This window comes from Inquilinus sp. CAU 1745 (genome assembly GCF_039839375.1).
Lineage (GTDB): Bacteria > Pseudomonadota > Alphaproteobacteria > DSM-16000 > Inquilinaceae > JBDOQU01.
The window spans coordinates 166,672-222,416 of record NZ_JBDOQU010000005.1 but is presented as its reverse complement, the minus strand read 5'-3'; the positions used below and the strand labels follow the sequence as shown (position 1 = coordinate 222,416).

Annotated in this window: 55 protein-coding genes and 1 tRNA gene (2 of these 56 only partly in view); 25 read left to right on the top strand and 31 right to left on the bottom strand. The window is 65.4% G+C overall.

All coding sequences use genetic code 11. The features are described from left to right. A protein-coding gene (locus tag AAFN89_RS08705; protein WP_347538056.1) for an AraC family transcriptional regulator crosses the window boundary here: on the bottom strand, window positions 1-866 show its 5' portion. It extends 46 nt beyond the left edge of the window; only the first 866 of its 912 coding nucleotides appear in the window; it begins with the start codon at window positions 864-866; its stop codon lies off the left edge, out of view. A gap of 170 nt (window positions 867-1,036) precedes the next feature. On the opposite strand from AAFN89_RS08705, the gene AAFN89_RS08700 reads away from it, so the two are divergent. Beyond that, the gene (locus AAFN89_RS08700; protein WP_347538054.1) at window positions 1,037-1,930 is read left to right on the top strand and encodes a DMT family transporter; all 894 of its coding nucleotides are present in this window, start codon (window positions 1,037-1,039) and stop codon (window positions 1,928-1,930) included. Between the two features lie 3 nt (window positions 1,931-1,933). Here the strand turns inward: AAFN89_RS08700 and AAFN89_RS08695 are convergent, their stop codons facing one another. The 4 genes from AAFN89_RS08695 to gatC are packed head-to-tail and all read right to left on the bottom strand — an operon-like array spanning window position 1,934 to window position 6,331. Next, window positions 1,934-3,067 (bottom strand): PLP-dependent aspartate aminotransferase family protein, encoded by a 1,134-nt coding sequence (locus AAFN89_RS08695; RefSeq protein WP_347538052.1) that lies wholly within the window; start codon window positions 3,065-3,067, stop codon window positions 1,934-1,936. Window positions 3,068-3,069: 2 nt separating this feature from the next. Continuing rightward, window positions 3,070-4,533, bottom strand: a complete 1,464-nt coding sequence (gatB, locus tag AAFN89_RS08690) for an Asp-tRNA(Asn)/Glu-tRNA(Gln) amidotransferase subunit GatB (RefSeq protein ID WP_347538050.1) — start codon at window positions 4,531-4,533, stop codon at window positions 3,070-3,072. A gap of 23 nt (window positions 4,534-4,556) precedes the next feature. Beyond that, complete coding sequence (gene gatA / locus AAFN89_RS08685; protein ID WP_347538048.1) at window positions 4,557-6,044, bottom strand: Asp-tRNA(Asn)/Glu-tRNA(Gln) amidotransferase subunit GatA; 1,488 nt, start codon at window positions 6,042-6,044, stop codon at window positions 4,557-4,559. After that, window positions 6,044-6,331, bottom strand: coding sequence for an Asp-tRNA(Asn)/Glu-tRNA(Gln) amidotransferase subunit GatC (gene gatC, locus AAFN89_RS08680; protein WP_347538046.1), 288 nt, complete (start codon window positions 6,329-6,331; stop codon window positions 6,044-6,046). Before gatC ends, gatA begins: the two co-directional genes overlap by 1 nt. A 110-nt stretch (window positions 6,332-6,441) precedes the next feature. Here gatC and ruvX point away from each other — a divergent pair, with 110 nt between their 5' ends. Next, window positions 6,442-6,921 (top strand): Holliday junction resolvase RuvX, encoded by a 480-nt coding sequence (ruvX, locus tag AAFN89_RS08675; protein WP_347538043.1) that lies wholly within the window; start codon window positions 6,442-6,444, stop codon window positions 6,919-6,921. Here ruvX and glmS read toward each other — a convergent pair. The 3 genes from glmS to AAFN89_RS08660 form a co-directional block, all read right to left on the bottom strand. Continuing rightward, a complete protein-coding gene (gene glmS, locus AAFN89_RS08670) occupies window positions 6,908-8,731 on the bottom strand; it encodes a glutamine--fructose-6-phosphate transaminase (isomerizing) (protein ID WP_347538041.1) in 1,824 nt (607 codons plus the stop codon). The two genes, ruvX and glmS, sit on opposite strands and share 14 nt — an antisense overlap. Before the next feature lie 8 nt (window positions 8,732-8,739). Then, window positions 8,740-10,125, bottom strand: coding sequence for a bifunctional UDP-N-acetylglucosamine diphosphorylase/glucosamine-1-phosphate N-acetyltransferase GlmU (glmU, locus tag AAFN89_RS08665; RefSeq protein WP_347538039.1), 1,386 nt, complete (start codon window positions 10,123-10,125; stop codon window positions 8,740-8,742). Window positions 10,126-10,264: 139 nt separating this feature from the next. After that, window positions 10,265-10,813 carry a hypothetical protein gene (locus AAFN89_RS08660; protein ID WP_347538037.1) on the bottom strand — a complete coding sequence of 183 codons (549 nt, stop codon included), beginning with the start codon at window positions 10,811-10,813 and terminating at the stop codon, window positions 10,265-10,267. A 165-nt stretch (window positions 10,814-10,978) separates the two neighbouring features. Between AAFN89_RS08660 and AAFN89_RS08655 the strand changes: the two genes are divergently transcribed. Further along, window positions 10,979-11,053 (top strand) — tRNA-Val (locus AAFN89_RS08655). 113 nt (window positions 11,054-11,166) lie between these two features. On the opposite strand, the gene AAFN89_RS08650 is transcribed toward AAFN89_RS08655, so the two are convergent. Then, window positions 11,167-11,457 (bottom strand): hypothetical protein, encoded by a 291-nt coding sequence (locus tag AAFN89_RS08650; RefSeq protein ID WP_347538035.1) that lies wholly within the window; start codon window positions 11,455-11,457, stop codon window positions 11,167-11,169. Window positions 11,458-11,574: 117 nt separating this feature from the next. Further along, the gene (locus AAFN89_RS08645) at window positions 11,575-11,841 is read right to left on the bottom strand and encodes a hypothetical protein (RefSeq protein ID WP_347538033.1); all 267 of its coding nucleotides are present in this window, start codon (window positions 11,839-11,841) and stop codon (window positions 11,575-11,577) included. A 99-nt stretch (window positions 11,842-11,940) separates the two neighbouring features. Between AAFN89_RS08645 and AAFN89_RS08640 the strand changes: the two genes are divergently transcribed. Beyond that, a complete protein-coding gene (locus AAFN89_RS08640) occupies window positions 11,941-12,441 on the top strand; it encodes a TspO/MBR family protein (protein WP_347538031.1) in 501 nt (166 codons plus the stop codon). Between the two features lie 4 nt (window positions 12,442-12,445). Here the strand turns inward: AAFN89_RS08640 and AAFN89_RS08635 are convergent, their stop codons facing one another. Continuing rightward, complete coding sequence (locus AAFN89_RS08635) at window positions 12,446-13,060, bottom strand: carbonic anhydrase (protein ID WP_347538029.1); 615 nt, start codon at window positions 13,058-13,060, stop codon at window positions 12,446-12,448. A 150-nt stretch (window positions 13,061-13,210) separates the two neighbouring features. Here AAFN89_RS08635 and AAFN89_RS08630 point away from each other — a divergent pair, with 150 nt between their 5' ends. Continuing rightward, entirely contained in the window at window positions 13,211-14,179 is a 969-nt protein-coding gene (locus AAFN89_RS08630; RefSeq protein WP_347538027.1) for an L-threonylcarbamoyladenylate synthase, read from the top strand. Further along, window positions 14,176-15,606, top strand: a complete 1,431-nt coding sequence (locus tag AAFN89_RS08625; protein WP_347538025.1) for an FAD-binding oxidoreductase — start codon at window positions 14,176-14,178, stop codon at window positions 15,604-15,606. Before AAFN89_RS08630 ends, AAFN89_RS08625 begins: the two co-directional genes overlap by 4 nt. Here AAFN89_RS08625 and AAFN89_RS08620 read toward each other — a convergent pair. Beyond that, a complete protein-coding gene (locus tag AAFN89_RS08620) occupies window positions 15,585-16,112 on the bottom strand; it encodes a GreA/GreB family elongation factor (RefSeq protein WP_347538023.1) in 528 nt (175 codons plus the stop codon). The genes AAFN89_RS08625 and AAFN89_RS08620 overlap by 22 nt on opposite strands. A 162-nt stretch (window positions 16,113-16,274) precedes the next feature. Here AAFN89_RS08620 and AAFN89_RS08615 point away from each other — a divergent pair, with 162 nt between their 5' ends. From AAFN89_RS08615 to AAFN89_RS08605, 3 genes are all read left to right on the top strand, one after another. Then, on the top strand, window positions 16,275-16,718 hold the full coding sequence (locus AAFN89_RS08615; RefSeq protein ID WP_347538021.1) for a universal stress protein: 444 nt from the start codon (window positions 16,275-16,277) through the stop codon (window positions 16,716-16,718). Between the two features lie 248 nt (window positions 16,719-16,966). Next, the gene (locus AAFN89_RS08610) at window positions 16,967-17,308 is read left to right on the top strand and encodes a helix-turn-helix domain-containing protein (protein ID WP_347538019.1); all 342 of its coding nucleotides are present in this window, start codon (window positions 16,967-16,969) and stop codon (window positions 17,306-17,308) included. 112 nt (window positions 17,309-17,420) lie between these two features. Further along, a complete protein-coding gene (locus tag AAFN89_RS08605) occupies window positions 17,421-18,575 on the top strand; it encodes a DNA methyltransferase (protein WP_347538017.1) in 1,155 nt (384 codons plus the stop codon). Here the strand turns inward: AAFN89_RS08605 and AAFN89_RS08600 are convergent, their stop codons facing one another. The 4 genes from AAFN89_RS08600 to AAFN89_RS08585 all read right to left on the bottom strand — a co-directional run bounded on the left by AAFN89_RS08600 (window position 18,576) and on the right by AAFN89_RS08585 (window position 22,530). Further along, window positions 18,576-21,032, bottom strand: coding sequence for a hypothetical protein (locus AAFN89_RS08600; protein ID WP_347538015.1), 2,457 nt, complete (start codon window positions 21,030-21,032; stop codon window positions 18,576-18,578). It lies immediately after the preceding gene. A gap of 70 nt (window positions 21,033-21,102) precedes the next feature. Then, the gene (locus tag AAFN89_RS08595) at window positions 21,103-21,363 is read right to left on the bottom strand and encodes a hypothetical protein (RefSeq protein ID WP_347538013.1); all 261 of its coding nucleotides are present in this window, start codon (window positions 21,361-21,363) and stop codon (window positions 21,103-21,105) included. Window positions 21,364-21,631: 268 nt separating this feature from the next. Continuing rightward, a complete protein-coding gene (gene sugE, locus AAFN89_RS08590) occupies window positions 21,632-21,952 on the bottom strand; it encodes a quaternary ammonium compound efflux SMR transporter SugE (RefSeq protein ID WP_347538011.1) in 321 nt (106 codons plus the stop codon). A 23-nt stretch (window positions 21,953-21,975) separates the two neighbouring features. Further along, complete coding sequence (locus tag AAFN89_RS08585) at window positions 21,976-22,530, bottom strand: TetR/AcrR family transcriptional regulator (protein WP_347538009.1); 555 nt, start codon at window positions 22,528-22,530, stop codon at window positions 21,976-21,978. 174 nt (window positions 22,531-22,704) lie between these two features. On the opposite strand from AAFN89_RS08585, the gene AAFN89_RS08580 reads away from it, so the two are divergent. From AAFN89_RS08580 to AAFN89_RS08570, 3 genes are all read left to right on the top strand, one after another. Beyond that, complete coding sequence (locus AAFN89_RS08580; protein ID WP_347538007.1) at window positions 22,705-24,498, top strand: acyl-CoA dehydrogenase; 1,794 nt, start codon at window positions 22,705-22,707, stop codon at window positions 24,496-24,498. 61 nt (window positions 24,499-24,559) lie between these two features. Next, window positions 24,560-25,576 (top strand): TAXI family TRAP transporter solute-binding subunit, encoded by a 1,017-nt coding sequence (locus AAFN89_RS08575; protein ID WP_347538005.1) that lies wholly within the window; start codon window positions 24,560-24,562, stop codon window positions 25,574-25,576. A 62-nt stretch (window positions 25,577-25,638) separates the two neighbouring features. After that, window positions 25,639-27,054: a HAMP domain-containing sensor histidine kinase gene (locus tag AAFN89_RS08570; RefSeq protein WP_347538003.1), complete on the top strand. Its 1,416-nt coding sequence runs from the start codon at window positions 25,639-25,641 to the stop codon at window positions 27,052-27,054. A gap of 34 nt (window positions 27,055-27,088) precedes the next feature. Here the strand turns inward: AAFN89_RS08570 and AAFN89_RS08565 are convergent, their stop codons facing one another. Further along, on the bottom strand, window positions 27,089-27,619 hold the full coding sequence (locus tag AAFN89_RS08565; RefSeq protein WP_347538001.1) for a DUF882 domain-containing protein: 531 nt from the start codon (window positions 27,617-27,619) through the stop codon (window positions 27,089-27,091). A gap of 443 nt (window positions 27,620-28,062) precedes the next feature. On the opposite strand from AAFN89_RS08565, the gene dps reads away from it, so the two are divergent. Beyond that, entirely contained in the window at window positions 28,063-28,536 is a 474-nt protein-coding gene (dps, locus tag AAFN89_RS08560) for a DNA starvation/stationary phase protection protein Dps (RefSeq protein ID WP_347537999.1), read from the top strand. A gap of 46 nt (window positions 28,537-28,582) precedes the next feature. Next, a complete protein-coding gene (locus AAFN89_RS08555; RefSeq protein ID WP_347537996.1) occupies window positions 28,583-28,798 on the top strand; it encodes a DUF2945 domain-containing protein in 216 nt (71 codons plus the stop codon). 39 nt (window positions 28,799-28,837) lie between these two features. Here AAFN89_RS08555 and AAFN89_RS08550 read toward each other — a convergent pair whose 3' ends face one another. Next, window positions 28,838-30,505, bottom strand: coding sequence for a L,D-transpeptidase family protein (locus AAFN89_RS08550; RefSeq protein ID WP_347537993.1), 1,668 nt, complete (start codon window positions 30,503-30,505; stop codon window positions 28,838-28,840). 213 nt (window positions 30,506-30,718) lie between these two features. On the opposite strand from AAFN89_RS08550, the gene AAFN89_RS08545 reads away from it, so the two are divergent. The 3 genes from AAFN89_RS08545 to purB all read left to right on the top strand — a co-directional run bounded on the left by AAFN89_RS08545 (window position 30,719) and on the right by purB (window position 34,204). After that, window positions 30,719-31,996 carry a pentapeptide repeat-containing protein gene (locus AAFN89_RS08545; protein ID WP_347537991.1) on the top strand — a complete coding sequence of 426 codons (1,278 nt, stop codon included), beginning with the start codon at window positions 30,719-30,721 and terminating at the stop codon, window positions 31,994-31,996. Window positions 31,997-32,080: 84 nt separating this feature from the next. Then, window positions 32,081-32,809, top strand: coding sequence for a LuxR family transcriptional regulator (locus tag AAFN89_RS08540; RefSeq protein WP_347537989.1), 729 nt, complete (start codon window positions 32,081-32,083; stop codon window positions 32,807-32,809). A 93-nt stretch (window positions 32,810-32,902) separates the two neighbouring features. Further along, window positions 32,903-34,204 carry an adenylosuccinate lyase gene (gene purB / locus AAFN89_RS08535; RefSeq protein ID WP_347537987.1) on the top strand — a complete coding sequence of 434 codons (1,302 nt, stop codon included), beginning with the start codon at window positions 32,903-32,905 and terminating at the stop codon, window positions 34,202-34,204. Between the two features lie 3 nt (window positions 34,205-34,207). On the opposite strand, the gene AAFN89_RS08530 is transcribed toward purB, so the two are convergent. Together AAFN89_RS08530 and AAFN89_RS08525 are read right to left on the bottom strand one after the other, a co-directional pair. After that, window positions 34,208-35,797 carry a fused MFS/spermidine synthase gene (locus AAFN89_RS08530; protein ID WP_347537985.1) on the bottom strand — a complete coding sequence of 530 codons (1,590 nt, stop codon included), beginning with the start codon at window positions 35,795-35,797 and terminating at the stop codon, window positions 34,208-34,210. 6 nt (window positions 35,798-35,803) lie between these two features. Further along, complete coding sequence (locus AAFN89_RS08525) at window positions 35,804-36,133, bottom strand: DUF1476 domain-containing protein (protein WP_347537983.1); 330 nt, start codon at window positions 36,131-36,133, stop codon at window positions 35,804-35,806. Window positions 36,134-36,379: 246 nt separating this feature from the next. On the opposite strand from AAFN89_RS08525, the gene purC reads away from it, so the two are divergent. From purC to rarD, 8 genes are all read left to right on the top strand, one after another. Beyond that, entirely contained in the window at window positions 36,380-37,159 is a 780-nt protein-coding gene (gene purC, locus AAFN89_RS08520) for a phosphoribosylaminoimidazolesuccinocarboxamide synthase (RefSeq protein ID WP_347537981.1), read from the top strand. Beyond that, window positions 37,156-37,395 carry a phosphoribosylformylglycinamidine synthase subunit PurS gene (purS, locus tag AAFN89_RS08515; RefSeq protein ID WP_347537979.1) on the top strand — a complete coding sequence of 80 codons (240 nt, stop codon included), beginning with the start codon at window positions 37,156-37,158 and terminating at the stop codon, window positions 37,393-37,395. Before purC ends, purS begins: the two co-directional genes overlap by 4 nt. Then, a complete protein-coding gene (locus AAFN89_RS08510) occupies window positions 37,388-38,083 on the top strand; it encodes a DNA-3-methyladenine glycosylase 2 family protein (protein WP_347537977.1) in 696 nt (231 codons plus the stop codon). Before purS ends, AAFN89_RS08510 begins: the two co-directional genes overlap by 8 nt. 9 nt (window positions 38,084-38,092) lie before the next feature. Then, the gene (gene purQ / locus AAFN89_RS08505) at window positions 38,093-38,755 is read left to right on the top strand and encodes a phosphoribosylformylglycinamidine synthase subunit PurQ (RefSeq protein ID WP_347537975.1); all 663 of its coding nucleotides are present in this window, start codon (window positions 38,093-38,095) and stop codon (window positions 38,753-38,755) included. A 56-nt stretch (window positions 38,756-38,811) separates the two neighbouring features. After that, a complete protein-coding gene (gene purL, locus AAFN89_RS08500) occupies window positions 38,812-40,944 on the top strand; it encodes a phosphoribosylformylglycinamidine synthase subunit PurL (protein ID WP_347538139.1) in 2,133 nt (710 codons plus the stop codon). 23 nt (window positions 40,945-40,967) lie between these two features. Then, window positions 40,968-41,204, top strand: coding sequence for a BolA family transcriptional regulator (locus AAFN89_RS08495; protein WP_347537973.1), 237 nt, complete (start codon window positions 40,968-40,970; stop codon window positions 41,202-41,204). A gap of 23 nt (window positions 41,205-41,227) precedes the next feature. After that, window positions 41,228-41,566 (top strand): Grx4 family monothiol glutaredoxin, encoded by a 339-nt coding sequence (gene grxD / locus AAFN89_RS08490; protein ID WP_347538138.1) that lies wholly within the window; start codon window positions 41,228-41,230, stop codon window positions 41,564-41,566. A 79-nt stretch (window positions 41,567-41,645) separates the two neighbouring features. Beyond that, window positions 41,646-42,578: an EamA family transporter RarD gene (rarD, locus tag AAFN89_RS08485; protein ID WP_347537970.1), complete on the top strand. Its 933-nt coding sequence runs from the start codon at window positions 41,646-41,648 to the stop codon at window positions 42,576-42,578. Between the two features lie 224 nt (window positions 42,579-42,802). Here rarD and rpsD read toward each other — a convergent pair whose 3' ends face one another. The 11 genes from rpsD to gorA form a co-directional block, all read right to left on the bottom strand. Next, window positions 42,803-43,417 (bottom strand): 30S ribosomal protein S4, encoded by a 615-nt coding sequence (rpsD, locus tag AAFN89_RS08480; protein WP_347537967.1) that lies wholly within the window; start codon window positions 43,415-43,417, stop codon window positions 42,803-42,805. Between the two features lie 290 nt (window positions 43,418-43,707). Then, window positions 43,708-44,019 carry a DUF1330 domain-containing protein gene (locus AAFN89_RS08475; protein WP_347537964.1) on the bottom strand — a complete coding sequence of 104 codons (312 nt, stop codon included), beginning with the start codon at window positions 44,017-44,019 and terminating at the stop codon, window positions 43,708-43,710. 93 nt (window positions 44,020-44,112) lie between these two features. After that, the gene (locus AAFN89_RS08470; protein ID WP_347537962.1) at window positions 44,113-44,901 is read right to left on the bottom strand and encodes an RNA methyltransferase; all 789 of its coding nucleotides are present in this window, start codon (window positions 44,899-44,901) and stop codon (window positions 44,113-44,115) included. Beyond that, window positions 44,901-45,947 (bottom strand): molybdopterin-dependent oxidoreductase, encoded by a 1,047-nt coding sequence (locus AAFN89_RS08465; RefSeq protein WP_347537960.1) that lies wholly within the window; start codon window positions 45,945-45,947, stop codon window positions 44,901-44,903. Before AAFN89_RS08465 ends, AAFN89_RS08470 begins: the two co-directional genes overlap by 1 nt. A gap of 5 nt (window positions 45,948-45,952) precedes the next feature. Next, window positions 45,953-47,551, bottom strand: a complete 1,599-nt coding sequence (cimA, locus tag AAFN89_RS08460) for a citramalate synthase (protein WP_347537958.1) — start codon at window positions 47,549-47,551, stop codon at window positions 45,953-45,955. A gap of 47 nt (window positions 47,552-47,598) precedes the next feature. After that, on the bottom strand, window positions 47,599-48,987 hold the full coding sequence (gene cysS, locus AAFN89_RS08455; RefSeq protein ID WP_347537956.1) for a cysteine--tRNA ligase: 1,389 nt from the start codon (window positions 48,985-48,987) through the stop codon (window positions 47,599-47,601). Window positions 48,988-49,204: 217 nt separating this feature from the next. Then, the gene (gene gltX, locus AAFN89_RS08450; RefSeq protein WP_347537954.1) at window positions 49,205-50,545 is read right to left on the bottom strand and encodes a glutamate--tRNA ligase; all 1,341 of its coding nucleotides are present in this window, start codon (window positions 50,543-50,545) and stop codon (window positions 49,205-49,207) included. Continuing rightward, on the bottom strand, window positions 50,545-52,200 hold the full coding sequence (locus AAFN89_RS08445) for an NAD+ synthase (RefSeq protein ID WP_347537952.1): 1,656 nt from the start codon (window positions 52,198-52,200) through the stop codon (window positions 50,545-50,547). Before AAFN89_RS08445 ends, gltX begins: the two co-directional genes overlap by 1 nt. A 61-nt stretch (window positions 52,201-52,261) precedes the next feature. After that, complete coding sequence (locus tag AAFN89_RS08440; RefSeq protein WP_347537950.1) at window positions 52,262-53,380, bottom strand: nicotinate phosphoribosyltransferase; 1,119 nt, start codon at window positions 53,378-53,380, stop codon at window positions 52,262-52,264. A 69-nt stretch (window positions 53,381-53,449) separates the two neighbouring features. Next, the gene (locus tag AAFN89_RS08435; protein WP_347537948.1) at window positions 53,450-54,838 is read right to left on the bottom strand and encodes a 3-deoxy-7-phosphoheptulonate synthase class II; all 1,389 of its coding nucleotides are present in this window, start codon (window positions 54,836-54,838) and stop codon (window positions 53,450-53,452) included. A gap of 384 nt (window positions 54,839-55,222) precedes the next feature. Beyond that, window positions 55,223-55,745: the 3' end of a glutathione-disulfide reductase gene (gene gorA, locus AAFN89_RS08430; RefSeq protein ID WP_347537946.1), read on the bottom strand. 863 nt of this gene lie beyond the right edge of the window; 523 of the gene's 1,386 nt are visible here — the last part of the coding sequence; its start codon lies beyond the right edge, outside the window — the gene reads right to left on this strand; it ends in the stop codon at window positions 55,223-55,225.

The window sequence follows — 55,745 nt, the reverse complement described above, 5'->3', positions numbered from 1 at the left end:
CCCGGCGTGACCCCGGCAACCTGACGGAAGCGGGCCGTGAAGTGGCTCTGCCCGCTGAAGCCGCAGGAAACGGCGATGTCCGCCAGGGAGTCGCGGCCGGTTTCGATCAGCCTTTTCGCCCTTTCGACCCGCCGGCGCAGCACGAAGCCATGCGGGCTTTCACCCGTCGACCGCTTGAACATCCGGGCGAAGTGATAGGCGCTGAGGCCGGCGACCGCCGCCAGATCGCCGATCGCCAGAGGCTGATCAAGATTGGCGTCCATGAAATCGACGACGCGGCGCAGGGCGGTGGGCGACAGGCCACCCCGGACGGCGAGTGTCCGCCCTCCCCTGTCGGTGAAGCGCGACGCGAGATAGGTCAGCAGCATCTGGCTGGCATGGCTGACCGCCAGCCGGTCGGCCGGTTCGTCCCAGTTCAGCGGCAGCACCGTCCCGCGGATCGCCGTCTCCATGTAGGAATCGTGGAAATAGGTGGCGTCGCGCAGTGCGACCGTGGCGGGGTCGGCGTCCAGCGCCTCGACCACCACGCGGTTGAAGGCGGCGCGCGGAATGTAGAGATGGAACAGCCGCACTGGGCCGCTGACATCCCAATGGGTGGTCAGATCGGACGGCATCAGGCAGATGCTGCCGGCGCCCTCGCTGCCCAGGATTCCGTCGTCGCGCCGCCGCCTGATGCCGTAGCCCCCTTCGACATAGAGGCTGAGCGTATGGTGGCCGGGATCGCGATAGCTGGTCTGCACGACCTCGTCCCGGTCCCACAGCGCAGCGGCCACCGCGTCGCCCAGATGGGCAAAGGCGCGCAGGGGCACGCCTTCCCGCCGAAGCTGGTCGAAGACGGTGTAGCCGTGAAGGAGGGGCGCGTTCATCCCAATAGATATGCCGATTGACCAGCGTCAGGAAAACATCCGACGGCTGCCGGAGCAAGACGCGCGGGCGTGTTTTCAGCAAGATCATGACAAGCCGCGCAAGAAACGGACAGACAGGGACCGGCCGCGGAGGCGATAACCGCGCCCAACGTCACTAAAGGTCGGTCGCCATGACTCCTGTTCTTTTCGCGGGCCTCGTCTTCGCCTGGGGCTTCACCTGGTACGCCATCAAGCTGCAGATCGGCCCGGTGCCGATGGAAGCGTCCATCTGCTATCGCTTCATCGTGGCCGCGCTGGTCATGTGGGCGTGGCTGGCGGCGACAGGGCGGCTGAAACGGGCGCGGCCGGCCCAGCATCTCTGGTTCGCGCTGATGGGCGTCAGCCTGTTCGGCCTCAATTTCGTGCTGGTCTACGAGGCGACGCAGTACATCGCCAGCGGCATCGTCTCCGTCCTGTTCTCCGCCGCCACGGTCTTCAACGCCTTCAACCAATGGGCGTTCCTGGGCAAGCGGCCGACAGCGCGGATGCTGGCGGGCGCGGCGCTGGGGATCGCCGGCATCGCGCTGCTATTCGGGGCGGATTTCGCAGAGATGGAGATGGCGGCGACAGTACCGCTGGGGATCGCCCTGGCGCTGGGCGGCACCTTCGTCTTCTCGCTGGGCAATCTGGTGTCACTGCGCGCGACGCGCGGCGGGCTGGATTTGCCGAACGTGGTGGCGCGCGGGATGAGCTGGGGAGCCGCCTTCCTGACCCTGCTGGCGCTGGTGCGCGGCGGAGGCTTCGGGATCGAGCTAACGCCGGCCTATATCCTCAGCTTGCTCTACCTAGCCATACCCGGATCAGTGCTGGCCTTCCTGGCCTACCTGACGCTGGTCGGCAGGATCGGCGCGGATCGCGCCGCCTATGCGACGGTGCTGTTCCCGGTGGTGGCGCTGACCGTGTCGACCCTGCTGGAGGGCTATGTCTGGACGCCGGCCGCCATCGCCGGGCTGCCGCTGATCCTGCTGGGGAACCTGGTCATCTTCGCGCCGCCCCTTCGCGGACGGACGACGAAGACAGCCTAGAGGCTAGAGGGCCTGCTCGAGATCGGCGATCAGATCCTCCACCGCCTCCAGCCCGACGGAGAGGCGCAGCAGGTCCGCCGGCACGTCGCTGTCCTCGCCCTCGATCGTGGCGCGGTGTTCGATCAGGCTTTCGACGCCGCCGAGAGAGGTGGCGCGGACGAACAGCTTCACCTTCCTGATCATGGCGACCGCCGCCTCGCCGCCACCGGCCAGGCGCAGCGACAGCATTCCGCCGAAGCCGCCGGTCATCTGACGGGCAGCGATATCGTGGCCGGGGAATTCCGGCAGGCCGGGATAGCAGACCTGCGCCACCGCCTTGTGTCCTTCGAAATGTCGGGCGATGCGCATGGCGCTGTCGCTGGCGTGGCGGACCCGGACATAGAGAGTCCGCATCCCGCGCAGCAGCAGCCACGCCTCGAAGGGCCCCAGGATGCCGCCGGCTAGGAAACGGCACTTGCCGATACGCTCCCACAGCGCGTCCTCGCGCGCGGCGACCACCGCGCCGGCCAGAACGTCGCTATGACCGTTGAGGTATTTGGTCGCCGAATGGATAACGAGGTCCGCGCCATGTTCGATCGGCCGGGTGATGACCGGAGACGCCGTGGTGCTGTCCGCCGCCAGGGCCGCGCCGGCGGCATGGGCAATGGCGGCGACGGCCGCGATGTCGGTGATCTTCCAGGTCGGGTTGGCCGGCGTCTCGATATAAACCAGCTTCGTCGCGCCCGGACGGACCACGCGTTCGACCGCTTCCAGATCGGCCGTATCGACGAATTCGATCTCCAGCCCCCAGGGGATCGCGATCTCCCGCAGATATTTCGACGTGCCGAAATACATGTCGCGGCCGACCACCACATGGTCGCCCGGCGACAGCGCCTGGAAGACCGACGCGATCGCCGCCATGCCGGAGGCGAACAGCTTCGCCGCCGCCCCGCCTTCCAGCTTCGCCAAAAGCTGTTCGGCGACGTCGTAGGTGGGGTTGTCGTCACGGCTGTAGCCGCGATGGCCGCCGATCTTCTCGTACTGCTCGTCGCGCGCGTATGTGCTGCTGGGGTGGATCGGCGGAGTCACCGCCCCGGTCTCCCGGCAGACATACCCGTCCGCGCGGGCCGCCAGCGTCTCCGGCCGATGTTCCGCCATTCTCAACCGTCCAGCTTCTTCTTGAGGATCTGGTTCACCAGCGCCGGGTTGGCCTTGCCCTGGGTCGCCTTCATCGTCTGGCCGACGAAGAAGCCGAACAGCTTGTCCTTGCCGCCGCGATATTCCTCGACCTTGTCGGCGTTGCGGGCCAGCACCTCGTCGATCGAGGCTTCGATGGCGCCGGTGTCGGTCACCTGGCGCAGCCCCTTCTCCTCCACGATCACGCCGGCGTCCCTGCCGGTCGCCAGCATCTCCGCGAACACATCCTTGGCGATGCGGCCGGAGATGGTGTCGTCGGCGATCAAGTCGATGAGGCCGCCGAGCTGGTCGGCGGAGATGGGACTTTCGTCGATGTCGTGGCCGCCCTTGTTCAGCGCGCCGAACAGTTCGGTGATGACCCAGTTGGCCGCCAGCTTCGGGTCACGGCCCTTGGCCGCCGCCTCATAGAAATCGGCCCGCGCCCGCTCCGCCACCAGAACGCCGGCATCGTAGAGGCTGAGCCCGTGCTGATCCATGAAGCGCTGCTTCTTCTCGTCGGGGAGTTCCGGCAGCGTCTTGCGGATGGCCTCGATATAATCGTCTGTCAGTTCCAGAGGCAGCAGGTCGGGGTCGGGGAAGTAGCGGTAGTCGTGCGCGTCTTCCTTGCTGCGCATGGACCGGGTCGCGCCCTTGCCGGGATCCCAGAGGCGGGTTTCCTGGACGATTTCCCCGCCCTCCTCCAGCAATTCGACCTGGCGGCGGGCCTCATACTCGATCGCCTGCATGACATGGCGGATGGAGTTGACGTTCTTCGTCTCCGTCCGCGTGCCGAATTCGTTGGAGCCGACGGGGCGGACCGAGACGTTGACGTCGCAGCGCATGGAGCCTTCCTCCATGTTGCCGTCGCAGGCGCCGAGATAGCGGAGGATCGCCCGCATCTTGCGCAAGTAAGCCGCCGCGTCCTCCGGCCCGCGCATGTCCGGTTCCGACACGATCTCCATCAGCGCGACGCCGGACCGGTTGAGGTCGACATAGGTCAAGGACGGGTGCTGGTCGTGCAGCGACTTGCCGGCGTCCTGCTCCATATGCAGCCGGGTGATGCCGACCGTGCGGGAGACGCCGTCCGGCAGGTCCAGGATGATCTCCCCTTTGCCCACGATCGGATGCAGGTACTGGCTGATCTGATAGCCCTGGGGCAGGTCGGCGTAGAAATAGTTCTTCCGGTCGAAGACCGAGACCTTGTTGATCTGGGCTTTCAGGCCCAGACCGGTGCGGACCGCCTGCTCAACGCACTTCTCGTTGATGACCGGCAGCATTCCCGGCATCGCGGCGTCGACCAGGCTGACCTGGCTGTTCGGCTCGGCGCCGAAATCGGTCGCCGCGCCGGAGAAAAGTTTGGCGTTGGAGATGATCTGGGCGTGGACCTCCAGCCCGATCACCATCTCCCACTCGCCCCTGCTGCCTTCAATGACCGGCTGCGTCGCCATGATCTTTCTTCCCGTCCCCAATCCTACGCCGGTTCCGCAGCAAGCGCCGCCGGCCGCGCGGTGAAGCCCGCGGCGGTTTCCATGACGCCCGCGACCTTCAGCACCGTCTCCTCATCGAACGGCCGGCCGATGAGTTGCAGGCCAAGCGGCAGGCCGTCATCGCCAAGCCCCGCCGGCACGGAGATGCCGGGCAACCCGGCCATGCTGGCCGGCACGGTGAACACGTCGTTCAGATACATCGCGATCGGGTCATCCTGCTTCTCCCCGATGGCGAAGGCGGTCGAGGGCGCGGTCGGCGTCAGCACCACGTCGCACTGCCGATAAGCTTCCTCGAAATCCTTCGCGATCAGCGTCCGGACCTTCTGGGCCTTCAGGTAATAGGCGTCATAATAGCCGGCGGACAGCACATAGGTCCCGATCATGACCCGGCGCTTGACTTCCTGCCCGAAGCCCTCGGCCCGCGTGTTCTCATACATCTCGTTCAGCGTCTTGCCCGGCACCCGCAGGCCGTAGCGGACGCCGTCATAGCGGGCGAGGTTGGAGGACGCCTCCGCCGGCGCGACGATGTAGTAGGCCGGCAACGCGTAGCGCGTGTGCGGCAGGGAGACGTCCACGATCTCCGCCCCCGCATCCTTCAGCCAGTCGATCCCCTGTTGCCAGACACGGTCGATCTCCGCCGGCATGCCGTCGATGCGGTACTCGCGCGGGATGCCGACCTTCAGCCCCCGCACGTCGCCGGTCAGCGCCGCCTCGAAATCCGGCACCTCCCTGTCGACGGAGGTCGAATCCTTCGGATCGAAGCCGGCCATCGATCCCAACATGATCGCGGCGTCGCGGACGGTGCGGGTCATCGGCCCCGCCTGGTCCAGCGAGGAGGCGAAGGCGACGACGCCCCAGCGCGAGCAGCGGCCGTAGGTCGGCTTGATCCCGACGATGCCGCAGAAGCTGGCGGGCTGCCGGATGGAGCCGCCGGTGTCCGTGCCGGTCGCGGCCAGCGCCATCCGCGCGGCGACGGCCGAGGCCGACCCGCCCGAAGAGCCGCCGGGCACCAGTTCCGCGTTCGACCCGTCGGACCGCTTCCACGGGTTCTTCACCGCGCCGAAATGCGACGTGATGTTGGCCGAGCCCATGGCGAACTCGTCCATGTTCAGCTTGCCCAGCATCACCGCGCCGTCGCGCCACAGATTGGCGGTAACGGTCGATTCATAGGTCGGCTTGAAACCTTCCAATATGTGGCTGCCAGCCGTCGTCTGGACGCCTTCGGTGCAGAACAGATCCTTGATCGCGATCGGCAGCCCTTCCATGGCGCCGGCTTCGCCTTTGGGGCGCCGAGCGTCCGATGCCTCGGCCATCTCCAGCGCCTTTTCCGGCGTCTCCGTCACGAAGGCGTTCAGCGACCGTCCGGCCTCCACCGCCGCGACATGGGCCTCCGTCAGTTCGACGGAGGTAATCTCTTTGGCCGCCAGCTTATCCCGCGCGTCGGCCAGGGTTAGATTCGTCAGTTCGGACATCACTCGACCACCTTCGGCACGGCGTAGAATCCGCTCGCCTTCTCCGGCGCGTTCGCCAGCACCTTCTCCTGAATCCCGCCGTCCGTCACCAGGTCCTCCCGCCGCCGCAGCCCTTGCGCCGCGACGCTGGTCATCGGGGCGACGCCATTGGTGTCGACTTCCGAAAGCTGCTCCACGAACTGAAGGATGTTCGACAGCTCACTGGCCATCGGATCCAAATCCTCATCGGGCATTCTGATGCGGGCCAGGTGGGCGATCTTCGCCACGGTGGCCTTGTCGAGCGACATGATGCTAGGTGTCTCCGTCCGGAACGGCGCGCGCGGGATTTCCCCCACGCGAGACCATCGGAAGATCGTTGAGTTGAGGCCGAAAAACGGCGCGGAAGGTAGCACCCGACATGGCTGTCCGCAACATTGAGCACCTGCGGGAAAACATCCCCGCCGGCCGCCGTCTCCTGGGCCTCGACCTGGGGGAGAAGACGATCGGCGTCGCCATCTCCGACGCCGGCTTCTCCATCGCCTCGCCGATCGGGACGATCCGCCGGACGAAGTTCACGGCCGACGCGCGGGAACTGTTCGGCTATGTCGATACGCGCGAGGTCGGCGGGCTGATCCTGGGCCTGCCGGTCAACATGGACGGGTCGGAGGGTCCACGCGCCCAGTCCACCCGGCAGTTCGCGCGCAATCTGCTGGAGCTTAGGGAGATCGAGATCGCCTTCTGGGACGAGCGCATGTCAACGATGGCGGTCGAGCGGGCCATGATCACCGCCGACATGAGCCGGAAGAAACGATCCAAGCAGATCGACACGGCCGCCGCTGCCTATATCCTCCAAGGCGCGCTGGACTTCCTCTGCCGCCAGCCGGTCATTCGACCGTGACGCTTTTCGCCAAATTGCGCGGCTGGTCGACATCCGTCCCCTTCAGGACAGCCGTGTAATAGGCCAGGAGCTGGACCGGCAGGGCGTAGAGAATCGGGGCGACGAAGGGGTCGACCGTCGGCAGGGCCAGATCGGCCGTCGCGCCGCCGCCGACCGCCGCCACGCCGGAAGCGTCTGAGAAGAGGATCACCTTGCCGCCCCGCGCCATGACCTCCTGGACGTTGGAGACGGTCTTGTCGAAGACGGCGTCGCGGGGGGCGAGCACGATGACGGGCACCGTCTCGTCGATCAGGGCGATCGGCCCGTGCTTCATCTCCCCCGCCGCGTAGCCTTCGGCATGGATGTAGGAGATTTCCTTCAGCTTCAGCGCCCCCTCCAGCGCCAGCGGATAAGCGGTGCCGCGCCCCAGATAGAGCACGTCCCGCGCCTCGGCCACCTTCTCCGCCATAGCCTCGATCGCGCCAGCATGGGCAAGCACATCGGCGATGCGGGCCGGAATCTCGGTCAGCGCCGTCACCAGCTGCGCCTCCCGCTCGGCCGTGATCTCGCCCCGCGCGCGGGCGCAGGCGATGGCGAAGACGGCCAGGACGGTAAGCTGGGTCGTGAAGGCCTTGGTCGAGGCGACCCCGATTTCCGGTCCCGCAAGTGTCTGCAGCACCACGTCGCTGTCCCGCGCGATGGAGCTTTCCGGCACGTTGACGACGGAGACGATGCGCTGACCCTGCGACCGGGCGTAACGCAATGCCGCGAGCGTGTCCGCCGTCTCCCCCGACTGGGAAACGAACAGCGCCACCCCGTCCTTCGGCATCGGCGCCTCGCGGTACCGGAATTCCGAGGCCACGTCGATTTCGACCGGCAGGCGGGCGGTCTGCTCAAGCCAGTATTTCGCGACCATCGCCGCCAGATAGGCGGTGCCGCAGGCGACGGCCGTCACCTTGCCAACCGAGGCGAGGTCGAACGGCAGGTCGGGCAGCGTCACCGAGCGGGTCAGCGGATTGACGTAGGTGGTCAGCGTGTCGCCGATGACGCCCGGCTGCTCATGGATCTCCTTCAACATGAAATGGCGATGGTCGCCCTTGCCGATCAGCGCGCCAGACAGGGTCGTCTGCTTGACCGGGCGGGTGACGGGACGGTCGTCGGCATCGTGAATCACGGCGTCGCCGCGCGAGACCGCTACCCAGTCGCCTTCCTCCAGATAGCAGATGCGGTTGGTGTAGGGGGCGAGCGCGATGGCGTCGGAGCCCAGGAACATCTCCCCGTCGCCATGGCCGACCGCAAGCGGGGAGCCGCGCCGGGCCCCGATCATCAGGTCGTGCTCCCCGGTGAAGATCATCGCGAGCGCGAAGGCCCCCTCCAGCCGCTTCAGCGTGGCGGCGGCGGCTTCCTTCGGCGTCATCTGGCGGTCGAGGAAATCCGTCACCAGATGGGCGACGACCTCGCTGTCGGTCTCCGTCTCGAAACGGTGGCCCCGCGCCTCCAGCTCCTCCCGCAATTCACGGAAATTCTCGATGATCCCGTTATGGACCAGCGCGACGCGGGCGGTCGCGTGGGGGTGGGCGTTGGTCTCGTTCGGACGGCCATGGGTGGCCCAGCGCGTATGGCCGATCCCCACGTCGCCGGCCAGCGGCTCCGACGCCAGCCGGGCCTCGAGATTGACCAGCTTGCCCTCCGCCCGCCTGCGGTCGATATGGCCGTTGACCAGGGTCGCGATGCCGGCGGAATCGTAGCCGCGATATTCCAGCCGTTTCAGCGCGTCGACCAACCTCGGCGCGACGGGCGTTTCCGACAGGATTCCGATGATGCCGCACATGGCCTTCCCTAACCTTTCGGGTCCGGTGTCTTCTTCGACGCCGCCTTTTCGGCAGCCTTCTCTGCGGCCTTGGTCGCGCGGAAGCGGGCCGACCAGCCGGGCTTGTCGGTCCGTTCCGCCCGTTCGATCGCCAGCGAATCCTCCGCAACGTCCGCCGCGATGACCGACCCCGCGCCGATCGTGGCGCGGTCGCCCACCGTGACCGGCGCGACCAACGCGGTATTGGAACCGATGAAGGCCCCCTCCCCGATCACCGTCCGGTGCTTGAAGAATCCGTCATAGTTGCAGGTGATGGTCCCCGCGCCGATATTCGCGCCCGCCCCGACATCGGCGTCGCCCAGATAGGCCAGGTGGTTGGCCTTGGCGCCCGCGCCCAAGGTGGCGTTCTTCACCTCGACGAAATTGCCGATATGCGCTTCCGCGCCGATATCGGCCCCCGGCCGCAGCCGGGCGAACGGCCCGACGATCGCGCCGGACCGGATCGTCGCGCCCTCGATATGGCAGAAGCCGCGGATCGCCACGCCATCCTCCACCACCGCGCCGGGACCGAACAGCACCGACGGGCCGATCGTCACGTCGCGCCCCAGCTTCGTGTCGGCGGAGAACCAGACGCTGTCGGGATCCTGGAGCGTCACGCCCTCGGCCATCGCGCGGGCGCGGAACCGGCGCTGGAAGATACCTTCGACCGCCGCCAGGTCGACGCGGGAATTGACGCCCATGATTTCATGCGGGTCGCCTTCCACCACCGCGCAGGTCCAGTCGCGCAACCGGGCGTGGGCGACGGCGTCGGTCAGGTAGAATTCGCCCTTGGCGTTGTCGTCGGTGAGCGCGGCCAGCAGTTCGGGCAGACGCCTGCCGTCGAACGCCATCAGCCCGCCATTGCAGAGGGTGATCGATTTCTGGACCTCGTCGGCTTCCCAGTATTCCACGATCGCGTCCAGCGTCCCGTCGCCGCCCAGCACCAGCCGGCCATACTGCCCCGGATCGTCCGGCCGCATGCCCAGCACCGCGACCGCCGGATCGCCGGGGCCGTGCAGGGCCGCCGCCAGTTCGCCCAGCGTTCCGGGAGAAACCAGCGGCGTGTCGCCGAAGACGACCAGCACGTCGCCCTCGAACCCCTCGATCAGCGGCAGCGCGCTTCGGACGGCGTCGCCGGTGCCGAGCTGGCTTTCCTGGACCACCGGCCGGTGCGGCGCGACGGCGCGGGCAACATCCTCCATGCCGGGGCCGACGACGATGCCGATCCGTTCCGGCCGCAACGCCTCCAGCGCCGCAACGACATGCGCCACCATCGGCCGGCCGGCCACGGGGTGGAGCACCTTCGGCAGGTCGGACTTCATGCGGGTGCCCTTGCCGGCGGCAAGGACGAGGCAGGCGAGCGGTCGTTTGGTCATCGGAAACGGGCGGTCATCGGAAACAGGCGCGGTTGCATTGCCGGGAAATCATCGGCGTCCTTGTGCCACAGCCGGACGGCCGCGCCCAAGTCAACTTTTGTTTCGGCCTGTTACCGACTGTTGCAGAAGGTTTCAGCGGTTAACGCTGCGGCGACCGGCGCTGATATTCTTCATAGACGCGGCGGATTTCCGGCCCGTCACCCGGTCGCGGCCCAAGCGGCGCGGGAGCGATCTCGACCGATCCGTCGACGCGATGGCGCAGGATGCGTTCGGCCGGGCGGGGCGACTGAGCCGACACGGCCGGGGCGGATTCGGGGACCGGCGTCGGTGGACGGCTCGCCGGAGCCGGGTCTGGCTCGGGAGCCGGGGCGGCCTTCGGCGTCTCCGGCATCTCGGTCGAGGCCCAGGCTTCCACGGCGTCCAGAAGCTGGTCGCGATCGTCGATGGTAGCCTCCACGGCGGCGACGAGTTGGCCGACCTGCTGGAAGATCGCCGCGCGCTCGCTCTCCAGCCGCTGGACCTGGCGGCGCAGATCGCCCAGTTCCTGCCGCTGGGCGGTGAATTTCCGCTCCAGCGCGGTCAGCAGCTCAAGCGCAGCGCCCTGCCGCTCATGCCGGACGGCCCTTGAATCGGCGATCTTGCGCTTCAGCTCGTCAAGCTGGGCTGTCAGCTTTCCGACAATCGACACGGGGGTTATCAAGCTCCAGTTCTTCGCGCTGGTTGCGACGATATCAGCCGCTGGATAACACCGATTGATGAACCAGAAGTTGACGACGCGAGGTCATATGCTTGACAGCCTCCGGGACCGGACGTAATTAGGCGCTCCCCCGTCAGCCGACATGGCTTTCAGGTCGGGCGCGTAGCTCAGCGGGAGAGCACTGCCTTCACACGGCAGGGGTCACAGGTTCAATCCCTGTCGCGCCCACCATTTTCCTAAAGTATTGGATATCGCAGAAAGCTCGCTATTCAAGTAGCTGCAGAACGGTGCAAGAGCGGGCAGTTCGTTCAACTCAAGCCGCAGTGCACCGCCTCCGGTGCGCCTCAGCCACCATCCGCTTTTGCTGCTTTAGCGATTTGATCTCGGATTCGGACAAAAGTCGGGGTTCTGAATAGATAACCCGCCTCTGGTCGAGTGAGGCATTCGAGGCCATAGCCGAATGCTTCTTTCCAGTAGTCGTCGAGTTCTTCATGTTTCGCCCTCAGCTCTTGAAGGATTTCCTCCGGGAGAGCAATCCACCGGCTTCCCTGACTTTCGGTCAACGTGGTGCAACCAATCACCTTTCCACCGTTGACTTCTATATGGCCCTTCAAGCTCGCGACAGTACCTCCCATTCCGACATGATCGTCAACGATTAAGCAGTTGCGCCCGTATCGTACAGCACCATTGAAAATCGCTGCATTTGCCAGCCGGTGGAACCGATTTGATCGTGTGTGGGAAACGACGTTTCCCTAAATCTCCCCTGGGTCAAACTCCAGATCAAGGCGGTCAGCGAGTTCGTGAGCCAATGCGTCCGGGATTGCGTTGAAGCCATATTTCTCGAAGGCAGAGGCAGGTACGAGGATGGGATTGAACCCGTCGGCAATCGCTCGCGTTCTTTCAAGCGCCGATTCATCGATGAGGTCCGCCACCAATGTTGTTGCGGCTTCGGGGGCACCAGCCTTTCCATACACATAGGCAGGATGCGCGTTCCTTGTCTCCTCGGTCGTATGAATCACGATATCCGGGAAGCCTGGCAGCCAGGGAGTTCGGGGCGGTTTCATCCCATCAGGCTGAACAGCTCCGCTCCTCAAGGCAAGTACTGGAGGACGACCACGATGCCTGAGACACGCCGTCGCACGATTTTACGGATTCGGGACCTTCTGGCCCTGGCGGCGTTCGTGGCGTTGTGCCTCTTGGTGTCGGCAATCGGCGGGGCGGTAACGGCCACCTCGGTCGGCGGGTGGTACCAGGAGTTGGAGAAACCCTTCTTCACGCCGCCTGATTGGCTGTTCGGGCCGGTCTGGGCCGTGCTCTACCTGATGATCGCTGTAGCCGGCTGGCGTATCTGGCGGCTGCCCCGGTCTGAGCGGCGGACGCGCGCGCTGATCCATTACGCGATGCAGCTTTCGCTGAACCTGGCCTGGTCGATGCTGTTCTTCGGCGCGCAGGCGATCGGCGCGGCGGCGATCGAGATCGCCATCCTGCTCTACGCCATCCTCCGGTGCATCGCGCTCTTCCAGCCGCTGGACCGGATGGCGGCGATCCTGTTCGCGCCCTACGCCGCCTGGGTCGCCTACGCCGCCATCCTCAACGCCGCCATATGGCTGCTGAACTGACGACTCAATCGACCGGCGCGAATGCGCCGTCGGGACCGAGCACCCAGAGCCTTCCCTTGGCGACGCCGAAATAGCTGCCATGGAGGGTTAATTTCCCCGCCTCCACCCTTTCCCTGATCCAGGGGAAGGTCATGAGGTTTTCCAGCGACACCTTCACGGTTTCGAATTCCCCGAGGCGCTGGCGTTCGACCGGATCCTCCGTCGCGGCCACCACCCGCTCCCGCGCCCGGGCGGCCATCCGCATCCAGTTCTCGATGAAGTCGCCCAGATGGGCCGGCGTGCCGTTCAGCAGCGCATTGACGCCGCCGCACTGCGCATGGCCCATGACGACGATCCGTTCCACCTCCAGCGCCCGGACGGCGAATTCGATCGCCGCGCTGGTGCCGTGATATTCGGAATCGGGCATGTAGGGCGGCACCAGGCTCGCCACGTTCCTGACGACGAACAGCTCGCCCGGGCCGGCATCGAAGATAAGCTGCGGATCGACGCGGGAATCCGAGCACGCGATGACCAGAGCCCTCGGCGACTGGCCGTGCGCAGCCAGCGTGTCGTAAAGCTCCTTGTGCTTTGGCCAGGCGCCGGTGCGGAACCGGCGATAACCTTCGATCAGAGCATCCATCTTTCCATCGCCTCAATCATTCTGCCGCCGTCATAGCCGGAGCGGGCGCGAAAGGGTAGTGCCCGACCGGCAAAATGTCGCGGCCACGGCGTTCAGAAGCTTCGACGCTGCCGGCCGGACGCGCTACATAGCGCAGTCATGGATACGAGAATGTCCCGACAGACCGACATCGTCGCCGACAGCCCCGCCGGGGTAGAGCGGGCGGCCGCCCTGCTGCGCGGCGGCGAACTGGTCGCCTTCCCGACCGAGACGGTCTACGGGCTGGGCGCCGACGCCACCGACGACCGCGCCGTCGCCGCCATCTTCGAGACCAAGGGACGGCCCCAGTTCAACCCGCTGATCGTCCATTGCGCCGATGCCGAAATGGCGCGGCGGCTGGTGGTCTTCGACGAGCGGGCCGACCTGCTGGCGGAAACATGCTGGCCCGGCCCGCTGACGCTGGTGCTGCCGCGCCGGCCCGATTCGGGCCTGTCGCTGCTGGTCTCCGCCGGGCTGGACAGCGTCGCCGTCCGGATGCCGGCCCACCCGACGGCGCACCGGCTGCTGGCGGCGACGGGGCGGCCCGTCGCCGCGCCCAGCGCAAACCGCTCCGGCGCGGTCAGCCCGACGACAGCGGCGCATGTGCAGGAGTCTCTCGGCGGCCGCATCCCACTGATCCTGGCGGCGGGGCGCTGCGAGATCGGGCTGGAGAGCACGGTCCTGGATTTGACCGGCGACGCCCCTGCCCTGCTTCGCCCCGGCGGAGCGACCAGGGAGGAGATCAAGGCGCTGATCGGGCCGGTGCGGCTGCCCGACGCCGATCCCGAACGGCCGCTGTCTCCCGGACAGTTGAGCAGCCACTACGCGCCCCGCGCCGGCGTGCGGCTGAATGCGCAGACGGTCGAGGCCGGGGAGGCGCTGCTGACCTTTGGCCCCGACCTTCGCAAGGGAGAGAGGATGTTGAATTTGAGCGAAACCGGCGATCTGGCCGAAGCGGCAGCCAATCTGTTCGCCCATCTGCGCGCGCTGGACCGCACGGGCGCCACGACGATCGCCGTCGCCCCAATCCCGGAGGAAGGGCTGGGCATGGCGATCAACGACCGACTGCGCCGCGCCGCCGCGCCGAGGCCCGGCGCATGAGCGGGGCGATCGACCGGCTGAAGCAGGCGCTGGGCCCAAAAGGATGGGTCGAGGACGAGGCCGACCTGGAGCCCTATCGCGAGGAGCGGCGGGGGAAGTATCGCGGGCTGACGCGCTTCGTCGCCCGGCCGGCGACGGTCGGACAGGTCGCTGAGGTAGTGAGGATCTGCGCCGAGGCGGGTCTGCCGGTCGTTCCGCAGGGCGGGAACACCGGTCTTGTCGGCGGGACGGTGACGGCTGAGAGCGAGATCGTCCTGTCGACCGACCGGCTGGACCGGATCCGCGACATCGACCCTCTGGACAACACCATCACGGTGGAGGCAGGTGTCATCCTGCAACGGGTGCAGGAGGCGGCGGACGACGCCGACCGGCTGTTCCCGCTGTCGCTGGGCGCCGAAGGGTCCTGCCGGATCGGCGGCAATCTGTCCTCCAACGCCGGCGGCACCGGCGTCCTGCGCTACGGCAACGCGCGGGACCTGACGCTGGGGCTGGAGGTCGTTCTGCCCGACGGCCGGGTGTGGAACGGCCTCCGGCGGTTGCGGAAGGACAATACCGGCTATGATCTGAAGCAGCTGTTCATCGGGGCCGAAGGCACGCTGGGCATCATCACGGCCGCCGTTCTGAAGCTGTTCCCGAAGCCCCGGCAGGTCGAAACCGCGCTGGTCGGCCTGGCCGATCCCCAATCCGCGCTCCGGTTGCTCTCCAATGCGCGCTCTGACAGCGGCGACACGGTTTCGGCTTTCGAGCTGATGGGCAGGACGGGGGTGGATTTCGCCGTCCAGCATGTCCATGGCGTCTCCGACCCGATGGGCGACCGGTATCCCTGGTACGTCCTGATCGAGCTTGCCTCGCCCATCGACGATGGCCGGCTGCGCGAGACGATGGAGACGATGCTGGGGACGGCGCTAGAGCGTGAGATCATCCAGGATGCGGTGATCGCTGCCAATCGCGACCAGGAGCAGCGGCTGTGGCGGTTGCGCGAGGCGGTGGTCGAGGGGCAATTGTCGGAAGGCGGATCGATCAAGCACGACGTATCGGTTCCGGTATCGCGCGTGCCGGATTTCATCGATCAGGCGACCCGGGCGGTGGAGGCGTGGCTGCCGGGCATCCGGCCCTGCGCCTTCGGCCATGTCGGCGACGGCAACATCCACTTCAACCTCTCCCAGCCCGTGGGCATGGACCGGCAGGCCTATCTGGATCGTTGGGACGAGGCGAGCCGGATCGTCCACGACATCGCGGCCGAACTGGACGGGTCTATCAGCGCGGAACACGGTATCGGCATCATGAAGCGGGATGAGTTGCCCCTGCGAAAGGATGCGGTCGCGCTGGATCTGATGCGGCGGATCAAGGATTGCCTGGACCCGGAGGAGCTGATGAACCCCGGAAAGGTGCTGAAGGCGCGGCGTCAGCCTTCGTCGGATTTATAGTCGACGGAAACGACCTCCAGATCGACGGGACCGGCCGGACGCTGCCAGGTGACGACCTCGCCGACCTTGGCGCCCAGAAGCGCCTTCGCCAGCGGCGAGACATAGCTGATGACGCCGTTATGGGCGTCGGCCTCATCCTCACCGACGATGACGTAGCGCCGGCGTCCGCCTTCATCATCCTCGACCTCCACGGACGCGCCGAAGGCCACCGTTCCGGCCTCATGCGTCTCCGGATCGATGAGGATCGCCCGGTCGAGCCGCTGTTCGAAATACCGGATTTCACGATCGAGATGCGCCATGGGCGTCTGGCGGTCGAGATCCTGTCCCGCCGCATCGCCGTCAGCGCCCGCCAGACGGTCGCGTTCCGCGCGCAGGCTTTCCAGCCTTTCGCGCAACAGGCGCAGGCCGCGCGGCGTCACGTAGTTGGGGTGCGAACTCTGCGGCAGGTCCAACTGCTCCTCGCCGGCGGAAGGAACCGAGTCTTCGTTCACAAAGGCGCGGCTCATCACGGGCCTCCCTATTCTTCTTGTCTATAGAGTCCATATGGGATCGCCCGGCCCCGACGTGCGTCCTTTTTCGAACGGCTGCCGGAGCCCGGCGGTTAACGGATTTGCCGCCGGCCGACGGTTTCGGGTCTAATGACCCGCAGACATCGAACGGGGGGCGGCATGTTCAAGCATATTCTATCGGCGGTCGACGGATCGAACCATTCCTGGCGGGGGGCCGAGATGGCCGTCGATCTGGCGATCACCTTCCAGGCGAAGATAACGCTGCTTCACGTGGCGCGGAAGTTCCCGGTTCCCGAACGGCTGCGGGAATACCTCAAGACCGAGCATCTGACGGGCGAGGCGCTCTACGACATCGACGAGGCCACCGAGAAGGTGGTCAACGAGGTGTGCGCCGCGGCGGAGAAGCGGGGCCTGAAGCAGGTCAGGACGGCATTCAAGGAAGGCAAGCCGTCGTTGACCATCGTCTCCTACGCCCAACGGAATGGCGTCGACGCCATCGTGATGGGCGCGCGCGGCCTCACCGACATCGAGGGCCATATGCTGGGCAGCGTCAGCTATAAGGTGGCCAGCCTTTCGCCCTGCACGGTCATCATCGCGAAATAGGCCTTCGCGCACTCGTGAAATCGGAGTGGCGCACGAGTCTTTTTCTACCGCCACGCAGAATGCTCGCGATGGTTAAAAGCCATGGATTGGGCCGCTTTGACCCAAACAGAATTGCTCCAGACGGGTCGTGCGTGATCGTTGCGGCTGGATGCCCAGGATTGGATCAGGACACTGCACTTATTCACCCATCGTACTTGAATGTATCGTTTGTTGCACTTTATCATATAAACTGATACACATGATACATCATGCCGAAAGTCGAACCCGATAACGCCTTGCTGCAAGCTGTTGAAGCCGTTGTTCAGAGCGCCGGCGGCAATCAGTCAGAAGCCGCTCGGCGGCTAGGTACAAGTCGATTGAGGATTAGCCGCATACTTAAGCAACAGGGGGGCGCAACTCCTGCCGTGCGATACGATCTGTGGAGAAAACTTAAGCCAACCCTTTCAGACGGCCCAAGCTCGCAGAGAAAAGATACAAAAAAGATACAAGGTACTCGTGACGTGCCAAGCGTCGCGCTACAGCTGCTCCGCTATATGACGGACGCCATTGAGCGCGATATCAAGCTTGAGGGCCAATCGCATGCGGAGTGAAATTTCCACCAGCGCTGCGCCGTCGCCCGTTGAATGCTGCCCACTAGGGTTCCGGACGAACAGCCGCGTACCCTCCCGGTGGCTCGAACTAGACGCGAAAGAGCAATTGTCCTTGATCAACAGCGCTCGTGATCCCAGCGCTGTCAATGGGCTCACCCATCGCCACTACCATTATCCGGCTCGATTTTCGCCCATCCTCATCGGTCAAGCGATCGAGACCTTTACCAGTCCTGGCGACCTTGTCCTTGATCCCTATGTCGGTGGCGGCACGACGCTCGTTGAGGCCTTCGCGCGCGGCCGAAAGTCGATTGGCAGCGACATCAGCACATTAGCCACATTCGTCTCTCAGACGAAGCTGCTGACGCTGAGTCCTGTGGATGCGGAACGATTCATCTCCCTGGCAACGGCTGTGGCGGGCCAGATCAACATGCACCGGCCCGAGCCGGTCTTCGAGAATTGGGCGCAACTCGGCTACTTTCGAAACCTTGGCAGTGACAAGCGTTGGCGGTTGCGTAAGGCGATCGCGCAGGCGGTGGCCGCCATCGAACAGTTCAATGATTCCACCCTCGAAAGCTTAGCCCGTTGTGCAGTCCTGCGCACCGCGCATTGGGCATTGGATGGGCGGAAGCAACTTCCATCAACAATTAGTTTTCGGCGGGCGCTCGAAGCGAGCGCAGTCCTGATCGCCGACGGCGCTGCCGCGCTCGATGCGGCCAGTTCCGCTCATGGGCGACATAGTCCTCAGGTAATCAATCGTTCGATCATCGGCTTGGAGACTGACTCCCGAGTGACACAAGCGGGTGCGCCGCGCCTCATAGTCACAAGCCCGCCTTACCCAGGCGTTCACGTCCTTTATCATCGTTGGCAAGTCGACGGGCGCAAGGAGTCGCCAGCGCCCTTCTTCATTGCCAAGGCGTTGGATGGGTCGGGGGAATCCTTTTACACAATGGGCGGCCGTAAAGCCCGTGAACTCCCAGTCTATTTTGAACAACTCGGTGCCGGGCTGCGGTCACTCCACGCGATCGCGGATCGCAACACGACGTTGGTTCAGATCGTGGCATTTGCTAATCCCGAGTGGCAATTAGCCCGCTATCTCTCCGTGGCCTCCGACGCGGGCTGGGAAGAGTTCGGGCTCTCGACGCTGCGCGGCGGAGAAGACGGCCGGCTTTGGCGCGCCGTCCCGAACCGCAAATGGCATGCCACCAGCCGCGGGCAGACCGGAGGAGCGCGAGAGGTCGTACTCTTCCATCGGCTACGCAATTGCTGATCAGGCCACGTCTTCTAGTCCGTCTACTTCCATGCCATCGATGAGATCGAAAGCACCAAGAGAGGCGATCGCGAGCATGAATGGTGCCAAAGCCTTGGTCGTACGCGCGATGAGATGCTCAACCGTTTCCGGCTCCATTTCCGTCGGCCCCTCGCCAAGCGTTGCATGCGACCGCTTCGATTCGTCGAGCAATAAGGCCAACCCGAACAGCACGTTTGCGTAGAGGAATTGATTGCGCGCGAGTTCAACGTGCATTTTTTTCTGCACCGCCTCGTGAAGCAGCGAAGCATTGTCCATGTTCACAAGAAACATGCGGATTTCTTTGCCATCCTCATCATATCCGGCACTCTGCACGTGCATTGCGGTGCTCTCGTCAAAGCCCTTTTCGGCCCAGTCATCCTGATAGATCTTCTCGATAAGCGGCGGGTTGAGACCAGAGGGGCCATCCGGGCCTTCGCCCTCGCGCTTCTCGCCCTCCTTGCGGGGACGAGATGTCCGCGGCTCAGCTTTCTCAGCAGGAGGCATTACCCGAATCTCCGCCTCATTGATGAACTCGCGAAATTCGTCCTTCACCGTGAAGATCAAGCGAAACACGTCCCCTACCCGCACTTCGTCGGGCAATGACACCGTGATGGTCGCTACGCCCGATCGCAAATTGGGTCCCGCGAAGGAGATCGGGGAACCATCAGCTGAGAGGCAGGTGAAACTGCCGCGCTCGCGCTCGTCGCGTACGAAGTAGTCATCTCGCACATCAGTATCGAACGTGAAGCGAGAGCGTTGATTAATCGGGCAACTCTTCTTGAACGGCTGTTCGTCCTTCGCCCCCCGCAGCGTAAAATAGGTCGGATACGCCTCTAGCTTGGGAGGCTTGGACGTATCGACCTCATTCGGCACAATGCGGAGAGGTGTTTGGATGCGTGTTCCCAACCGCAGCAGTTGCCGCAGATTGGGCGACTTATCAATCAGACTCTCGAGAACCTGGCTGAGCGGCTTGTCATCCTTAATCTTGTCTTCGAGTTCTTGTTGCTGTCGTTGGTTGCGCAATTCCTTCAATTCGTCGCAATTCGCGAGCGCAATCTCCAGCTCGCGCACAACCGCGGCCTTGAAGGTACCGTCAACCAACCGATCCCGGCTCGCCATGAACAAATCCTCGCGAGTATCCGCGCTCAGCCCGTCACAGTCGACGAACACTAGCAAATCCTCCGCAATCGGCTTCATCTTAACGCCGGGACGCTGAAAGAACTCTTTTGGAAGGGTGCCCTGGGTCTGGCCGTTGCGCGTGAAAATAACGCCTTCACGCTTGCGGTACCGCTTGAGCCCACCCACCTTGCGACGCGAATCATCACTGTCGCCATCATCGTCTTCTTCAGGAGAGGAACCGGCCTTGCGCCCTGCATAGACACTGGCTGTCAGCCGCTCACCCATCGGTGAAAATGGCACATGCACTGGGAAACCCGGCTCGAGATTGCTTGATTCGCCCAGTCGCCGCACAAGGCCATCGAGAGTAGTCTCGCGGCTGCCTACGGGTAGCAAGTGGCCGTTGCGGCGGGGACGCATCTCGTAGACGCGGACCGGAAGTGCGATCCTCGGAAGGAGAAGATCGAGCCGCGAGAACAGACTCTTGCCGCGCAGTATGTTCGATCGCTCACCAATGAAATTATACTCATACAGCTTAATTGCTGTGCCGTGTGGGGCTTGTCGGCCATAGGCCGAGTCCTGATTCGGAAAGATTCCGAAGTCCTCAGCGGCAAAGGTGAGGATGACACCGTCGCGACCTTTGCGGACGTCGATCGGTGCCAGGAACGTATAAATCGAGTTGCGGCTGTTGGTTTGACTCGGCCGCTCCCGACGGACCAACGTAAACCCCCATTCATGATCCCGCGCCGATGCATTCGCTCCAACAAAAGCCGGATTGCGTCTGCTCACCACGAGTTGAAGGTTATTCTTGCCCGCAAAGCGCAGCGCGCCAGTGCCACCTTGGTTGAATTGGCCCTGCACAAACGGAATCCGCATTTTATTGCTGCGATTGAGCGACAAGATCGTTTCAGGCACGCGATCAGGCATCTGACCTTCGCCCATATCGGAAATGGTGAGCGACATCTGTCGAGAAGCGCCCGTCGCGGAAAGCGTGATAGTTTCCGCCACTTCACGACGTTTGTCCGGCGTCCAGTCAAGGATTTTACCGCCGGACGCCATCTTATCGCTGCCCACATCGTAGAATTTGGAAACGGCGGCCCGGATGCTCTGCGGAGCCTCGCTACTCTCCGGGTCGATACCAGCCTGTCGACACTTTCCAATTAACGTCGCGTCAACCGAATTCACAACCTTCTCGGCGAGGGCGGCTTCAGCCAAGCTTTGCTGGTTGCCGCTCTGGCCCCAATTGTTTTCGACGTCGCCGTAGTGACGCCAGGCCGTCGCGTCCGTCCAGTATCCTTGCTCGCTCAGAAGACTGATCACCTCCTCCTCAGTGTCAGCCCGAAGGAGAGCTTCACACAATGCCTGGTTTGTCAGCCTCGTCATTACGACCTCACAGTTTGAATTCGACCTCTTCCTTGCCACCACGCGACAGCATGCGCGTCTTCATGGCATCAATCTCTCTGGTCAGCGCGGCGGCGATCTTTCGCACATCAGCCTCAGTATACTCGTAATGCGAGTGATTTCCGAGCTTCCCGATTACTCGGATCGCTTTGATCGCTGATACGGTGCGGCTCTCGGCGAGCGAAACGAACTTCCCTCGCTTATCGCGGACTGCGTTTTTTGTTATTTTAACATCAATTCCACGCACCATATCAGCCTCCAGTTACTCGATCACCATTGCGTATACTATCACCAAGTACACCCCCCACTATACAAAAAATTTTATGGGCTAATTTAGCGAATTTCCTTATGACAGTTTTGTGGAGACGGGTGGTTCGCGCACGACAATATTATTAGCAATATTAAGACACGCCGACCGGCGCCATGACCGCCTCTATCGGACAGCCCAATGGAGGTAACCGGCTTCTACTCCGACGATTTGGCCGGCAGAGGCGACGGGATATGATGGGGAGTTGGCATTAGTGCGAGGAGACGAGCTTCAGCCCGATGATGCCGGCGACGATCAGGCTGATGCAGAAGATCCGGCCGAGATCGCTGGATTCGCCGAGGATCGCGATGCCGAAGATCGCGGTGCCGACGGCCCCGACGCCGGTCCAGATGGCGTAGGCGGTGCCGAGCGGCAGGGTCTTCAGCGACCAGCCGAGGAGCCCCAGGCTGATTGCCATGGCCCCAACCGTCCAGACGCTCGGCCACAGCCGGGTGAAGCCTTCGGTGTATTTCAGGCCGACCGCCCAGCCCACCTCGAACAGGCCGGCGACGAACAGGACAAACCACGCCATTTCTTTTCTCCTCTGTCTCTCTCTCAAGCCGCCGGATCGCGCGTCATCGCCAGCAGGGCATCGACGATCCGGCGTCGTTCCTCGGTCGGCGCCGGATGCACGCCCAGCGCCTCATTCATCCAGATTCCGTCCGCGGCGAGCCGGACCAGCATCGCGCGCAGCGGATCGATCCCGTCCGTCCGCAGCGCCTCCGCCCACGCCTCCTGCCGGGCGGCGTAGGGCGCGACCTGGGCCGGATCGTTGCCCATGGCGGCGATCAGCGCCGCTTCCCGCGCGGCAATCCCGTCGTCGGTCGATCCCGGCTCCGGCAGCGACGCCCTGACATAGCCGCGCGTCCAGCTTCCGGGACCGCCATCCTCCCGCCGCCAGCACTCCACCCGCGCCTCGAACGACGCGACCAGCCGGTCCATCATCGCCGCGATCAGGGCTTCCTTGCTGTCATAGTGATAGATCAGCCCACCCTTGCTGAGGCCCGCCGCCGCGGCCACCGCGTCGAGCGTCAACCGGGCGACGCCGCGCGTCAGCACGATCTGCTCCGCCGCTTCGAGGATGCGAATCTTGGTGTCCGACCTTGCCATGACGAATAACTATACCGTCTGGTCGGTATAGTCAAGAGAGTCGACGCTACGGGGGCCGGAATGATGTGATGGCGGGACGAGTCTTTGATCATCCGCGCCTGAGGCTTCTCGTTCATTGACGTTTACGTAAGCGTCAAACATTCTCGCCGTCCGTCCGCCAAAGGAAACTGCCCCATGACCTCCTACGCCGCCCCCATCCAGGAGATGCGCTTCGTGCTGAGCCGTCTGGTCGGGCTGGACCGGCTGGCCGAACTGCCGGGATATGAGGAAGCGACGCCGGAACTTGTGGATGCGATCCTGGAGGAGGCGGGGAAGCTGGCGTCGGGCGTGCTGGCGCCGCTCAACCATTCCGGGGATCGGGAACGATCGGTGCTGGAGAACGGGATCGTCCGGACGCCGAAGGGGTTCAAGGAAGCTTACGCCGCCTATCGCGAAGGCGGCTGGAACTCCGTCCCCTTCTCCCCCGACCATGGCGGCCAGGGACTGCCCTGGACGGTGGGCATGGCGATCCAGGAGATGTGGCATTCGGCGAACATGGCGTTCGGCCTGTGCCCGACCCTGAACCAGAGCGCGGTGGAACTTCTGGAGGCCCATGGCACGCCGGAACAGCAGCGGACATATCTGGAGAAGCTGATCTCCGGCGAATGGACCGGGACAATGAACCTGACGGAGCCGCAGGCGGGATCGGATGTCGGGGCGGTGAGAACGAAGGCCACCCGGCAGGATGACGGCAGCTACAGGATCGTCGGCCAGAAAATCTTCATCACCTATGGCGAGCACGACCTGACGGAGAACATCATCCACATGGTCCTGGCCCGGACCCCCGGCGCGCCGGACGGGATCAAGGGGATCAGCCTGTTCATCGTGCCGAAGCTGCTGGTCGCCGAGGACGGAACGCCGGGCGCGCGGAACGATCTGCGCTGCGCCGGGCTGGAGCACAAGCTGGGCATCCATGCCAGCCCGACCTGCGTGATGGCGTTCGGCGACAATGGCGGCGCAACCGGCTATCTGGTGGGCGAGGAGAATCGCGGCATCGAATACATGTTCACGATGATGAACAACGCCCGCCTCTCCGTCGGCCTGCAGGGCGTGGCCATCGCCGAACGGGCCTATCAGCAGGCGCGCGGCTACGCCCGTGACCGGATCCAGGGCCGCGACATGGCAACCGGCAAGGAAGGCGCGCGGATCATCCAGCACCCCGACGTGCGCCGGATGCTGATGGACATGAAGGCGCAGACGGAAGCCGCCCGCGCCCTCACCTACCATGCCGCCGCCGCGCTGGACCGGGCGCGCAGACACCCCGACGCGGGCGAGAGGCGGCGCGCGCAGGCGCTGGTCGACCTGCTGACGCCGGTGGTGAAGGCGTGGTCCACCGATGTCGGCTGCGAGGTGTCCTCCGCCGGCGTCCAGATCCATGGCGGGATGGGATATATCGAGGAGACGGGCGCGGCCCAGCATTTCAGGGACGCCCGCATCGCACCGATCTACGAAGGCACGAACGGCATCCAGGCCAACGACCTGATGTTCCGCAAGGTCGCCCGCGACGGCGGCGCTGCCGCCAAGGCGTTCATCGGCGAGATGAACAATTTCGACGAGCTTCTGGTGGAGGAATCGGGGGACCGGCTGACCGCGATCCGCCGTCGGCTGGCCGAAGCGGTCAAGACGCTGAACGAGGCCACCGACCACATCCTGCGGACGGTGGTGACGGACCAGATATCCGTCGCCGCGGTAGCGACGCCCTATCTCAGGATGTTCGGCATCGTCGCCGGCGGCTACATGATGGCGCGTTCCGCCCTGGCCGCGGCGGAAGCCCTGGAGGATGGCGAAGGCGATCCGTCCTTCCTGGAGGCCAAGCTGGTGACCGCGCAGCATTACGCCGACCAGATCCTGCCTCAGGCGCGCGGCCTGCTGACGCCGATCATCGACGGCCCCCGCACCATCATGGCGCTGGCCGAGGATCAGTTCTGACCGCCTCGGCGAAAGTTAAGATTAGCGGCTCCTTAACCATTCCAGTCGCCTAATCACGGGCATGTGGCGGCATCTCCTTTCGGCGGAATGGAACGAAGCGCGGCGGTCGGGCGGGCGGACGTTCGCCGCGGCGACCCTGGCGGTCACGGTTGCCGCCCTGCCCGTCCGGGCGGCGGACCCGGTTTTCTTCCGCATCGGCACCGGCGGCGTGGGCGGCACCTATTATCCGATCGCCACGCTGATCGCCGAAGGCATCGCCGAGGAGACGCTGGCCAGCGAGCGGCCGATCATCGCCGCGGCCCAGGTGTCCAACGGCTCCACCGCCAATATCGAGGGGTTGGCCTCCGGGCTGATCGAAGGCGGCTTCGCCCAGGCCAACGTCGTGGCATGGGCCTATGAGGGGACCGAGATCTTCGAAGGCCAACCGCCGAGGACGGATCTCCGCGCGATCGCCAACCTCTATCCCGAAACGCTTCATCTGGTGACCGACATATCGTCGGGGATCGAAACGATCGAAGACCTGGAAGGCCGGCGCGTTTCGCTGGACGAACAGGGCTCCGGCACGCTGATCGATGCCAGAATGGTGCTAGCCGCTCATGACCTTTCCGAAGCGGACATCGTTCCGGAATACATGAAACCCGATCTGGGGCTGGCGCGGATCGAGGAGGGCCGGCTGGACGCCTTCTTCATCGTCGCCGGCACCCCGGTCGGCACGCTGGAGCCGTTCGCCGAGGCCGGACGCCTGTCGCTGGTGTCAGTCGCCGGGGAAGAGATAGATCAACTGCTTGACGAATATTCCTTTTATTCTCCGGTAATTATACCGGAAGGGACCTATGAGGGCGTCGGGGCGGTCGAGACGATCGGGGTCGGAGCCCAGTTCGTCACCACGGCCGACGCGGATGAGGAGACCATCTACCGGCTGACCCGGGCGCTGTGGTCCGACACGGTCAGGGAGAAGCTGGACGCGGGCCATCCGCGCGGTCGGCAGGTCCTGCTGACCAATGCGCTGAACGGCATCGCCATCCCCTTACACCCCGGATCGGAACGATTTTACCGCGAAGTCGGCCTTCTGCCGTGACATCGTTTTTCAGCAAACATGGTCGCGGGTGGCTGATGGGCAACTTCAGGCAGATAGCCGGAATGTTCCGGTCATGGCGGGTGGCGGCCCCGGTCGTCCTGGCCCTGGCGGTGATCATCAGCGCCACGGGCCTTGCCGTCTACACCAACACCACGCTGATCGGCGTGCGCAAGGGCCTGCCCGTGCAGGTGCTGCTGCAGGAACGCGACATGGTGGTGGTCAGCCAGGGGTTCACCGAACTTCTGCTGAACACCGCCGAAATCCGCGACAACCCGACGCCCGAAGCGATCGACGAAGCGCTGGCCCTGCTGACCTCCGTGAAGGTCCGGGTGGCGGAGATGCGGGGGACCTACAATTTCGACAATCTGGTCGGGGCGTCGGCCATGCACGCGCTGGTCAATCCCGCCCTCTTGGACATCGAGAGATGGCTGACGGAGGGGCTGAACGGCCTGCCGCCGACATCGCCCATCGTCCTCGACCTGGTCGACCGCCGCGCGCGGGACACCGGCGCCTCGATACGCGACCTCATGAACGAGTCGCTTGAGACGGCGCATGTGCTGCTGTCGGCGCAGGAGCGGAAGCTGGACCGGTTTCGCGACAGCATGGTCGGCCTGCTGGCGCTGATCGGGGTCATCGCCGTAGGGGCCATCGCCTTCATCGCGCATTATCTGAGCGAGCGTCACAAGGTCGAGACCATCCTTCGCGCGGCGAAGGAGGAGGCCGAGGAGGCGAACCGGGCGAAGACCCTGTTCCTTGCCCAGATGAGCCACGAGCTGCGCACGCCGCTCAACGCCATCATCGGTTTCTCGGAGATCCTGAAGGACGAGATGTTCGGGAAGATCGGCGCGGAGCGGTATGCGGAATATGCATCCGACATCCATCAGAGCGGCGCGCACCTGCTGTCCCTGATCAACGACCTTCTCGATCTCGCCAAGGTGGAGGCCGGGAAGCTGGAGCTTGTCGAAGAGGTGGTTGCCGTCGCGCATCTGATGGCCGAAACCGTGCGGCTGGTCCGGGACAAGGCCGACAAGGGCGGCGTCGCCATCACCGTGGAGCGGGAACCGTCGATCGAGAGGATCTTCGCCGACCGCCGGGCGCTTCGACAGGTATTGCTGAACCTGCTTTCCAACGCCGTGAAGTTCACCCCGCGCGGTGGCGCGGTATCGATCTCCGCGCGGTACGACAATGCCGGCGGGATCGCCGTCGCGGTGCGGGACACCGGCATCGGCATCGCGCCGGAGGATATCCAGACGGCGCTGACGCCCTTCGGCCAGATCGAGAGCGGCTGGAGCCGCCGCTATGAGGGAACGGGACTGGGCCTGCCGCTCGCCAAGTCGCTGGTCGAAATGCATGGCGGCACGCTGGAGATCGCCAGCGAGAAAGGCGTGGGAACCCTTGTGACGATCCACCTGCCCCGCCACCGCATCATTGCGACGCCGGAGACGGCCGAGGCGAACCAGCGGGTGGCGATCGCCTGAAGGCGATCAGCCCGAGAAGGTCATCCGGGAAAGATCACCAGGTCCGGACGGGGCCGGTGTCGATATGCACGAAATCCGAACGGGGATAGTAGCCGACGCCGCCAACGTCGAGCGCGACCGCGGTTTCGCGCAGGCCGCGGAGATCGCGCCCCGGAACCCGGATATCCACCGCCTGGCCGCGGATGTGATAGCTGTTCCGCGCCACGCCCTGGTTGGTGCGCGCCAGCCTGGCGTTGGTCTTGGGCGAGCGGTAGCCGCAGATGATGTGGATCGGTTCGGAAACGTCCATCCGCTGCTGGACCTGCCAGATAAGGTCGAGGAGGCCGAAATCGATCTCCGTCACCTCGTCCGTCCGCCAGTCCCGGAGGATCTGGTTCAGGCTGACGATCGCGTCGGGATGGTACCACCCGTCCACCCAATATTCGGTGGTGAGCGTTTCCAGGCTGTGCGTGTTGTAGAGGGAGATGGTGCGGGAGCCTCCGGTGGAGGCGAGGAGCGATTTCGGCGCCGCCAGAGCGGCCAGGGAAGCGAATGCGCCGAATCGAATCAGGCTGCGTCTATCCAACAACGCCGTTACCCCTTTTTTCTTGCCAGTCCCTCTTCGCCGTCGCCGGTGATCTGATGCCCGGCGTTGGGCCGTATCAACGGGGCTGTTCTTGCAAGACAAAACGGGGCGACGCAACCCTAAATTTGAGAATCGTTATTAACCGAAGGTTAAGGCAACCCCTTGCATCCGCTAAGATTTCTTGCTTAACGGATTGAAGGGGCGGGCTTAAATCGGGGTCGCTTGAGAGATCGGATCAGTGCCTGATATCGGCGGCATGAGAGTCTGACCCGGGCGGGGATTTCCTCTTTCGAGGCGAAATCTGATTCGAGGCCGGTGAAGGAGATTCGCCATCCCGATGGCCAGGGCCAGGACGCGTCGCATGGCCGCGCCCCTTCTGCTGTCGGGAACCGGCGCTACCATCGTCGGGTTCTTACAGTCTCACAGCGTAATAAGGATTTCCCATGAAAGCTCCGTCCATCGATCTCAAGTCCAACACCAAAACGGCCATGGTCGACCTGCTCAATGCGCGCCTGGCCGAGGCCATCGACCTGGCGCTCGTGACCAAGCAGGCGCACTGGAACCTCAAGGGCCCGCAATTCATCGCCGTCCATGAAATGCTCGACCTCTTCCGCACCCAACTCGACGCCCATGTCGACACCATCGCTGAGCGCGCCGCCCAGCTCGACGGCATTGCCCTGGGCACGGCGCAGGTGGTCAACAAGGCCACGTCGCTGCCCGCCTATCCCACCGACATCCGCAAGGTGCCCGACCACTTGAAGGCGCTGGCCGAACGCTATGCCGCCGCAGCCAAGGCCGCCCGCGAGGCCATCGACACCGCCGACGAGGCCGGCGATGCCGATACCGCCGACATCTTCACCGCCTATTCGCGCGAACTCGACAAGGACCTCTGGTTCATCAAGTCGCACCTGGAATAGCCAAGCCGCCTCAACGCCCGGCAGACCGGAATTCAGGAGATGAAGAATGGCCCATCGGTTCAGGATCGGCGATCACGTCAGCTGGAATTCGGAGGCCGGGCGGGTTAGCGGGACGATCGCCAAAATCCACACGCGCGATTTCGACTACAAGGGACATAAGCGCCACGCCTCGGCCGACGAGCCGCAATATGAAATCAAGAGCGACAAGACCGATCACATCGCCGCGCACAAAGGCTCAGCGTTGCGGAAGATCGAAGGCTGATGCGCGATTGGGCTCGCACAGGGCCGCTGATTACCGCCGCTAATCCAGCAGCGCGATCTGCGCGGAATTCGGCCGCACCTCCGCCAGCACCGTCTGCGTCGCCGAATCGAGGCCATAAATGTCCTCGCGGAAATTGATTCGCCCGTCATCCCCCCGGAACGCCGTCCAGTAGGCGAGATGCACCGGCATGGGGTTGTCGAGATTGATGCGCGTCGTCTCCCACCCTCCCATCACCTCGGCCCGGAAGGAGCCGGTCCAGCGGGCGGTGTCGGACAGAAGATAGTCGGCCAGCCAGATCGGGTCCTGCACCCGCACACAGCCCGAGCTGAAGGCGCGGCGGGACCGCGAGAACAGGCCCCGCGACGGCGTGTCGTGCAGGTAGACGGAGAAGCTGTTGGCCATCATGAACTTGACCTTGCCCAGCGCGTTGGACGGCCCCGGCTCCTGACGGATGCGGAAATATTTGATGCCCTCCCCGATCGCCTCCCAATCCAGATACGCCGCCTCGATCTCAGCGGCGTCGTTGTGCCAGCCGGCGAACATCCTGAAGCCGTGGCTGCGGAGGTAGGTCGGGTCATCCAGCAGCTTGGGCAGATAGTCCTTGATGGCGATGGAGGTCGGCATCGTCCATGTCGGATTGAATTCAAGCCAGGTCAGCCTGCTGGAGAAAAGCGGCGTCTGCCGGTCGGCCAGCCCGACGATCACGTCCATATCGCGCACCGGCCGGCCCTCATCGACGATGCGCAGTTGATAGCCCGGAAGGTTCACCATGATGAACCTGTCGCCCAGATCGTCCGGCAGCCAGCGCCAGCGCTCCATGGTGGCGACGATCTGGTCGATCCGCTGTTCCGCCGTCACGTTCAGCGCCCGGCGCGTCCTCGGGCCCACGACGCCGTCCGTCTCCAGCCCGTGGCGGGACTGGAAGCGCTGTACAGCCTCGACAAGCGCCGGATCGTAGGCGGGCGCCGGAGGGCCGACCAGCGTGGAGACGTACTCCCCGGTCACGGCGAGGCGGCGGCGGAGCGCGATCGTCTGCGCCCCGTCGATGTCGCCCGGCTCCAGCGTCGGCCCGTCGGGCACGGCGGGCCAGCCGCCGGCGGCGGCGAGGGCACGGTATTCCGCCAGGATGCCGCGAAGATCGTCATAGGCCGGGCTGTCCGGCGCCAGCCCGGTCAGGTAGCGCGCCGGTTCCGGCGACGCGGCGGCGATCAGCGCGAAAGCCGGTCCGGGAACGTCCTTCCGCTCATAATCGACATCCTCGCCCAGCCGGCCCGGATCGAACCGGCCGGCCTGGATGTCGGTGGCGAACCGCATGACGGCCGCGCTCATCAGCAGTTCGGCTTCCGCCGCCGATGTCGAAGCCAGCGGCCCGGCCAGTTCCGCGACATAATAATCGTGCGGCTCCAGCCCCTCCCCCTTCGCCCGGCCGAACAGGTCGACAAGCGACCGCGCATCGGCGGTCAGCGCCCCGTCGGCAAGCCACAAGGGGCTGTAGTTCCTGGATTCATAGAGAGTGCGGAGAGAACCGCCGTCCAGCGTGCGCTCAGCCACGACGACATCGCCGGGGACATCGCCGGGACCGGCCAGCCGCTCCGCGATTTCGGCGGCAAGCGGCGTCGCCGGGAGGGAGCGGACTTCCGGCGCGGCGAAAACCGGACTTCCTCCCAGCACGAGAACAACCGCAATAACAGCGCGACCAAACGTCATCCTGACCCCCTACCCGGCGCCGCCGTTCACCGAACCGCACGACGCCCAATTCTTCCTGATAATACTCTTAGTCCGCGATTTCGGGAATGCCAGTTCGCGCTTAATTGTTCCGTAACCAGTATGGCGCGACCATCGTCGGGGGCCTTCCTCCCGCCGGCGTCAAAGGCGGAAACAGTCCCTCCACAGGCATCGTAGCGGGACTGGCATTTCGGCATGAACGACAGCGAATTGAGCCAGATCGTCGAACGGCACGCGCAATGGCTCGCCGGACGGCGCGGCGGCGTTCGCGCCGATTTCACCCTCGCCGACCTCAGCGGGCGCGATCTTTCCGGCATCGACCTGCGCGGCGCGAAGATCGCCGGCGCGAAGCTGAACGGCGCGCGGCTGGACGGGGCGAAGCTGCGCGGCGCGGACCTTTTCGCCGTCGACTTCACCGAATGCTCGCTCGATCGCGCGGACCTTTCGGAATCGGACATGCGGGGCGCGCGCCTGCACGGCGCGACCTTCATCGACGCCAATCTCCGCCGGGCCGACCTTCGGGACGGCACGCTGCTGACCGGGACCCGCAACGGCCAGGTCAACGTCCATGAACTGGACAGTTCCCGCATCGTGATCCGCCGCGCGATCCTGGCGCGGGCGGAACTGAGCGGGACGAAGCTGGCGCGGTCGGTGATCTCCCAGACCGACCTTTCCGGCGCGATCCTGCGGCGCGCCGACCTTCGCGACGCCGATCTGTCGGACAGCAACCTCCAGAACGCCGATTTGACCGAAGCCAACCTGACCAAGGCCAATCTGGCCGGCGCGCGGCTGGGCGGAGCGCGCCTGCGCGGGGCGCAGGTCGCCGGATGCTCGTTCCGGGGCGCGGATCTGATCGGCGTCGATCTCGCCGGCTGCGACCTCGCGTCGGCCGATACCGGCGGCGCGCAGTTCGCGAAGAATGTCGACACGCTGGGCGGCGAGCTTCATCGTGCGATCCTCGGCCACGAACGCTGGATCCGCACGCTGGGCCATCGTGGCGAACGCGCGGTGCTGGAAGGGGCGGACCTCCGCCGCGTCGACCTTCGGGGGGCGAACCTGTCCGGCGCCATCCTTAGGGGCGCCCAGATGGACCGGGCGGTGATGTTCCAGATCCAGCTCGTGATGGCGGACCTGGCGGGCGCGGTCCTCGAAGGGGCGAACCTGCTTGAGGCGAACCTGTCGGGCGCCAACCTTTCCCACGCCAATCTGGCGGGGGCGGACCTCACCAACGCAAGGCTGCATCCGGCCAAGCTGACGGACCAGCTTGGCGCGGACACCGGCAAGGTGCGACCAACCAGTCTGCGGAACGCCGACATGCGGCGAGCCCACCTTTCGGGCTGTGCGCTGACCGGCGCGGACATGACCGGCGTCAACCTGACATTGGCGGATCTGGACGGGGCCGATCTGACCGGCGCGGACCTGGCCGGCGCGGTCCTGGACGGCACCGGGCTGGAACCGGCCGTTTGCGCCTGAACGCTTCGCGGGCGGGATCGGCCCTGATAGGGTGAACTCGTTCCGGGGGCGGAACCAGGCGCGGGCGGGGGAAATGGGGGCGAGATGCGGTCTTCGGTCGATGATTTCATCGAAGGCGTCGCGCGAGCGGGTAGTCTGAAGGATATCCGCTCCGCGCTGGAGAAGCAGACGGAAGCTCTGGGCTTCGATCGGTACGCCTACCTGGTCGTGAGGCCGCCGGAGGGGCCGCGCGTCCCGTTCGTGCTGACCAACTATCCCGAGGAATGGGCCGACCGCTATGCCGAGCAGCGCTATGTGAGCGTCGACCCGATCATCCCGACAGCGGCGACCAGCATGGCGCCCTTCCGCTGGGAGGACATCCTCCGCCAGCCCCATGCCGGCGGCGCGCAAAAGATGATCATCAATGAGGCGACGGAGATCGGCCTGCGCAACGGCGTCACCGTGCCGATTCACGGCCCCGGCTCCGGCCTCGCCACGCTGAGCGTCGCGGCCGACGTTCCCCAGAGCCGGTTCGACGCGCTGTGGGCCCAGCGGCGGCACGAGCTGCATCTGGTGGCGGTCTACGCCCATGAACAGATCGTCCGCCATGTCTATTCCGACAAGAAGAAGCCGCTGTTCAAGCTGTCCCCGCGCGAGCGGGAATGCCTGCTGTGGACGTCGCGCGGCAAGACCGCCTGGGAGGTGTGCGAGATCCTGGGCATCTCCCACGAGACGGTGACCGACTACCTCAAGAGCGCCGCGCGCAAGCTGGGCGTCTACAGCAAGACCCATGCGGTCGTCCGCGCGATCATGCTGGGGCTGATCGTGCCCTGAAGGCCCCCGCGTCGGGCGATCGGTATGGACCTTGGGACCTCATGACAGTATGAGTGGCGGCCTTCCAGCCGATCCCGCCAGAGGTCCTTCACGATGATCCCCCGCTACAGCCGCGCCGAGATGACCCGAATCTGGGAGCCGGAGAACCGGTTCCGCATCTGGTTCGAGATCGAGGCCCATGCCTGCGACGCGCAGGCCGATCTGGGCGTCATCCCGAAATCGGCGGCGGAGGCCGTCTGGGCGCGCGGCAAGTTCGAGATCGACCGGATCGACGAGATCGAGCGCGAGACGAAGCACGACGTCATCGCCTTCCTGACCAATCTGGCGGAGCATGTCGGGCCGGAGGCGCGATTCGTCCATCAGGGCATGACCTCGTCGGACGTGCTGGACACGACCCTGTCGGTGCAGATGTCCCAGGCGGCGGATCTGCTGCTGGAGGATCTGGACCGCCTGCTGGCGGCGCTGAAGGCGCGCGCGATCGAGCACAAGGACACCGTCACGATCGGCCGCAGCCACGGCATCCATGCCGAGCCGACGACCTTCGGGCTGAAGCTGGCCGGCCACTACGCGGCCTTCAGGCGCAACCGGGAGCGGCTGGAGCAGGCGCGCGCCGACATCGCGACCTGCGCGATCTCCGGCGCGGTCGGCACCTTTGCCAACATCGACCCGCATGTGGAAGCCCATGTCGCGGAGAAGATGGGGCTGACGGTCGAGCCGATCTCCACCCAGGTGATCCCGCGCGACCGCCACGCCGCCTTCTTCGCCGTGCTGGGCGTCATCGCCGGGTCGGTGGAGAATCTGGCGACGGAGATCCGCCATCTCCAGCGGACGGAGGTGCGCGAGGCCGAGGAGTTCTTCTCCCCCGGCCAGAAGGGCTCGTCGGCCATGCCGCACAAGCGGAACCCGGTGCTGACGGAGAACCTGACGGGCCTCGCCCGGATCGTCCGGGCGGCGGTGGCCCCGGCGCTGGAGAACGTCACGCTGTGGCACGAGCGGGACATCAGCCATTCGTCGGTGGAGCGGGTGTTCGGCCCCGACGCCACAATCGCACTGGATTTCGCGCTGATGCGGCTGGCGGGCGTTATCGAGAAGCTGCTGGTCTATCCCGAAACCATGACGGCCAATCTGGAGCAGCTGGGCGGCTTGGTCTTCTCCCAGCGTGTGCTGCTGTCGCTGACGCAGGCCGGCATGTCGCGGGAGGACGCCTACAAGGCGGTCCAGCGCAACGCCATGCCGGTCTGGGAGGGCAAGGGCCAGTTCCTGGAGCTTCTGCAGGGCGACAAGGACATCGCGCGCTACATGACCGCCGACCAGCTTTCCCAGCTCTTCAACCTCGCCTACCACACCAAGCATGTCGACGCGGTGTTCGAGCGGGTGTTCGGGGACGCCGCCTGACCCTCAGTTCATCAGGATCGGCGGCGGCAGGGCGCGGAGGATGCTGCGGCGGTAGTCCATCTGCGCGCCCAGCGCGTCGAAGGCGTAGCGGTTGAAGCCGTCCCGGTAGAGCAGGATTCCGGCCACATCCTGCGGCGTGATCCGGAAGCGGTCGGCGAAGGCATCCTCAAGCCGATCTCGCACGATCGGGGAGGCGTCGGGGAAGGCGTTCCCGCCGAGATCGGGCGTCGTGGAGATGTAGACGTTGCCGCTGCGTCCGTCGCTGTTCCAGTCCGGCATCACCGTCACCGCGCCCAGCGCATGGACGATGGTCGCGACCAGCGAAGTCTCCGCCACCGGGACTGCGGCCGACATGAAGGTGTTGAAGCCGACCACCCCACCTTCGGCCAGGCATCGGTCGCGGATGGCGGCGAAGAATTCCGCCGTCACCAGATGGTCCGGGATGCCGTCGCCGGAGAAGAGGTCCATCAGCACCGCGTCGTAGCGGCGCGGGCAGTTGCGGGCGAAGATCCGGGCGTCTTGGCGGTAGATGTCGACCCTTCCTGCGTCGAACCCGAAATGCTCCACGGCGACCTCGACCACGCCGGGGTTGATCTCCACCACGTCAACGGCAAACCCGCGATCGACCAGTAGGTCCGGCGCGGCGCCCATGCCCAGCCCCAGGACGAGGATCGATTGGGGATCGGGATGGGCGAGCGCGATGCGCTCCAAGGCGTAGGCGAAGGCGACGGTGGGATGCCCCTCCCCGTCCTCCGCCCCCATGTTCATCCCGTCGGCGAACAGCACGCGCTGCGTGGCGTCCGAGATAGGGTTACGGCCGATATCCACCACCTTCAGGGTGGCGAGCGGTGTCGGCTCCACATCCACGATCCGGTAGCCGAGGTTCGGATGGCCGGCCAGCGCGGCCTGCGCCTCCTTCTGGAGCGTCCACGCGAATCCGCCCGCCGCCAGGGCGACGATGGAAAGGGTCGCGCAGAGGCTTCGCGTCTGCCGGGCGACGGGCCTTGCCGCGAGCGCCCAGGCCAGCGAGACGATGGCGAGAGCCCCGGCGACCAGCAGGTAGGAATCGAAATTCCGCAAATTGGGGATCAGGAGGAAGGCGGCCGCGAACACGCCCGCGACCGACCCGACCGTGGAGAAGGCGAAGACCGATCCCGACCCGGCGTCGCCACCCACTTGAGCCTCCGCCGCCACCAGAAGCGGGTTCATCGCCGAAAGCAGGACAAGGGCGGGGCCCAGGAGAAGCAGGCTGCCGGTCAGCGCGCCGGCGATCAGATGGGCGGACGCCAGGGCCGGCAGCGCCGTCGGATAGGCGAGCCCGGCCAGGACGAGGGCGATGCCGGCCGCCGCGGGGGCCATGCCGAACAGCCCCTCGGCCTCCGCCGGGGTTACGCGCCGTCCGACCCTGCCGCCGAGCCAGTAGCCGAGCGCGAGGCAGGCGAGCGTGACCGATAGGATGCCCGTCCAGATGAAGAGGCTGACGCCGAAATAGGGCGTCATGATCCGCGACGCGACGAGTTCCAGGGCCAGCGTCGCGCCGCCGGTCAGGAACAGTGCGGCCCGGCGCAATTCGTGGCGACGGAACGCCGTCACCGTCTTCTAGGATTTGATCTCTGTCATGATCTGCTCATGCGCGACGTGCAGAAGCTCGTCCATCATCTTGCGCAGGCGATGGTCGGACAGGTCGATCTTCTTCTCCTGAAGGTCGGCATAGACCTTGTCGTGGACATCGTCATCGCCGGGCTTGTCGATGTCGGAGATCACCACCTCCCGCGCATAGGCGTCGGCGTCCTTGGAGGCCATGCCCATCAGTTCGCCGGCCCACAGTCCCAGCAGCCTGTTGCGCCGGTTGCCGATCTTGAACAGCAGTTCCTGATCGTGCTGGTACTTCGCCTCGAAAGCCTTCTTGCGCTCGTCGAACGTGGTCATCCCGCTTCTTTCCTTCGAATGGCTTCGTATTGTCTGTCCGGAACTATTCACTCCTGAGATCATATATAGTCTGTCCGCGCAAAGAGGTCATGGGGAGACGGGGGCATGGCCTCATCGCATCGGTCCCATGCGCACCGACACGCGAGCGGTTGATTGAGCCCGGCCGCGGGACTTGCTATATCAGCGGACGAACGGGCGGCGCGGTGATAGAACGCAGCCGCCCCTTATCGTTGGAAGGCACGCATCATGAGCCGTCGCAGGCGGATTTACGAAGGCAAGGCGAAGGTTCTCTTCGAAGGACCGGAACCCGGCACGCTGGTGCAGTACTTCAAGGACGACGCGACCGCCTTCAACAACCAGAAGCGTGGCACGATCTCCGGCAAGGGCGTGCTGAACAATCGGATATCGGAATATCTGATGACGCGCCTCAACGATATCGGGGTGCCCACTCACTTCATGCGGCGCCTCAACATGCGCGAACAACTCGTTTACGAAGTTGAGATCATTCCGATCGAGGTGGTGGTCCGGAACGTCGCCGCCGGCAGCATCTCCAAGCGGTTCGGCATCGCGGAGGGCACCTCCCTGCCCCGCTCCATCATCGAGTATTATTACAAGTCCGACGATCTGGGCGACCCGATGGTGACGGAGGAGCACATCACCGCCTTCGGCTGGGCCGCCCCGCAGGATCTGGACGACATGATGTCGCTGACCCTTCGGATCAACGACTACCTGTCGGGCCTTTTCCTTGGCATCGGTCTGAAGCTGGTGGACTTCAAGCTGGAGTTCGGGCGGCTCTATAACGAGCATGGCGACATGCGAATCGTGCTGGCCGACGAGATCAGCCCGGACAATTGCCGTTTGTGGGACGTGACCACGAACGAGAAGATGGACAAGGATCGTTTCCGCCACGATCTGGGGAAGGTCGAGGACGCCTATCGCGAGGTCGCGCGGCGTCTGGGCATCCTTCCCGAGGGCGACGTGACGGAAATCCGCCTGGAAGGCAAGGAAGGTCAGGCCGCGTCGTGAAGGCTCGCGTTGAAATCACACTGAAGAACGGCGTCCTGGACCCCCAGGGCCGCGCCATCGGCAATGCGCTGCGGGGCCTGGGCTTCGACGGCGTCGGCGAGGTCCGGCAGGGCAAGCTGATCGAGCTGGACGTCGAGGAGACCGATCCCGCCAAGGCGCGAGAGCGGGTCGAGGCGATGTGCCGGACCCTGCTGGTCAACCCGGTGATCGAGAGCTACGCGATCCACGTTGGCTGACGGAAGCCGACCTTCCCCGACGACCGCCGACCGCGCCGCGGCGCTGCACGAGGACATCGCCGCGCTGGCGGCGGCGGAGCCGCTGTTCGCGAAGGCGGCGCAGGCCGCCGGCGATTTCGACATTCCGCTGCGGCCGTCCGGATTCGGGACGCTGCTTCACATCATCCTGGAACAGCAGGTGTCGACGGCGTCCGCCGCCGCGATGTGGCGGCGTCTGAAGGAGACCGTGTCTCCCCTGACGCCCGAAAGCTTCCTGGCCGTCGAGGACGATGCGCTGAAGGCGTGCGGGTTCAGCCGGCAGAAGACCGCCTATGGCCGCGCGCTCGCTGCCGCGCTGGCGGAGGGCCGGCTGGAACTGGACGCGCTCGACCATCTGGAGGACGAGGTCGTCATCGAGGCACTGTGCCGGATGAAGGGCATCGGCCAGTGGAGCGCGGAGAACTATCTTCTCTGGGCGCTGGGCCGGCGGGACGTGCTGCCGGCGGCCGACCTCGCGCTGCTGGTCGGCTGGCAATGGCTGGCCGGGCTGGATCGTCGGCCGACCGCCGACGAGCTGCGCACCGAGGCCAATCGCTGGCGCCCCCGACGCACGGCCGCCAGCCTGCTTCTCTGGCGCTATTACATCGCCTGTCAGTCAGACCGAAAAGCCGGGGCGGCCATGCTTGCCAACCCCGCCCTGGAGGGCTAAACCGCGCCCATGAAAGCCGCCGTCATCGTCTTCCCCGCCTCCAATTGCGACCGTGACATAGCCGACGCGCTGCACCGCGCCACGGGCAGGCCTCCGGCCATGATCTGGCACGGCGATTCAGACCTCCCGAAGCTGGACCTGATCGTGATCCCCGGCGGCTTTTCCTACGGCGACTATCTGCGCGCCGGGGCCATGGCCGCCCATTCGCCGGTCCTGCAGGAGATCAAGGCTCGCGCCGAACAGGGCGTGGCCGTGCTGGGCGTCTGCAATGGTTTCCAGGTGCTGACGGAATCGGGGCTGTTGCCGGGCGCGCTGATGCGCAACGCCAGCCTGAAATACATCCACCGCAGCGTCCCCCTGCGCGTGGAGGGGACGAACAGCATCTTCACCGCGCGCTACAAGCCGGACCAGACCATCAACCTGCCGATCGCCCACCATGACGGCAACTATTTCGCCGACAAGGACACGCTGCGGCGGCTGGAGGGCGAAGGCCAGGTCGCGTTCCGCTATCTCGACAACCCGAACGGATCGATGAACGACATTGCCGGCCTCTACAACGACCGCCGCAACGTGCTGGGCATGATGCCCCATCCGGAGCGCGTCTCCGACCCCGCACTGGGCAGCATCCACGGCAAGCCGATGTTCGATGCGCTGGTGGAGGCTTTGTCGTGAACGCGCCGATCGCCAGGGAACCCGCCGTGACGCCCGAGTTGGCGGCGCAGCACGGCATGAGCGCCGACGAATACGCGCTGATGCTGGAGATCATGGGCCGGACGCCGACCCTGACGGAGTTCGGCATCTTCTCCGTCATGTGGTCGGAGCACTGCTCCTACAAATCCTCCAAGAAATGGCTGAAGACCCTGCCGACGACGGCCCCCTGGGTCATCTGCGGCCCGGGAGAGAATGCCGGGGTCATCGACATCGGCGACGGCCAGGCCTGCATCTTCAAGATGGAGAGCCACAACCATCCTTCCTTCATCGAGCCCTATCAGGGCGCGGCGACGGGGGTCGGCGGCATCCTGCGCGACGTGTTCACCATGGGCGCGCGGCCGGTGGCGAACATGAACGCGCTGCGCTTCGGCAGCCCCGACCATCCCAAGACGCGCCATCTGCTGGCCGGCGTCGTTGCCGGGATCGGCGGCTACGGCAATTGCGTGGGCGTGCCGACGGTGGGCGGGGAAACGAATTTCCACGCCGCCTATAACGGCAACATCCTGGTCAACGCCATGACCGTGGGCCTGGCGCCGGCGGACAGGATCTTCTATTCGGCCGCCGCCGGCATCGGCAACCCGATCGTCTATGTCGGCTCCAAGACCGGGCGCGACGGCATCCATGGCGCGACCATGGCCTCGGCCGAATTCTCCGAGGATTCCGAGGAGAAGCGGCCGACGGTCCAGGTCGGAGACCCGTTCACGGAGAAGTTGCTGATCGAGGCGTGCCTGGAACTGATGGCGACGGACGCGATCGTCGCCATCCAGGACATGGGCGCGGCCGGCCTCACCTCCTCCTCCGTGGAAATGTCCGACAAGGGCGGGTGCGGCATCGAGCTTGACCTCGACCACGTGCCCCAGCGGGAAACCGGCATGACTCCCTATGAGATCATGCTGTCTGAGAGCCAGGAGCGGATGCTCATGGTCCTCAAGCCCGGCCGCGAGGATGAAGCCCGCGCGATCTTCGAGAAGTGGGAGCTGGATTTCGCCGTCATCGGCCGGGTCACCGACACCGGCCATCTGGTGCTGAAGATGAACGGCGAAGTGGCCGCCGACATCGAAGTGAAGCCGCTGGTCGGCAACGCCCCGGAATATGACCGGCCGTGGGAGCCGACGCCGCCACAGGCGGATGTCCCGGCGGCGGAAATCCCCCTGCCCGGCCCGCTGGACGAGGTACTGACGAAGCTGGTCGGCTGTCCGGATATCGCGTCGAAGGCGTGGATCTGGGAGCAGTATGACGGCACCGTCATGGGCGACACCGTCGCGGCCTCCGGCGGCGATGCGGCCATCGTGCGCGTCCATGGCGGGCGCAAGGCGCTGGCGATCACCACCGACTGCACGCCCCGCTATGTCGCGGCCGACCCCAAGCGGGGCGGCGCGCAGGCAGTCGCGGAGGCGTGGCGGAACCTGACGGCGGTCGGGGCCCGGCCCCTGGCGATCACCGACAACATGAATTTCGGCAATCCGGAGAAGCCCCGGATCATGGGGCAGTTCGTCGGCGCCATCCAGGGCATGTCCGACGCCTGCCGAGTGCTGGACTTCCCCGTCGTCTCCGGCAATGTCTCGCTCTATAACGAGACCAATGGCGAGGCCATCCTGCCGACCCCGGCGATCGGCGCGGTCGGCCTGCTGGACGATCTCAGCCACCGGGCAGGGATCGCCTTCATCAGCGAAGGCGACGATATCGTCCTTATCGGCGAAACCGGCGGACATCTGGGTGCGTCGCTCTATCTGCGCGAGATCCATGGGCGGGAAGACGGGCCGCCGCCGCCGGTCGATCTCGACGCTGAACGGCGCAATGGCGACTTCGTCCGGAACCGCATCGCCCACGGCGCGGTCGGCGCCTGCCACGACCTCAGCGATGGCGGCCTTCTGGTCGCCGTGGCGGAAATGGCGATGGCGAGTGGGATGGGCGCATCGCTGGACATCGCCTGCGAGGCCGGGGAGCTGTTCGGGGAAGATCAGGGCCGCTACGTCGTGACCGCCCGCGACGGCCGCGAGGTTCTGAGTGCCGCCCGCGAGGCCGGTGTGCCGGCACGGATCATCGGGACGACCGGCGGGGCCGCGTTGACAGTGAAGGGTCAAACGGCCATATCGGTGGAAGAGTTGAAGCGTGTCAACGAAGCGTGGTTGCCTGCGCTGATGAACTAGCAAGGACAGGATCGCGTCGCGTCATGGCCATGGACCCCGCTGAAATCACCCGCCTGATCAAGGACGGCATTCCCGACGCGGACATCCGGATCGAGGATCTGCGCGGCGACGGCGACCATTACGCCGCCTATGTCGTCAGCGCCTCGTTCACCGGAAAGACGCGCGTCCAGCAGCACCAGATGGTCTATCAGGCGCTTCAGGGCCGCATGGGGAACGAACTCCACGCCCTGGCGCTCCAGACCTCCGCCCCCGACGCCTGAGGATATCGAATATGACGACCACCATGGAAAACCCGGTTTTCGAGCGTATCCGCAACGAGGTCGGCCAGAACGACGTCGTGCTCTACATGAAGGGAACGCCCGTCTTCCCGCAATGCGGCTTCTCCGCCGCCACCGTCCAGGTGCTGACCCATCTGGGGGTGCAGTTCAAGGGCGTGGACGTGCTGATGGACCCCAGCCTGCGACAGGGCATCAAGGATTATTCAAGCTGGCCGACCATTCCCCAGCTTTATGTGAAAGGGGAATTCGTGGGCGGTTGCGATATCGTCCGCGAGATGTACCAGACCGGCGAACTGTCCGAGCTGATGAGCAGCAAGGGCGTCAGCGTTCAGCCTCAGGGATGATCGCCGCAGCATTCTGATCCGACCGGGGCGGCCTTCACGGCCGCCCTTTCCTGTTCCGCAAAGCTTCGTGTCGCCGCAGATGAGCCAGACCATGGTGGGAGGAAGCCCGTCGTCGAACGCTTCCCGTGAATCGATGCTCGGCCTCGCCTATGCGCTGGGGGCTTTCCTGCTGTGGGGCGTCGCGCCGATCTACTTCAAGGCCGTCGGCGCAGCCAACCCCGTGGAGATACTGGCCCATCGCGTCGTCTGGACCGCGATCATGATGATCGGTCTGATCTACGGCCTGGGTAAGACGGACGCGGTGATGGATGTGCTGCGCCAACCGCGCCGGCTGCCGATCTACGCCCTGTCGACGGTGCTGATCTCCATCAACTGGCTGACCTACATCTACGCCATCAGCATCGACCATCTGGTCGACGCAAGCCTGGGTTACTACATCAACCCGCTGGTCAACGTGCTGCTGGGCATGATGTTCCTGTCGGAGAAGCTGAACCGCTGGCAGGGGCTGGCGGTGGCGCTGGCCGGCATCGGCGTTGGCTATCAGCTTGTGGCCTATGGCGAGGTGCCGTGGATCTCCCTGACGCTCGCCTTCTCCTTCGGCTTCTACGCTCTGGTGCGGAAGAAGGCGAAGGTCGATCCTCTGGCCGGGCTGCTGGTCGAGACGCTGCTGCTGACGCCGGTGGGGCTGATCTACCTGTTCTGGCTGGGAAGCCAGGATGCGGGGCAGTTCGTCGCGGGCGGCTGGTGGATGAGCGTACTGCTGATCGCCTCCGGTATCGTCACCGGCCTGCCGCTGATCCTCTTCATGTTCGGCGCGCAGCGGCTGACGCTCTCCACCATCGGCCTCATGCAATATATCGCGCCGACCATCCAGCTTGTGCTGGCGGTCGCGATCTTCGGGGAGCCCTTCTCTCCCGCGACCATGGTGACCTTCGCCTTCATCTGGCTCGGGCTGGTCATCTATAGCTGGGACGCCTTCGGAACCTACCGGCGAGCGCGCAGGACGGCGTAGCGCCGCGATAGCGAGCGCGGTCCCGGCTTCAATCGACGCCGCATGGATGCTGGATCAAATCCAGCATGACATTGTTTTTTATTGGTCATTCCGGACCGCGATCCGGAATCCATAGACCCTTGCCACTTCACCGGCGGAGAAGAACGGGCGCGGATGGCGGCCCTCCGGAAACAAAAAACGGCGCGACGGTTGGTCCGTCGCGCCGCTCTTTCAGCGTCTCCCGATCAGCGGGAGTAGAACTCGACCACCAGGTTCGGTTCCATCTGGACCGGGTAGGGCACGTCGGCGAGCTGCGGCGCGCGGACGTAGGTTCCCTTCATGTCCTTATGGTCGACATCGACATAATCGGGCAGGTCGCGTTCGGCCGAGCTGACGCCTTCCAGGACGACCGGAAGCTCACGGGACTTCTGCTTGATCTCGATCACATCGCCGTCCTTGACCTGGTAGGAGGGGATGTTGAGACGCTTGCCATTGACCAGGATGTGGCCGTGATTGACCAACTGACGGGCGGCGAAGACGGTCGGGACGAACTTCATCCGATAGACCACGGCGTCCAGCCGGCGCTCCAGCAGGCCGATCAGGTTCTCGCCGGTGTCGCCGCGACGGCGGACGGCTTCCTGATAATATTTGTGGAACTGCTTCTCGCCGATATTGCCGTAATAGCCCTTCAGCTTCTGCTTGGCCATCAGCTGCGTGCCGAAATCTGTCGGCTTCTTACGGCGCTGGCCGTGCTGGCCGGGACCATACTCACGGCGGTTGATCGGGCTCTTCGGCCGGCCCCAGAGGTTGACGCCGAGGCGGCGGTCGATCTTGTGCTTGGAATTCGCGCGCTTGCTCATACTTCTTCCAATGATGAAAGCCCCCGAAACGGAGGCCATTGTTGTCCCAATAGTTCCGAGACATCTTTCGTCCGGACGGGGAAACGGCTTCGCGGGCCCGTCAATGGAGCCCGGGGCCGTCCCCACCTTCTTGGGAAGGACGCGGGACTATACCCACCAACGCCACGATGTCAAACGTTGCCTGCGCGCGGTGGTGTCCCAGTTTGAACCTTCAGCCGGGCTCGGCGGCTCGCCTGTTCATGAGCGATCAGAACCTGTTGTGAAGGCGTGGTTAGATCCGGTTGGCATCGTCAGTCCGTTGGCTGCCGGCCGTCGTACCCCTGGATTATCACAATGTCCGAAAGGGCTGATTCAGTGCGGTGAGGCTTAGCCGCCGAATATTCGGTGGAGCGATAACAGGCCATCGCAGTCGCATAGTCCTTGAATTCGATCACCGCGATCCGACCGCGCAATTTGCCTTCCACAGCCTCCTGATCGCCGCCGCGAACCAGGAACCTGGCCCCGTATTTGCGGAATGCAGGCGCGTTCTCTCGAAGATATTGCTTATAGCGTTCAGGGTCGTTCACATCGACCGACGCTACCCAGTAGCCTTTTTTGGCCATCGGCTTCTCCTATGCCCTCCGGTAAGCATATGGGAGGTCGCGCGGGATTCGAGAGGCCGGTCAATTTCAAACTGAGATACTACCCTTCACGCCTCAGCCTTCGCCCTTGGAGGTGCGGGGCCGGCCGTCCAGTCGGCGGCCGGACAAAGCGGTGATGACGCCGTGGAGGGTCCGCACTTCCTGGTCGGTGAGGTCCGCCCGCTGGAGCATGTTGCGCAGATTGCGGACCATGGACGGCCGCTTGGCTGCGACATGGAAGAACTCCGCCGCGTCCAGTTCCTGCTCCAGATGGTGGAAGAGGTTGACCAGTTCATCCTTCGTCGCCGGCGCGCGGCCGGCGTCGCTGAGGCTTCGGCCCGGCGTATCGTCGGCGGCGGTGAACCATTCATAGCCGATCAGCAGCACCGCCTGAGCGAGGTTCAGTGAGGTGAAGCCGGGATTGAGCGGCACGTTCAGGAGCGCGTCGGCCAGCGCCAAATCGTCATTCTCCAGCCCCGTCCGCTCCCGGCCGAAAAGCACGCCGCAGGGGCCGATTTCGGCCGCCGCCCGCATCTCCGCAGCCGCCTGGCGAGGCGTCACCACCGGCTTCACCATATAGCGCTGCCGGGCGGTGGTGGCGTAGACGCGGGTGAGATCGGCGACCGCATCCTCCGTACGGTCATAGAGGCGGGCATTGTCGATCACGACATCCGCGCCGGAGGAGGCGCGCACGGCCTTGGGGTTCGGCCAGCCATCCCTGGGCCGCACCAGCCGCAGGTCGGTGAGGCCGCAATTCAGCATGGCGCGGGCGGCCGTGCCAATATTCTCCCCAAGCTGGGGGTCGACCAGGATGATTGCCGGTCCGCCCAGCGTCGGTGTCTTGGTGGAATCCGTGCCGGCCATCAGGCTTCCCGCCGGTCCAGCGCGCGCATGAGATAATCCTTCTGGGTGTCGCTGAGGGCGTCGAGCTGCCGCCGGTCGATCCGGGTTCCGGAATCGATGGCGGCGCCCGGCCAGTCGGACGGCGCGTCCGGCTCATCGGTGAAGGAAACGCCGAACAGGCTGGCTCCCCGGAAATCCGCGCCGCGCAGGTCGCAGCCCCGGAAGTCCGCTCCTTCAAGGTCGGCGTCGAGGAAGGTCGCGCCGGAGAGGTCCGCTCGCTGCATATGCGCGTTCGACAGGTTGGCGCCCGTGAAGTCGGCCTTCGCCAGATCGGCGCGCAGGAAGGAGGCGTTCCGCAACAGCGCGCCTGCCGCTTTCAGCCCCTTCAGCTCCATCCGGTCGGCCGTCATGGATAGGAGGTCCCGGCCCGAGAAGTCCCGCGCCTGGATCAGCCTGCGAAGCTCCAGCTTCTTCACGTTGGCGGCGATGTAGCGTTCTTCCCGCCACGGATCGGCGTTGTTGTGATAGCCGCTTTCGGCCTCCCAATAGCCCAGCCGGTCCTCCGCCAGCAATTCGATCGCCTCCAGCCATTTGACGCTCTTGTAGAAATACCGGCCGGGCACGACCATGCGGACGGGTCCACCATGTTCGGTCGCCAGCGGTTCGCCCTCATAGGCGAAGACGACGATCGCGCCGAGATCGAGCGCGTCGGCGAGCGTCAGCGAAGTGGAATGCCCGCGACCGCTGCGCGCGCGGAAGGAAAGGAATCTGGCGTCGGGCAGCGGCCCGGCCTCCACCAGCAGATCAGCCAGAAGAATGCCGGTGAAGCGGGCATCGTATTTCGACCAGCGGGTGACGCAATGGATGTCGAGCGTGAAGTCGCGGAGCACCCTGCCCTTCAGCTCCTCAAGCTTCCACGAAACCGGCGTCCGCACCCGGCCATCGATCGAGACCGTCCACGGGGCGTCGGAGGTGCGGGGCGCATCCTCCCCCACTACCGGCCAACGGCGGGCGGGCAGCAGCGCCTGGTTGGGCGGCAGGCGCGGCCGCGTCGATCCATCGGCCATGGCGATCAGACCTTCGCCACGCCGTCGTGGAACAGCTTATAGGTGAAGCTGTCGCCCAGCGCGTCGAACGAGGCGTCGATGACGTTGGTGGAGACGCCGATCGTCGACCAGCGATCCCCATTGCCGTTGGCGCTTTCGATCAACACGCGCGGCATGGCGCCCGACGCGTCGGTCGCCTTCAGGATGCGCACGCGGTAATCGACCAGACGCAGCCCCTTCAGCGCGGGATAGGATGGCTCCAGCGCCTTCCGCAGCGCGAGGTCGATGGCGTTCACCGGCCCGTTGCCTTCGGCGACCGTGTGGCGGATATCGTTGCCGACGCGGACCTTGACGCTGGCTTCGGATTCCGTGACCAGTTCGCCCCGCGCGTTGAACCGCCGCTCGTCGGTGACGGAGAAGCGCTTCAGCTCGAAATAGTCCGGCACCTGGCCGAGGGTGCGCCTCGCCAGAAGCTCGAAGCTCGCCTCCGCGCCGTCATAGGCGTAGCCCTCGAACTCCCGCGCCTTGACGAGATCGACCAGCTTCCTGACGCCGCGATCTTTCGGGTCGACCTCGATCCCGATCTCCTTCAGCCGCGCCAGCACGTTGGCCCGGCCGGCCTGGTCGGAAACGATGATATGGCGCCGGTTGCCGACCGTTTCAGGCGGCACATGCTCATAGGAGCGGGGGTCCTTGGCGACGGCGGAGACGTGGAGCCCGCCCTTATGGGCGAAGGCGCTTTCGCCGACATAGGGCGCGTTCCGCGACGGCGCGCGGTTCAGATGCTCATCGAACCAGCGCGACAGATGGGTCAGCGATTTTAGCCCCTCCTCCGTCACGCCCGTCTCATAACCCATCTTCAGCATCAGCGACGGGATGAGGGAGATCAGGTTGGCGTTGCCGCAGCGTTCGCCCAGCCCGTTGATCGTGCCCTGCACCTGGCGCACCCCCGCCCGCACGGCGGCGAGGCTGTTGGCGACCGCATTCTCCGTATCGTTGTGCGCATGGATGCCCAGCCGGTCGCCGGGGATGTGTCGGATGACCTCCCCCACGATCCTCTCGATCTCGTCGGGCAGCGTGCCGCCATTGGTGTCGCAGAGGACGACCCAGCGTGCGCCCGCCTCGTAGGCCGCCTTGGCGCAGGCCAGCGCGTAGTCCGGATTGGCCTTGTAGCCGTCGAAGAAATGCTCGCAGTCGAACATCGCCTGGCTCTTGCGGCGCGCGGCCTCGGCAATGCTGGAACCGATCAATTCCAGATTCTGGTCGCGCGGGATGCCCAGCGCGACATCGACATGGAAGTCCCAGGTCTTGCCGACCATGCAGACGGCGTCGACCCTGGCATCCAGCAGGGCCGATAGCCCCGGATCGTTGGCCGCCGACCGGCCGGGGCGCTGGGTCATGCCGAAGGCGGTGAAGATGGATCGCTCCAGCGCCGGCGGTTCGGCGAACAGCCTGTCGTCGGTCGGGTTGGCGCCGGGCCAGCCGCCCTCGACATAGTCGATGCCGAGCCGGTCCAGCTCTCGCGCGATCTCGATCTTGTCGGCGACGGTGAAATCGACGCCTTGCGTCTGGGCGCCGTCGCGCAGCGTGGTGTCGAAAAGGTAGACGCGGTTATCGTCGGTCATGGCGGAACATTCTGTGCTTCATCGGCCCGCCGCGCGGGCCGTCGGGATCATCCGGCCCGGCGCCATTCCGTGACGCCGCCGGGCTTGTCTTCCAAGACTATTCCCCTCTCGGCGAGGGTGTCCCTAATTCGATCCGCCTCCGCGAAATCCCGCCGCGCCCGCGCCGCAAGGCGCTCGGCGATCAGCGCGTCGATGACCGTCTTGTCATCGTCGGACGTGCCGCCCCTGAACCATTGCGCGGAATCGAGCGAAAGGACGCCGAGCAATTCCGCATTGCGCAGGAACGGTCCCTTCAGCGCCGGAAGGCCGGCCTCCTCCGCGCCGATCACGGCGTCGGCCTGCCGGTCGATTGTGGCGAAGGCCAGGGCGGTGTTGAGGTCGTCGTCCAGCGCGTCGCAGAGCGCCCGTTCATCGGTGTCGGCGGCGTCAGTTGCCTCAACGCTCTCCAGCCGCGCCTTGGCGCGGTACCAGCGGTCCAGCCGCGCCTTCGCCTCGCGCAGCGACGCCCGGGTGAAATCCAGCGGCTGGCGATAATGGATGGACAGAAGCGCGAGGCGAAGCGCCTCCCCCGGCCAGCCTTCCTCCAGCAACTGGCGCACGGTGTAGAAGTTGCCCAGGCTCTTGGACATCTTCTCGCCCTCGGCCATCAGATAGCCGTTGTGCATCCAGTAGTTGGCCATCCGATCCGTGCCGTGGGCGCACCGGCTCTGCGCGATCTCGTTCTCATGGTGGGGGAAGATCAGATCCTGCCCGCCGCCATGGATGTCGAATTCCGTCCCCAGATGTTCGCCTGCCATGGCGGAGCATTCGATATGCCAGCCCGGACGCCCCCTCCCCCACGGGCTGTCCCAGCCCGGCTGGTCGCCGGCGGACGGCTTCCACAGCACGAAATCCGCCGGGTCCTTCTTGTAGGAGGCGACATCGACCCGCGCCCCGGCGATCTGCTCGTCCCGGCTGTTGCCGGACAGGCGGCCATAGTCCGGCATCGAGGGAACGTGGAACAGCACGTGCCCGTCGGCCTCATAGCCATGTCCGCCCTTGATCAGCCGTTCGATCATCGCGATCATCCGGCCGATATGGTCGGTCGCGCGCGGCTCGATATCGGGCGGCAGCGCGCCCAGCGCCGCCATGTCCTCGTGGTAGGCACGGGTCGTGCGCTCCGTGATCGCGCCGATCGGCTCCCCGCTTTTGCGCGCGGCGTCGATGATCTTGTCGTCGACATCGGTGATGTTGCGGACATAGGTCACATGGTCCGCGCCGTAATGCTGCCGTAGCAGGCGGGCCAGAACGTCGAACACCACGACCGGCCGCGCATTGCCGATATGGGCGTAGTCGTAGACGGTGGGCCCGCACACGTAGAGCCGGACGTTCGACGGATCGATCGGCCTGAATTCCCGCTTCCTGCGGGACAGCGTGTCGTGGATCTTCAGCGTCACTTGATTTGCCCTGCGCGCCCAAAGGCTTGGTGGACCGCGAGAGGTATCAGACTTTCCCGCGCCGGTCCATCGGACGCGCGGGCGGGTGATTTTAGCCGCCACGATGTCCGCTTCCATGTCTGGATCCGTATGATGCCCAAGCCGAGGCGTACAGCGGCTTCGGCGGCCTCTACGGCTGAACGATGTCCACTTCCATGTCCGCTTCAGAGCATGGGCGTCAGGCGGTCTTCCCCTCCAGGCGGGCGCGGGCGCGGGTGGGGCCTATGAGGGGGAGGAGGGTCTTGAGTTCGGGGCCGTGGTCGCGGCCGGTTAGAGCCTGGCGGAGGGGCATGAAGAGGGCCTTGCCCTTGATGCCCGTCTCCCGCTTCACGGTGCCGGTCCATTCGCCCCAGGTGTCCTCGCCCCAGGGTTCCGCCGGCAGCAGGGCCGCCGCCCGTTCCAGGAATCCGGGGTCACCGATCACCGGGTCGATCGGGCCGTTGGCGACGCGCCACCATTCCCCGACATCGTCCAGGCGGGACAGGTTCGGGCGGACCGCCTTCCAGAACGCCTCATCAGCGCGCATTCCCTTCGCCGCCAGCCGGTCAGCCGCCTCCTCGAACGGCATGTCGTGCATGAGGCGGGCGTTGAGGCGACCCAGATCGTCTGGATCGAATTTTGGAGTCGCGCGGGAGAATTTCCGCCAGTCGAATTCCGCCACCAGTTCCTCCAGATGGCGGCGCGGTTCGACCGGATCGGAGGTTCCCAGCTTGGCGAGCAGGCTGTTGACCGCCATCGGCTCCAGCCCATGCTCCTCCCGCAGCGTCTCGAGGCTGAGGCTCCCAAGCCGCTTGGAGAGCCCCTTCCCCTCCACGTCCGTCACCAGCGGCAGATGGGCGAAAGAAGGCGGCTCCGCCCCCAGCGCCCGGAACATCTGGACATGCAGCGCAGTGTTGGCGACATGGTCTTCCGCCCGCACGATGTGGGTCATCCGGAGGTCGATATCGTCGACGACCGAGGAGACATGGTAGAGCGGCCGGCCGTCCTCGCGGACCAGCACGGGGTCGGACAGGTCCTTCGCCTCGAACCGCACGGGGCCGCGCACAAGATCGACCCATTCGATCGCGCCATCTTCCAGGAAGAAGCGCCAGTGCGGCCGCCGCCCCTGCTTTTCATAAGCCGCCCTCTCCGCCTCCGTCAGCTTCAGCGCCGCGCGATCGTAGATCGGCGGCAGATGGCGATTGAGTAGCGTCTTGCGCTTCAGCGACAGCTCCTCCGCCGTCTCATAGCAGGGGTAGAGCCGGCCGCTCGCCTTCAGCCGGTCGATCGCCGCATCGTAGCGCGCCTGCCGGTCGGTCTGGCGGACCAGCCGGTCCCAGACAAGGCCAAGCCAGGAGAGGTCGCGCTCGATCGCCTCCGCAAAAGCGGGGGTCGACCGTTCGGTGTCGGTGTCGTCCAGTCTCAGGACGAAGGTCCCGCCGAGCGATCGAGCGAACAGCCAGGCGATCAGGCCGGTGCGCGCGTTGCCGACATGGAGCAGCCCGGTGGGGCTGGGCGCGAAACGGGTGGCGACGGTCATCAGGAGAGCATGCCGACGGCGGCGTTCGTGATGGGATAGCGCCGGTCGCGCCCGAAAGAGCGGGAGGTGATCTTGACCCCCGGAGGGGCCTGCCGGCGCTTGTATTCCGCCCGGTCCAGCAGCCGCCAGACCTTCGCCACCGTCTCCGGCTCATGGCCGCGCGCGACGATGTCGGAAAGGCCCAGATCCTGCTCCACCAGGCAGTTCAGGATGTCGTCCAGCGCCTCGTAGGGTGGCAGGCTGTCCTCGTCCTTCTGGTCCGGCCGCAGTTCGGCCGAGGGCGGCTTGGCGATGACGCGTTCCGGCATCACCCGCCCCTCCGGCCCCATGGAGCCCGCCGGGCGCATCTGGTTCCGCCAGCGGGACAGCGCGAAGACGGTTGTCTTGTAGACATCCTTCAGCACCGAATAGCCGCCGCACATGTCGCCATAGAGCGTGGCGTAGCCCACCGACACTTCGGACTTGTTGCCTGTCGACAGCACCATCGGGCCAAACTTGTTGGAGAGCGCCATCAGCGTGACGCCCCGCGCGCGGGACTGGATGTTCTCCTCCGTGATGTCCGTCGGGCGGCCGTCGAAGAGAGGCTTCAGCATGGCGTCGAAGGCCTGCATCGCCGGCTCTATGGAGATCTCGTCCAGGCGGCAGCCGAGAAGGCGGGCGCATTCCGCCGCATCCTCCAGACTTTCCTTCGAGGTGTAGGGAGACGGCATCATCACGCAATGGACCTTGTCCGCCCCCACCGCGTCGACGGCCACGGCGGCGCTGAGCGCGCTGTCGATGCCGCCGGAGAGGCCGATCAGCACGCCCGGAAAGCCGTTCTTGCCGATATAATCGCGCAGGCCCAGCACCATCGCCCGGTAGATCGCCTCCAGCCCGTCGGCCGGCTCCGCCCGCTCTGCCTCCTCGCAGGCCCAGCCGGTATCGCCGCGGGTCCAGACCGTGGAGACGATGCGTTCCTCGAACCGGGGAAGCTGGACGCGCAGCGAGCGGTCGGCGCCGATGGCGAAGGAGCCGCCGTCGAACACCAGTTCGTCCTGTCCGCCCACCTGATTCAGGTAGATGAAGGGCAGCCCGCTTTCCACGACATGGGAGAGCACCGTGTTCATCCGCCGTTCGGCCTTGTCATGTTCGAACGGGCTGGCGTTCAGCGCGACGATCAGCTCCGCGCCGCTTTCCTCCAGGCATTCGACGACATCGGGAATCCAGATGTCCTCGCAGATCGGCACGCCGATCCGCACGCCGCGCAGATTGACCGGCCCCGGCAGCGGCCCCGCCGAAAAGACGCGCTTCTCGTCGAACACGCCATAGTTGGGCAGTTCGACCTTGAACCGCGCCGCCTCCACCTTTCCGCCATCCAGCAGGAGGATGGCGTTGTAGGTCCGGCCGTCCTGCCGCCAGGGCGCGCCGACCAGCAGCGCCGGGCCGTCCGCCGTCTCCGCCGCCAGCTCGGCCACAGCCTGTTCCACGCTTTCCAGGAAGAACGGCTTGAGGACCAGATCCTCCGGCGGATAGCCGCTGAGGCAGAGTTCGGGGAAGACGACCAAATCGGCCGCGCCCGCTTCCGCGCGGGCGGCCCTTATCCTGGCCAGATTGCCGCGCACGTCCCCGACGACGGGGTTGATCTGCGCGAGCGAGATCACGAGACGGTCGGTCATGGGGCGTCCGGTTGCGTTGGGAATGACGCCGGCAAGGTAACAAGGGGCCTGCCCCTGTCAATCACCGCCGCAGCAGGAATTCACGGCCGACCTTGACGCGCGGCTGGCCGCCATAATCGACGATGTCCGCCGTGGCGTAGGTCTCCGACCATTTCTCCGGCAGGAAGCTGCCGGTGCCGATGATGTCGATCGGCGCCTTCGCCAGCGCCATGACACGGCATTTGGCCGGGCTGAAGCCGGAGGACGCCACGATCCTGACCTTCGGGCAGCCGGCAGCATCCAGCGCGTCGCGCATATGATGGATCGCCGCCGCCGAGACGCCGGGGCCGATCAGGTAGCGCAACTCCGTCTCGTCCCGATAGCCGCGGATCGCCTCGGGGATATGACGCTCCAGTACGGCGTAGGAGCTGGGCGGGTCCAGCCCTTCGACATAGCGGCCGCCGGGCGTGTCGAGGCGGACGGAGAGGCGGCCGGCGTCGGCAAGGTCCTTGAACCGCCGGCAGACCTCCAGGCTGTCGGTGACCTCCTGACCGAAATAATCGACCAGGACGGTCAGGTTCTGGTCGGGATGGGATTCGTGGAACATCTCCGCCGCGCGCACGGTGGAGTTGGCGTAACCGATGAGCGCGTGGGGCATGGTGCCGAAGCCCTCGGACTGGCCGAAGAAATGGGCCGTCGCGTCCGTGGCGTTGCCGACGAACCCGACCGCGTCATGCTTGCGCTTCGCCCGGTCGGACCCGACGCTGGCGGCATAGGCCATCAGCTCCGCCATCTCCGTGCCCGCGCAATGCCTGGCGTCCATGGCGAGGAAGCCGACCTGGGGCAGCTCCGCGCACATTAGATAGGCGTTGTAGGCGGCGACGGAGGCCGGCCCGATCTTCTGGAGGAACAGCGTCTCCGCATCCACAAGATGATAGAGCGGTCCGGTCACGTACATCATGGGCTCGCCCGCGCCGACCCATTTTCCTTCCGGATAGCGGAGGTCGATCCTGATCTCCACTCCGCGCGCCTTGGCGACGGCTTCAAGCCAGTCGATCGCCAGGCGCGGCGCGGAGATGACGGGCCGGCGCATGAAGATGGCGTAGGTCGCCTCCACATCGCCGAAGCGGCCCACCGCGTCCCTGGTTCGCGTGAAGTACTTGTCGGTCCAGCGTGGAATATCCTCGACCGTCGGCTTCATCGGCCTGTCTTTCCCTGGAGTGGGGCTTGCGATATGGCGCTGAAAGGGGCGCCACCGGCGCCCCTTCTTCTATTCGGCGGCCGCGATGCGGCGGGCCTTGTCGCGGTCCGCCCGCTCCTCCTTCAGCTTCTCGGCCAGGAGGAAGGCCAGTTCCAGCGCCTGATGGGCGTTGAGCCGGGGGTCGCAGGCGGTGTGATAGCGGAGCGACAGCGCATTGTCGGTGATCGCCTGCGCGCCGCCGGTGCATTCCGTCACATCCTGGCCCGTCAACTCGAAATGCACGCCGCCGGGATGGGTGTCCTCGGCCTGGTGGATCTCGAAGAACTGCCGGACCTCCGACAGGATGGCGTCGAACCGGCGGGTCTTGTAGCCGCTGGAGGATTTCACGGTGTTCCCGTGCATCGGATCGCAGGACCAGACGACCGTCCGGCCCTCCGCCTTGACCCGCCGCAGCAGCGCCGGCAGGTGGCCCTCCACCTTGTCCGCGCCCATGCGGACGATCAGCGTCAGGCGCCCCGCCTCATCCTCCGGGTTCAGCACGTCGATCAGGCGGATCAGCTCGTCCGGATCGCTGGTCGGGCCGCATTTCAGCCCGACCGGATTCTTGACCCCGCGCAGGAATTCCACATGCGCGCCGTCGAGCTGCCGCGTCCGGTCGCCGATCCAGAGCATGTGGGACGACACGTCGTACCAGTCGCCCGACGTGGAATCGATGCGGGTCAGCGCCTGCTCATAGGGCAGCAGCAGCGCTTCGTGGCTGGTGTAGAAATCGGTTTCCCGGATCGACGGCGTGGTGCCGGCGGTCACGCCGCAGGCAGCCATGAACTGAAGCGCCTCGTCGATGCGGTTGGCGAACGCCTCGTACCGCTCCCCCTCCGGCGTGCGGCCGACGAAACCGAGATTCCACTGATGGACCTTGTGCAGGTCCGCATAGCCGCCCTGGGCGAAGGCGCGCAGCAGGTTGAGCGTCGAGGCCGACTGGTTGTAGGCGCGGATCATCCGCTCCGGATCCGGCACGCGGCTTTCGGCCTCGAATTCGAAGCCGTTGATGATGTCGCCTCGGTAGGACGGCAGGTCGACGCCGCCGATCGTCTCCATGTCCGACGACCGCGGCTTGGCGAACTGGCCGGCCATCCGCCCGACCTTCACGACGGGCATGGAACTGCCGAAGGTCAGCACCACCGCCATCTGCAACAGCACACGGAAGGTGTCGCGGATCTTGTCGGCCCGGAACTCGTTGAACGCCTCGGCGCAATCGCCGCCCTGGAGCAGGAAAGCCTCGCCCGCAGCGACCTTCGCCAGATGCGCCTTCAGCGACCGCGCCTCGCCGGCGAACACCAGCGGCGGAAAAGCGGAAAGCTGGGCCTCGGCATCCGCCAGTTTGACGGCATCCGGATAGGCCGGCATCTGCCGGGCCGGCTTCGTCCTCCAGCTTTCGGGCGTCCAACGCTCCGCCATCCTCTGATCTCCCACCTGCGCTCTAGTCATCATCCGCCCGTCAGAATAACTCCAGGACCGATGCTCCATCGAAAGGATTTTAGGCTATACGCCGACCGACCATGGTTTTCCAAGGATTTCGCCCCTCTCCCCCAGGATGCTGACATGCGGCGTCGAAGGCGGCCGCGACCTTATTCGGGCTTCGCCGCCGGTGAAGCGGCGATGGCCCATGGATTCCGGATCAAGTCCGGAATGACCAACAAAAACAAGGTCTAAGGCGGGCGAGCTTCATCGGAAAGACCAGCAACGGAACACCTCGCCCAACGCCCTCATGGTGAGCCTGTCGAACCATGTGTGCCCGCGCCCTTCGACAGGCTCAGGACGAGGAGGAAAAGCATTGAAATCCTACTCCGCCGCCTGCTCCTCGGCAGCCGGATCGGGGGCCTTCGTGCGCATGGTCACGAATTCCTCGGCCGCCGAGGGATGCACGCCGATCGTGCGGTCGAAATCGCGTTTCGTCGCGCCGGCATTCATCGCCACGGCGAAACCCTGGATGATCTCCGGCGCGTCCATCCCGACCATATGGCAGCCGATCACCTTCTGGCTGTCGCGGTCGACGACCAGCTTCATCATCGTCTTCTCCTCCCGGCCGCCCAGCGTGTGGCGCATCGGCTTGAAGGTCGAACGATAGATGTCGACGGAACCACGTTCCCGCGCATCGGCTTCAGTGAGACCGATGGCGGCGGCGGGAGGACTGGAGAAGATCGCCGTCGGCACGTTGGTCAGGCTGGCCGCCTCCCCCTCCTCCTTTCCGAACAGCATGTCGGCCAGCGCATGGCCTTCCGCGATGGCGACCGGGGTCAGTTGCAACTGGTCGGTCACGTCGCCCACGGCATAGATGTTCGGGGCGGATGTCCGGTAGTCCTTG

Bases quoted from the DNA above. Each gene is read 5' to 3' on its own strand.
- AAFN89_RS08700 (WP_347538054.1), top strand. From the start codon at position 1,037: ATGACTCCTGTTCTTTTCGCGGGCCTCGTCTTCGCCTGGGGCTTCACC.
- AAFN89_RS08695 (WP_347538052.1), bottom strand. From the start codon at position 3,067: ATGGCGGAACATCGGCCGGAGACGCTGGCGGCCCGCGCGGACGGGTAT.
- gatB (WP_347538050.1), bottom strand. From the start codon at position 4,533: ATGGCGACGCAGCCGGTCATTGAAGGCAGCAGGGGCGAGTGGGAGATG.
- gatA (WP_347538048.1), bottom strand. From the start codon at position 6,044: ATGTCCGAACTGACGAATCTAACCCTGGCCGACGCGCGGGATAAGCTG.
- gatC (WP_347538046.1), bottom strand. From the start codon at position 6,331: ATGTCGCTCGACAAGGCCACCGTGGCGAAGATCGCCCACCTGGCCCGC.
- ruvX (WP_347538043.1), top strand. From the start codon at position 6,442: ATGGCTGTCCGCAACATTGAGCACCTGCGGGAAAACATCCCCGCCGGC.
- glmS (WP_347538041.1), bottom strand. From the start codon at position 8,731: ATGTGCGGCATCATCGGAATCCTGTCGGAAACGCCCGTCGCGCCGAGG.
- glmU (WP_347538039.1), bottom strand. From the start codon at position 10,125: ATGACCAAACGACCGCTCGCCTGCCTCGTCCTTGCCGCCGGCAAGGGC.
- AAFN89_RS08650 (WP_347538035.1), bottom strand. From the start codon at position 11,457: ATGGGAGGTACTGTCGCGAGCTTGAAGGGCCATATAGAAGTCAACGGT.
- AAFN89_RS08640 (WP_347538031.1), top strand. From the start codon at position 11,941: ATGCCTGAGACACGCCGTCGCACGATTTTACGGATTCGGGACCTTCTG.
- AAFN89_RS08635 (WP_347538029.1), bottom strand. From the start codon at position 13,060: ATGGATGCTCTGATCGAAGGTTATCGCCGGTTCCGCACCGGCGCCTGG.
- AAFN89_RS08630 (WP_347538027.1), top strand. From the start codon at position 13,211: ATGTCCCGACAGACCGACATCGTCGCCGACAGCCCCGCCGGGGTAGAG.
- AAFN89_RS08625 (WP_347538025.1), top strand. From the start codon at position 14,176: ATGAGCGGGGCGATCGACCGGCTGAAGCAGGCGCTGGGCCCAAAAGGA.
- AAFN89_RS08620 (WP_347538023.1), bottom strand. From the start codon at position 16,112: ATGAGCCGCGCCTTTGTGAACGAAGACTCGGTTCCTTCCGCCGGCGAG.
- AAFN89_RS08615 (WP_347538021.1), top strand. From the start codon at position 16,275: ATGTTCAAGCATATTCTATCGGCGGTCGACGGATCGAACCATTCCTGG.
- AAFN89_RS08610 (WP_347538019.1), top strand. From the start codon at position 16,967: ATGCCGAAAGTCGAACCCGATAACGCCTTGCTGCAAGCTGTTGAAGCC.
- AAFN89_RS08595 (WP_347538013.1), bottom strand. From the start codon at position 21,363: ATGGTGCGTGGAATTGATGTTAAAATAACAAAAAACGCAGTCCGCGAT.
- sugE (WP_347538011.1), bottom strand. From the start codon at position 21,952: ATGGCGTGGTTTGTCCTGTTCGTCGCCGGCCTGTTCGAGGTGGGCTGG.
- AAFN89_RS08585 (WP_347538009.1), bottom strand. From the start codon at position 22,530: ATGGCAAGGTCGGACACCAAGATTCGCATCCTCGAAGCGGCGGAGCAG.
- AAFN89_RS08580 (WP_347538007.1), top strand. From the start codon at position 22,705: ATGACCTCCTACGCCGCCCCCATCCAGGAGATGCGCTTCGTGCTGAGC.
- AAFN89_RS08575 (WP_347538005.1), top strand. From the start codon at position 24,560: ATGTGGCGGCATCTCCTTTCGGCGGAATGGAACGAAGCGCGGCGGTCG.
- AAFN89_RS08570 (WP_347538003.1), top strand. From the start codon at position 25,639: ATGTTCCGGTCATGGCGGGTGGCGGCCCCGGTCGTCCTGGCCCTGGCG.
- dps (WP_347537999.1), top strand. From the start codon at position 28,063: ATGAAAGCTCCGTCCATCGATCTCAAGTCCAACACCAAAACGGCCATG.
- AAFN89_RS08555 (WP_347537996.1), top strand. From the start codon at position 28,583: ATGGCCCATCGGTTCAGGATCGGCGATCACGTCAGCTGGAATTCGGAG.
- AAFN89_RS08550 (WP_347537993.1), bottom strand. From the start codon at position 30,505: ATGACGTTTGGTCGCGCTGTTATTGCGGTTGTTCTCGTGCTGGGAGGA.
- AAFN89_RS08545 (WP_347537991.1), top strand. From the start codon at position 30,719: ATGAACGACAGCGAATTGAGCCAGATCGTCGAACGGCACGCGCAATGG.
- AAFN89_RS08540 (WP_347537989.1), top strand. From the start codon at position 32,081: ATGCGGTCTTCGGTCGATGATTTCATCGAAGGCGTCGCGCGAGCGGGT.
- purB (WP_347537987.1), top strand. From the start codon at position 32,903: ATGATCCCCCGCTACAGCCGCGCCGAGATGACCCGAATCTGGGAGCCG.
- AAFN89_RS08525 (WP_347537983.1), bottom strand. From the start codon at position 36,133: ATGACCACGTTCGACGAGCGCAAGAAGGCTTTCGAGGCGAAGTACCAG.
- purC (WP_347537981.1), top strand. From the start codon at position 36,380: ATGAGCCGTCGCAGGCGGATTTACGAAGGCAAGGCGAAGGTTCTCTTC.
- purQ (WP_347537975.1), top strand. From the start codon at position 38,093: ATGAAAGCCGCCGTCATCGTCTTCCCCGCCTCCAATTGCGACCGTGAC.
- purL (WP_347538139.1), top strand. From the start codon at position 38,812: ATGAGCGCCGACGAATACGCGCTGATGCTGGAGATCATGGGCCGGACG.
- AAFN89_RS08495 (WP_347537973.1), top strand. From the start codon at position 40,968: ATGGCCATGGACCCCGCTGAAATCACCCGCCTGATCAAGGACGGCATT.
- grxD (WP_347538138.1), top strand. From the start codon at position 41,228: ATGGAAAACCCGGTTTTCGAGCGTATCCGCAACGAGGTCGGCCAGAAC.
- rarD (WP_347537970.1), top strand. From the start codon at position 41,646: ATGAGCCAGACCATGGTGGGAGGAAGCCCGTCGTCGAACGCTTCCCGT.
- rpsD (WP_347537967.1), bottom strand. From the start codon at position 43,417: ATGAGCAAGCGCGCGAATTCCAAGCACAAGATCGACCGCCGCCTCGGC.
- AAFN89_RS08475 (WP_347537964.1), bottom strand. From the start codon at position 44,019: ATGGCCAAAAAAGGCTACTGGGTAGCGTCGGTCGATGTGAACGACCCT.
- AAFN89_RS08470 (WP_347537962.1), bottom strand. From the start codon at position 44,901: ATGGCCGGCACGGATTCCACCAAGACACCGACGCTGGGCGGACCGGCA.
- AAFN89_RS08465 (WP_347537960.1), bottom strand. From the start codon at position 45,947: ATGGCCGATGGATCGACGCGGCCGCGCCTGCCGCCCAACCAGGCGCTG.
- cimA (WP_347537958.1), bottom strand. From the start codon at position 47,551: ATGACCGACGATAACCGCGTCTACCTTTTCGACACCACGCTGCGCGAC.
- gltX (WP_347537954.1), bottom strand. From the start codon at position 50,545: ATGACCGTCGCCACCCGTTTCGCGCCCAGCCCCACCGGGCTGCTCCAT.
- AAFN89_RS08445 (WP_347537952.1), bottom strand. From the start codon at position 52,200: ATGACCGACCGTCTCGTGATCTCGCTCGCGCAGATCAACCCCGTCGTC.
- AAFN89_RS08440 (WP_347537950.1), bottom strand. From the start codon at position 53,380: ATGAAGCCGACGGTCGAGGATATTCCACGCTGGACCGACAAGTACTTC.
- AAFN89_RS08435 (WP_347537948.1), bottom strand. From the start codon at position 54,838: ATGGCGGAGCGTTGGACGCCCGAAAGCTGGAGGACGAAGCCGGCCCGG.